Genomic DNA, 57,671 nt, shown 5'->3' with positions numbered 1-57,671 from the left:
CCGGATTGTGTTCCACAGGCAAAGAGCTTTTCTCCCATATCATCTGAAAAAGGAACACTAACTGTAAACTCCTGAGAAGCCTGTAAAAGCTGGGTGGTATGCCTACTTTTACGCACCATCACGGTCAGCGTGGGTTTTCCGAATAGAAAACCAATGCTGCCCCAAGCAATTGTCATCGTGTTGATCTCTTCTCCCGCCTTGGTTGTTAGAAAAGCCCCTCTTCGATGCAGCCAGTCTGTTGCAAGCTCCATTTGCTCTAAAAAAGCCACGGGCATTTGATTTTTCGGCTCATGATCTTCTCTATTCCTTAGCTGTTGCTCCATCAAAAACACCCTTTCGATGTTTATCCTCCCTTTCATTGTACTGAGGATTTCCCCCTTGTCCTTCTCTCTTTTTGACAAAAGCATGACGCACTTTTACAGCAAAAAATCCACCCCATGGATAAACACAGGATGGATTCTCCCTTACGCTTACTTATTATTTGTCAGTTTAGCAATCGACGGCAGGATCAGACCCAAACCTAACAACACGAACGGAGTCGCGATATTAAGTGTAATTTGGAAGTACCATTCTGATGTAAACGCAGGTACTTTCGGGAACATCCCCATCAAGCAGGCAAAGGCAGTGAAGACAAAACACCAACCACCAATCAGCAGGCCAAACTTATTATTTTTCACAAATTGATATTCAGACGTAAATTTATCCGCCATTTTCATAACAGCAATGTATGCGGCGAATACCCATAAGTAACGAAGCGGCATAACCACAGAGTTTAAGTCTAACAACCAGTTAAACAATGTATTAATATTACCGATACCGAGAGCTGGTACGATGATGAGAATACCTACTAGAATCGCAGTCAAGATATAACCATTAGTAGGGGTACCCTTGTCATTGCTTTTCAAAAGCTTTCTTGGAATGTATTTTTCATCAGCATCTAATAATAATACCTTCAATGGCGCATCAATCGAGAATGCCAATGCTGAAATTTGAGCCAAGGTATTAGAAATCGCATACAAAATTAAGAACGTGTTACCAATTCCATAGTAGTTGCCCAGCATTTGGAACGCGTAATATTGACCATTCATTTTTAAGTCAGCAGGAATGTTATTCGCATCAAACATAATCCCCATAGCATACGAGCCTAAGAGCGCACAGACAGCTACCATGATCGCTAGAATCAACATCCCTCTTGGGAACTCACGAGTCGGGTTATTCGTGAAGTTGACATACGGTGCGATCTTCTCTGCCCCGCCTACCGCAAAGACCAGCATGGATAAGGTAGTAAAATAAGCAAAATTAAATTCAGGAATGAATGTGCTGACCGTCATATTGGTTGTTGCAACACTTACACCTGTGAGTGCTGGTGCAGTAACAGCTAGCAAAATGTACAACAAGGACATCACAAATACAGAAATACCGGCAACTGTCCCAATTCGCTTTAAGGACGAAATACCTTTAGAAGCAATCCATACAAAGAGTAAAAAGATAACTAAACAAGCTAATTGAATGACCAATGTAGAATATTGGTCAAGTACCTTACCACTGCCTGTAAATGTCCAGCCTAGTGCAATCAAGATAGCCTGAGGTTTTTGTGCTAGATATGGAATGTGAACAGCCCAGTAGGTCCATGCTGCCAAATAGGCAATATTAGGCCCCATCGTTTCTTTAATCCAGGTACTGACACCACCCTTACCATCTTTAAAGGTAGAACCTAATTGACCCACCATTAAGGCATAAGGAATAAAATATAAGGCAATTATCAAAACCCAAGAGGTAATGACTTGTAATCCTTGGTTGGCATAGTTATTAACAACGTTGCCAAAGCCCCAAACTGCTACAAACGCCATTAACGCAATATTATACCATCGGAGTTTTTTCTCATCCGCTCCCATAATAAAGAATTTCTCCTTCCTAAAATGAAAAAATATACAGAGAATTAATATTTCCCCTTGTAAATTATATAGGAGGACTTGAGCTATTCCTATAACGAAATCAAAATATTTTTGTCTTTTTATTAATAGTTAAAAAATCTAAAATATAATCATGAAGCATAAAAATTACCATTACCAAATAAAGCGTTTTTATAAATATCTATCAAAAAAATAAAAAGAGCAGTTACATTGCTTACATGTAACTGCTCTTCTTGGTTAAACCTTCTATTTTTTTACCCCGACTCTTTTCGTTCAGCATGCCAAGAAAGCATTCGGTCAGGATGATTGGTGCAAATATACAGATTGGGATGCCATTCGCCTATTCGCTTCATCTCATGTTCATCATCAATCGTCCAAGCAAATATCTCGTAGTCTTGCTCCAGCATCATGTGAACAAAATCTTTTGTCAGATAAGGATAGGCCATGGACAGAATGGCTGCTCCTGTTTCCTCTAGCTGTTCGCGTAACAGAACTGGTTGGCCCGCTATAATTAATCCCGTTTTCATCGAGGGTTGTAGTCCTTTGACCTTTTTTATGATTTCGTGATCAAAAGAGGTGAGACAAACCTGTGAATGAAGCTCATATGCTTCTACCAGCTCCACGACCTTTTCCGCTAGACGCGGATATAGATTGCCTGCTGTCTTTAGCTCTACATTAAGGCGACAAGTATGCTGTGAAACAGCTTGAAACAATTCCTCTAAGGCAGGGATGGTTTCATCAGAAAATTCCTCTGCAAACCAGCTTCCTGCACTCCACTGACGCAATTGCTCAAATGTATGATCTTTGACTAGCCCTGATCCGTTTGTGGTGCGTTCTAGCGTAAAATCATGAATGAGCACAGGAATCTCATCCTTGGATAGCTGTACATCTACCTCAATTGCCTGAATACCCGGTTCTGCTAAGGCAAGCTTAATAGCTGCCATCGTATTTTCAGGTGCCCTCCCTGACCAGCCTCGGTGTGCCATGCAATAGCTCATATGAGATTCCCCCCTATTTCTTCAACAATTTTTGCCCCTTTTCCACAGCTTTTGATAGTGCCTCGTCAATACTAGCCTGACCTAAAATTACACGCTGAATTTCCGTCATAATGACTTCCTGCAGCTCTTTATAGCCCGGTACCATTGGGCGTGGCTTACCATACTCTAACTGCTTCACAGCTACTTGGAAGTTCGGATCCTGTTCATACACTTTTTTCATCTCATCTGATTGAATTGCCTCTGATGTGACTGGCATGTATCCTGTTTCCGCTGACCATACACTGGTTTGCGGCGTATCAGTAATCCACTTCACGAACTCCCACGCCGCCTTCTTTTCCTTTTCAGATGATTTTTGTAGAATTACTAGATTTGCTCCGCCTGCTGGTACTCCGAAATCCTTATTAGCAGGCAAGAAGGCCGTTCCTACATCAAACTTGGCTTTTTCCCGCATGCCCTTCAGCTCACCGGTGGTTGTAAAGATCATCCCTACTTGCTGATTTAAGAAATCCTGCGCGGCTACATCCCATGCATTGTACTTCTCACCTGGAGGAGCTTTCATGATTCCTTCTTGTAACATGCTCATCCAAAATTCCAACGGCGCTTTACCTGCCTCTGTATGAATCATTAAGCTCTTGCCGTCCTCACTTAATATTTGTCCGCCGCTCTCAAATACCAGTGCTTCATAGAACCAAATATCGATGGGCGTAGAAAATCCGTATCTTTTCGTTTTTCCGCCTTCCTTTTTTGTGAGCTTTTGAGAAAAATGGCGTAATTCCTCCCAGGTTTTTGGCCCATTTGGATCAAGTCCTTCTTTCTTCAATAAATCGCGATTGAGATATAGCAAAGGAGTGGAACGATTAAAGGGAACGGCATATAATTTCTCCTTCCAATAGGAGTTGCCCATAAGACCAGGATTGTATTTCTTCTCTTCTCCAGCGGCATGCGGACCTAGGTCCTCTAACACCCTCGCATCCGCAAAGGCTCCAATGGAAGCAATCTCAACCATCGTAACATCAGGCTGATTCCCGGCTGTGACCGCTGACAGCACCTTAGTATGATTCTCGTAGTAGCTTCCTTGATAAGAGGGCTTCACCACAATATCCTTATGCGTTTGATTAAATTCCTTTACAAGCTTTTGAACCATTTCCCCATTATGACCGCCTACTGCATACCAGAAATCAATCTCAACAGGCTGGGTAGATGCTGTTGCTTCCTGACTTGCTGCTGTCCCCTGTTCAGTAGTTCCTGCTGCCTGCTGCTGAGCACATCCCGCTAGCATTCCTGACAAGCCTACTGTACACATTAGAATAGATAAGCCCCACTTTTTCACGTTCTTGCCCTCCTTGACATTACGTTATTTGGATTGATACACAAACGCGCTAATAATATGGCGCTGAGCAAAAAAGAAAATCAGCAGTATCGGGAACACCAAAATCATATTCCCCGCCATAACCACATTCCACTGACTGCCTCCGTCAGCCGCTTTAAGCATGGAAATTCCTATCGGTAATGTGCGCACCTCGTTACTATTGGTCATGATGAGCGGCCAAAAGTAATCATTCCAGTGATAAATGAAGCTAAATAGTCCAAATGTGACCAACACATGCTTTGCCATAGGAGCCATAATGGTCCACATGATTTTCCACTCAGATGCATGATCCAACCGTGCCGCCTCAATTACCTCGTCTGGTACCTGCATAAAGGCCTGACGTAATAAAAAAATACCGAAGGCACTCGCTCCATAAGGTAATATCAATGACCATAAGGTGTTCACGAGCCCCCAATTGCTCATCTCCACGTAGATCGGCAGAAAGATGACCTGAGGCGGAATCATCAGAGCGATTAAGGTGACGCCAAACAAAAAATTTCTTCCCCGAAAGCGATACCTTGCAAATGCATAGGCAGCAGGTACAGTCGTTAAGATTTGAAGAAATAAAATACCAACCGCTACCAGCAGGCTGTTTAGTAAATAAGTAAAGAATGGCCCCGAGTTCCAAGCGATTACAAAGTTCTGAAACTGCAAAGACTCAGGCCACCAGGTAGGCGGAAATTGAAAGACCTCCGGCAATGTTTTAAAAGCAGTCAATGCCATCCATAGAAAAGGAAAGACAAAGATGAGCGATACGGCTAGTAATAGCATCCATTCAAGCGCTTGAAGCGAAAGGTATCCTACTTGCTTCACTTGTCATCTCTCCTTTAGCGATAGTGAACACGTTTTTCCATAAATAAAAAGTGTAGAAGAGTGACCACTCCAATGAGTCCCAATAGTAAAACAGACGCGGCCGAAGCAATCCCCCCATTGTAGAAATCCATTCCCTGTTCATAGATATAGAAAACAAGCATATTTGTGCTATCAACAGGACCTCCCTGCGTCATGATATAAATCGTGTCAAAAACTTGAAAGGAGGAGATGATGTTAATGACCGTTAGAAAAAATAAAGTGGGGGACAGCATCGGCAGCGTAATTTTGCGCAGCGTTTTCCATTTACTTGCCTGATCTAAACTGGCCGCCTCGTAGAGATCTTTCGGTATGCTTTGCAGTCCCGCAATAAAAACTAGCGTGTTATAGCCTACACCCTTCCAAACACTGACTAGAATGAGTGAAATCAGCGCACTTTTGGTATCACTAAGCCATGTATAAGCAGGTAATCCGATGAATTCCAAAAGAGCGTTCAATAAACCGTATTGCGGGTCCATAAGCCACATCCAAAGCATGGACACTGACACCAGAGAAATGATATGCGGGCTAAAAACCGCGGCTTGCATGATTCCATAAATTTTAGCTGTTCGATTTAGCCAAAGAGCCAGAAAAAAGGCTAGCAAAATACTGATAGACACCGTACCAATCGTGAACACAATCGTATTGAGAAACACGAGATGAAAATCTGGTTCTTGGAATAGATCTCGAAAGTTAGCAAAGCCTACCCATTCGATCTCACCCAAATTCAACAGCGACCAATCATGAAAGCTAAGATAAATCATGTAACCGATCGGAAATAAGAAAAACAGCGTAAAAAACAACAAAGCAGGAGTAATGTATGCATAAGGACGCACATGTTCCAAAAATTTCGTTTTCATCATCTGTTCCCGAGACCAGACCGATGGAGTAGGCAGCGATTTGGTTTCTGGTGTAGCCACCTTTTCCATTTAAACCAATCCTCCTGCGATCGCAGATTTTTGATAAGGAGGGTGAGGAGGATTCTTACGCATTCCTGTAGCTGGATCAAAGAAATACAGGTGTTCAGGAAGCACGGATACGATAACATCGGCCCCTGGGGAAAGAAGCTGGTCTGCCTCCTTTTTGACTACGATCTGATCTGAATCTGTCTGTACGTAATACAATACATCGGAGCCAAGAATTTCTCGGGAGATAATACGGCCTCTACTAGAAAAATCCGAACTAGATGATTGCGGCATATGTTCATGTTGTACCAGTCCTTGCTCTGTCCTTATCATCCCTTTTTCCGGGCGAAAACCTACTATGAATCCTGCGTGATCCCTCTGATGACAAATATTCATGGAAGGGGAACCGATAAACTGGGCAACAAATAGATTTTCCGGCTCATGGTAGAGCTTGATCGGAGAGGCCACCTGCTTAATTTCTCCTTCATTCATGACCACGATTTGATCGCCCATCGTCATTGCTTCTACCTGATCATGCGTCACATAGATGAATGTAGTTCCTAGCTGTTTATGCAAGCTGGTTAATTCTACACGCATCTGATTCCGCAATTTCGCATCAAGATTAGATAAGGGCTCATCCATGAGAAACACCTTTGGCTTTTTCACCATGGCTCTGGCTAAAGCCACACGCTGGCGCTGACCTCCTGATAATTGGGCCGGCTTACGATGCAAGTAATCCTGAAGCCCTACGATTTCCGCGATTTCCTCGACCAGTCTCTTGCATTCCTTTTTCGAAATGCCTCGGTTTCTTAATCCAAAGCCAATATTGTCAAAGACTGTCATCGTGGGGTACAGCGCGTAGTTTTGAAACACCATGGCTAAATCTCGTTTACCGGGTGGTACATCGTTCACCTTTTGCTTACCTATCCAAATTTCGCCTTTGGTCACGGTCTCAAGCCCAGCTATCATTCGTAACGTAGTTGATTTTCCACAGCCTGATGGACCAACAAGAACGGTAAAGGAGCCCTCCGGAATCACCAAATCCATACCCTTTACCACTTGTTGATGCTGATAGGACTTCACTACCTGCTTCAGCACAACTTCTGCCACTCTACTCACCCTTTCCTTGTACACTGGCTAACAGCAGTTCATCGACAAGCATATGGAATGTTTTAAATCGATAATGAGGTTCCTCTTTGATTCGTTGATCTGCTCCGTACCACTCCAACAACACGCTGCGCACACCTGCCGCACGAGCGGATAACAGATCATACCTGCTGTCACCAATCATGAGTGTCTCTTCAGGGACGGTCCCTAGGATTGCCATCGCCTTCTGTATCGGCTCAGGAGAAGGCTTGCCAAGCACCACATCATCTAGCGTGACCACTGTGTCCATTAGATGCAGAATCGCCGCCATTTCCAGGTCTTGCAAAGCAAGCTCACGTTGTTTATTGGTGACAACAGCAAGCTGAAATCCTCGTTTTTTGAGTGCCTCTATCCCTTCTCTCACAAATGGAAACAACTGCACCTGTCTGTTGTGACGTTCCATGTACGTAAAGTAATCCTTGCAATATGCTGTGCGATCCCAATGCCTTACTTTGAATTGGTCAGGCAGTTCAAGCCTTTGTACCTGCTGCTCGTTGATTCTTGCTTCAACGGCATGTAAAAATTCCTCCAAGGCTTCGCCAAACCGATCTGTTATTTCCCCTCTGGTAAACAAGCCGGGGCAATGCTCTTCTATCGTGCAGTAAACCGCATCTATCACACCCTCCCTGCTATCCAGCAAGGTACCATCTAAATCAAATAGAAGCGTGCTGCAAGTGTTCATTCCCCATATTCTCCTTCCACAACTGATGTTTTCCTACAGATACAGCAATAGCGCCGTGCGAAAGAGCAGTCACCATTTGCTCCCGCCTCTTGATCAGCCCGCCTGCAATAATTGGCTGTTGAAGCGAATTGCGGTACTCAATGATATACTCCGGCAGCAAGGCAGGCATGATCTCCACCGCATCCGGTTGAGTTTCCTGAATAGATTGAATTCCAGACTTGAGCGAATCGCTGTCAACTAAGAACAAACGTTGGATCGTAAGCATGCCATGCTTTTTTGCTAATTTAATCAACGTATTACGCGTTGCAACAATGCCTGTTGGCTTCACATTCTCGCCTACATAGGCCATGCCTTCCCGGTCGTAGCTAATGCCACCAATGCGCTCTAGGTGAAGAAAAACTGGAATCTGGTGCGATTTAAACAGATCAACGTATCGTTTCATTGTGTTTAGATTCCCGATTGACAGCACTACAGCACTGATGGGAGCCTCCAATGCACGTTCCAGCGATTTTGGCTGCTTAATGGATGCAATGATTTTGTGCCTTGCTAATCTGGCGTAAAACTCCGCTTGATTCATGTCTGCTATTCGCCTCCTGTTTAAAAAACAAAAAACCTCAAATAGAACCTGCCAATCCACTTTCTTTTAAAAAAGTTTTTGGTAATTTCTATTGAGGTTTCTCCCCAGCTCCAACCTTTTCACTATCTACTTGTTAGTTGTATCGTACCTTTTGTTTTTTAATATGCTGTGTAGGTCCTGTTAAGTTTAGAACAGCATTTTGTTAAGAAAAAGAATTTTATCACCATTGATTACCATATTTATCCTGAAAATATGTATTAAAATGATAATTTTTTTGTGAAAATAAAGTTTAAATTTCGCGTAAAAACGCTCGAAAAACCTCCTATTTTTACTCGAGTAAGCTCAATAGAATACCTTAAATATCATGTTTTTAAAATTTCACAGAAATATCATAAATTTTCAACGAATATTTAACATGATTATGTACCTTCGAAATAATCCTTCATTTTATTCCCGATTTATCCGATTAATTAATAGAACAGAAATAAAATTCCGCCTCTATTTCCTTTTATTTGGAAAAAGTTGATAGGGGTTACTTGCATGTGGGAGGGAACGCCTTTGTTTCATACAATAAAAGCCAAGTTAATCATTGCATTTGTCTTATGCATCACGATCCCGATTGCCCTTATTAGTAGCATTGTGTACTTGGATATGAAAAGACAGATTCATCAGGATTTCTTGGATGCTAATACCAAGGAAGTAGCCCAAGTGGATAATGGCGTATCTATTTATTTTAATTCCATTCGTGAAAACGTACTCATGCTTGCAAACTCTGCGCTGTTGAAGAGAACAGATGCATCGATCAAGTCATATAAGAACGAAACTGGGACAGTTAAAATAGATGCTATGGCAAATGGTGGTTTAGAAGCAGAACTGGCCCAAGAGTTTAAACGCTATATTCAAGCCCATCCCAACACTTCATCGTTATTTATAGGCACTGAGTCTAGCGGTTATACACAGTATCCTGCCAAAAATATGAGCTCACATTATGACCCGCGTGACCGTCCTTGGTATACAGATGCTATGAAAGAACCAGGCAAGGCCGTAATCACTGCTCCTTATATCTTGACAGGAACAGATACTATTGCAGTCAGTATCGTTACACAGCTTCGCGATATGACGGGAAAAGCAGTAGGGGTTTTTGGCATTGATACAAACCTACTGAATTTAACCGAAGTCTTGAAGGAAATGAAAATTGGAGAAACCGGTTATGTTATGATGATTTCCGCTGAGGGTACTGTACTTGCCAACCCTCAATATCCGGATATGATCTCCAAAAACGTAAAAGATTTGGATAATAAAACATTAGCCCAACTAAGTGAAATGTCGTCAGGTCAACTGGAAGTCGTTATGGAAAATCAAAATTATTTAACGAACGTCTATACCTCGCCAAAAACTGGTTGGAAATATATTTCATTTATTGAACAAAGCGAGCTTAATGGCAGCATTGATCATATCTTCTTCCTTATTTTGATCATGAGTGTAATTTTGGGCGTAATTGCTTTGGTTGCATCTATTATTCTAGCTGGTAAGTTCTCTAAGCCAATCATTACCTTAATTGGTCACATGCGAGAGATTGGAGAAGGTGATTTAACCAAGGAAGTACAGCCTCATTTACTTCAACGTAAGGATGAGTTAGGTACTCTGGCTAATTCTCTGCAATCCATGCAATTGTCTATCAAGTATCTGATTTCAGAGATTGTATCCGCATCCAAAAAACTGGTAGCGTCCTCAGAGCAGGTATCCGCTCATGTGGAGAGTAATATAATTGCTATCGATAAGATTGCTGAGAACGTAAAAGAAGTAGCAAGCGGAGCAGATAATCAGCTCATGCGTACAGAGGAAAGTGCTAAAGGCATGGAGGAAATGGCACTGGGTATTCAACGAATCGCGGAATCCACCTCCTCTATTGCAGAGTTTTCGCTTGATACAACACAAGAAGCTGAGAATGGTAACCAAACCGTACAGCACGCTGTTCAGCAAATGAGCAACATTGGTGTATCTGTTGAACATTCTCTCTCTGTTGTGAAGGTCCTACAGGATCGTTCTAACGAGATTGTAAAAATTGTAGATATGATTACCGACATCTCCTCCCAAACCAACCTTCTTGCTCTAAATGCAAGCATAGAGGCTGCTCGTGCGGGAGAACATGGTAGAGGTTTTGCTGTTGTTGCGGATGAAGTAAGAAAGCTTGCCGAACAATCTTCAGAATCTGCTGGTAAGATTGCTAGCTTAATCAATGAAGTACACGGAGAAACCAATCGTGCCATGGATTCTATGAATGATGTAAACCATAGCGTCTCGAACGGTGTTCAATTGGTACAGGATTCCGGTGAAGCATTCCAACGCATCCTTCAACAAATCAAAAATATAACTGAGCAAATCCATGATAACTCTGCCATTTCAGAGGAAATGTCTGCTGCCAGTGAAGAGATTGCATCTTCTGTAGATGAGACAGCACATATCGCTAAGCTTTCGGCTGACTACATGCAAAACGTGTCTGCATCCTCTGAGTCCCAGGTAACTGCAATGCTGGCTCTTCAAGGATCATCTGAGGAACTACGTCAAATATCTCAGGAATTAACGAGCTTAATTGACCGTTTCCGGGTATAACAGCATATTTATACTCTCTATTTAGCAAGACTTCCATCGCAAATAATCGGGAGTATCCATGATATTCCCGATTGTTTATAAGAAAACTCACATCATAAAGGAGAGAAAATCATGAAAAAAACAAACGTATTGCTAAGTGTTGGACTATCTCTATCACTTATGCTAGGTGCAGCACCAGCATTCGCAGCTCCACTATCAACAGCTTCTGCTACACAAATTGCTCAACAGCAATTACAACTGCTTGATAAAGGTAAATGGGCTGAAAAAACTCACGCTGCTGTTCAAAAAATGATCGACCAATATGGCGTGAAAAGTCCTAATTACAAAGCAGATAAAAAACCTTATGCTGTTTTTGACTGGGATAACACTAGCATCATGCACGATACGCAAGAAGCGCTTCTTATTTATCAAATCAATCACTTGATCTTCAAATTAACACCAGAAGAATTTGCAAAAGTATTGGTTATGAACGTTCCAAAAGGTCCTTTTGCTGACAAATACAAAACAGTAGATGGCAAAGCGATCACAATGGAAAATGTTTCCGCTGATATCATTTCTGACTACAAATTCTTGTATGAAAACTATAAAGGTTTCAAAGGTAAAAAATCCCTAGAGGAAGTTACTAAGTCTGACCAATTCATCGACTTCCGTACAAAAATGTACTTCTTGTACGAAGCGATCAACGGTTCTCATGGTAGCGATGTAGGTTATCCTTGGGTTCTTTACTTCTTAACTAACATGAGCGTTGATGAAGTTCATGAGTTGGCTGAACGTTCCAATGACTACGGTCTTGGTGACTCTATCCGCAAAATCAACTATACAAGCCCTAAAACACTGAGCGGTAAAGCTGGCGTAATCAGCGTTACATATACATCCGGTCTTCGTCTATCTCCAGAGGTTGCTACCATGATGAATACCTTCCGTTCCAATGGAATTGATGTTTATGTAGTATCTGCTTCTATGAAAGAAGTAGTAGAAGTATTTGCATCAAATCCTAAGTATGGCTATAACATTCCAAAAGAAAACGTAATCGGTATGGAATTGGAAAAAGACGCAAAAGGCGTTATGCAACCCGTATACAAAAAGAACTGGTACAAAACCGTTTATGGCGGAAAAACAGAAGTAATTAAAGCGGAAATTGCTAAAAAACACGGTGGAAACGGTCCTCTATTCATTGGCGGCGACAGCAACGGTGACTACGAAATGATGACTCAATTCCCTGATACAAAATTAGTTCTAATTCTTAATCTTCTAAAAGAAGGAAATATTGGTAAAGTTACCAAACAAGCTGTAGATGAAATGAACAGACCAAACCCTAAATACGTGCTACAAGGTCGCGATGAAAACACAGGTATGTGGATTCCTACTGAATCAACAATTCTAGTAGGTAAAACAAAAGCTGAGCTACTTCCAAACAAGTAAGCAAACATGATTACTGTGAGATATGATTCATTATACTCATAAATGATTTGTAAAAGACCGTTCCCGCAGGCTGGGGAACGGTCTTTCATTTGGTTGAGAAACATACTGAATCATCTTGGCTAGGTTGTACTAATGAATCAGTTGACTTTCCTTAGCTTTTTTCACTAATTTAGCTGATGATCGGTTTATGAATTTCTTTAAAGCCAATCCGATGATCAAAGCAATTCCAGCATAGACAGTCATCATTATGATATCTCTGTTGATAATATCCCAAAGAATGCCACCAACCGCTTCTCGCATCATGCTAATAGCATACGTAAAGGGTAAAAATGGATAGATCGCTTGAAAAAATGGAGGTGTAACCTGAATCGGGAATGTCCCTCCAGAGCCAGCAAGCTGGAGCACCAGAAGCACAATTGCCATCGCCTTCCCTACATTTCCAAAAACAGAGACAAGCGTATAAACAATCAGCATGAACACCGCGCTAATGATTAAACCAAATAAAACAAACCACATTTTATCTGCTACATAGGCTCCTAATATATAGATATCCCCCATCGTGACCATAACAGACTGGAGCATAGCTAATATGCCAAAGGTCAGATACCTGCCAAAATAGACCTCGTAGCTTTTAAAGACATGCTTCTCATCATGAACCTCTACGCTTAATAATGAAACAAGAAGCAAGGCACCCACCCACAGGGATAATGTGGTAAAAAACGGCGACATTGCTGAACCGTAATTCGGAATCGGGAACATCCGATTTTCTTTTAAAATAACGGGTTCTGCGAAAAACTGGCTTTCTTTCTCTGCATTTCTCTTCAACAGATCAATTACTTCTTCTAAGTTGCCCTCTTTTTCTAAGGCTCGTATCCGCTTGGCTACATCTTTAATTTTTGCTTCTATCTCAGGAAGATTTTTTTGAAGCAGCAATAAATCCTTACTTCCCAAAGAAAGTCCCTTCGCGGCATCCTGTAAAATCTGTTGCACATCCGGTATGCTGGTAATTGCATCCTTGATCACCGCTCTTGCTTGATTGGCATCCTGTTTCGCCTTTTCGATGCCTTCCATGATAAGCGGTTCAATCTGCGTATCAAATCGATTGAGAAGATCATCAATCGCCTGAGAGGTATTTCTTGAGAGCTGTATAAACTGATCCACTAGCTGTTGAGCCGGCCTTTCACCACGATCAAGCGCATCTGCTATGGAGGTGACAATCATCTGCTGCTTTTCAAAAGTCGATTTTATACCTTTAAGCTTATCCGTAACAAAATGCAGTCGTTTCCCAGTCAGATTGGATAGCGGCTCAAACACTCCTATCAAACGATTGGTAACGCTAATTGCTCTGTCCAAGCGTTCAGCAGTACGATCAAGCTCTACTTTAGCCAAGCTTGGCACAAAGCTTACGTCTTGCAGTATGCCTAGCAGCTTTTCGCTTAGCACAGCGGTTTGTTGAATCAAAAGTAAGTTCTCTTTGATGGTAGGTGTCAGCGTTCCGATAGCATCTGCACTGTGATCCAAGAACTCGCCTACGTGAACAGAAAGCTTTTCGGCATCTTGCGCAAGCTGCGTCACTACCGGCAGATTATTTTGCGCCTTCTTTAAGATATCATCCGCTTTTTTCAAATCGACACTTGCTGTAGAAATCACTTTATGCACTTCCGGGAAGGAGGCTTCTACTTTATACACAAGTTCAATTAATCGTCTAATCGTTGGTAGCTCGCTCTCTAACTGAATGCCAATCTCGTTAAAGATCCGGAAAATGGTGCCGTTGGCTGTCTTGATAAAATTGCGATTGACCTCCTCCGTTACACCACTTGCGCCTTTAGCCGTAATTTTGGGTGAGATAGCGTTGATTTTTTCATTTACGTTATAGATAATTTCCGCCTTTTGCGGATTTTTGGATAGCACTGTTGCGATTCGTTCTGAAAAATTAGCAGGTATGGTGATACTCGCGTAATAATCACCATGCTCTACTCCTCTTAGGGCATTATCCGCATCGGTGAATACCCAGCCTATCTTTTTATTCTCTTGTAACGAGGTAATGATCTCTTCTCCAATATTAAGCTTGTTCCCGCGCAGTTCTGCTCCCTTATCCAGATTAGACACAGCAATCTTAATACCGCTCGTTTGTCCATACGGGTCCCAAGAAGCCTTAATGTTAAACCACGCATAAAGAGACGGTAAGAAAACAAGTCCACAAATAATAATGGCAGCAGCCCAATTCGTTGCAATTTTTTTCACGTCTCTTTTGAATATCTTAAAAATATTATTCATCGCGTATCCCCTATAATCTCTAGTCTTTTGGTTAGCTCTTATTGTACCTCTATCTACCAACATATCCAAACAAGAAACCATTTCATTCAATCAGTAATGATTTTATCCTTGTCCACATAGGAATGGATAACAAGGCTATACAGCAAAAGGAGGTCTTCTATGCCGGAGGTTTTATTTCAAGTAGATCTGAACAAGCCTATGGAGGATCAGGTCACTCCTGGTCATAATCGTTGGCATCCAGACATTCCCGCCACTGTTTCTGTAAATCCTGGAGCAGTCTTTCGAATGGAGTGCAAAGACTGGACTGATGGGCAAATCTTAAATAATGACGACCCCAGTGATATTCGAGATGTAAATCTCAACCGTATTCATGTGTTGAGTGGTCCAGTTTGGGTTAATGGGGCAAAGCCCGGTGATTTATTAGTCGTCGATATTTTAGATATTGGAGCCATTCAAGGATCAGAGTGGGGCTTCAACGGTATATTTGCCCAAGAGAATGGCGGTGGATTTCTAACTGAGCATTACCCAAAAGCAGCTAAATCCATCTGGGATTTTCATGGGATCTATGCAAGCTCTCGTCATATTCCCGGCGTCAAATTCGCTGGCATCCTTCATCCTGGCCTAATTGGTACAGCCCCTTCTCCTCAGCTTTTAGACAAATGGAACAAGCGTGAATCAGTGGTCATAGCAAATGCCCCCGTAAAGAACGCTGCCTACGCTAATCTTCCCAACCCGGATAGTGCCATCCTGGGTCGTCTAAAAGGAGCTGAATTTGACCGAATTGCCAAAGAAGCCGCTCGTACAGTACCTCCGCGTGAAAATGGGGGCAACTGCGATATTAAAAACCTTTCGAAAGGAACGCGAATCTATTTCCCCGTCTTTACGGATGGAGCTAAGCTTTCAGTTGGTGACCTGCATTTCTCACAAGGCGATGGAGAAATATCGTTCTGCGGCGGAATCGAAATGGCAGGCTGGATTGATCTGCACGTTGATTTGATTAAAGGAGGAATGGCCAAGTATAAAATCACGGAAAACCCAGTGTTTAAGCCAGGTCCCGTTGATCCCCATTATTCTGAGTTTTTGGTTTTTGAAGGGATTTCCGTGCATGAATCGACTGGTGAGCAATATTATTTGGATGCACATCTTGCTTATCGCCGTGCCTGCCTCAATGCAATTGAATATCTAAAAACAACGATGGGCTATACCGGGGAACAAGCTTACATGTTATTAAGCACAGCGCCCGTTGAAGGCAGAATTAGCGGTATAGTCGATGTACCCAATGCTTGTTGCACACTGTGGCTTCCCACCTCCATTTTTGATCGAGATATTTTACCAAAATAATCGTGTTGATCGCTCATGCGTGATTCAAAAGAAAGGAGCTATTAATGCCAACCTACGTCTTTCACTGTCAGGATTGCGGCCCATTTGAAGAGACAATGAGCATGAAGCATGCTACCGAAATCATTGATTGTCCGTTTTGCACAAAGGACGCCGTTAGATTGTACACTCCACCCGGGTTAATCACTTCCTCCGGCGCATTACGCCAGCGTATTGAACAAAGTGCCACCCCCAAGGTCGTACGCCGTGAACATTCGGCCACACACTCATGCAGACACTCCTACCCTTCTCACTTTCCGACAGGTGTACCTGCTCCAGCTCCTGCCAAACGGCCTTGGCAAATCAGCCATTAATAGATGTTTCAGCTCCCCCTTTACACATTAGTGAAGGGGGCTTTCGTTGTTTGAGCAGCAGGACTTGCTACATCTTAAGACTTTTGTAAGATTTCCATTTCATTATTTGTAACAAGTTGTTTGTAAGATAAGCCTATGACACAATGAAAGGAACGTGAAGAAAAGGTGGATAACAGATGCCAAAATATCAAGTACTAGTCGTAGATGACGAAGCAGAAATCAGAGAAGCTATCAAAATTTATTTGCGCAATGAGGATATCGCCGTCTTTCAAGCGAGGAACGGTGCGGAAGCATTAGAGATTCTGGAAAAAGAAGAGATTCATCTTATCCTACTAGATATTATGATGCCGATTATGGATGGGATTAAAGCTACCTTTACCATCAGAGAAACAAAGAATATTCCTATCATTATGCTCTCAGCCAAATCTGAGGATACCGATATCGTGCTAGGTCTTAATGTAGGCGCAGATGATTACATCACGAAGCCGTTCAATCCTATTGAATTGCCCGTGTGAAATCCCAATTGCGCAGATATACCAATCTAGGCAATTACAAGGTACGCGAGGGCGAAACGACAGTCGGCGGTTTGACCCTCAATACGAATGCGAAAACCGTAACGGTAGATGGTGAAGAAGTTCGTTTGACCGCAACGGAGTATAAAATTCTTGAGCTACTAATGGTCAATAAAGGCCACGTATTTTCTATTGAGGAAATTTATGAAAAAGTGTGGAAGGAGCCTTATTACAATGCGGAAAATACAGTGGCTGTTCATGTCCGAAGAATTCGCGAAAAAATTGAAATCAACCCAAAAGAGCCCAAATATTTAAAGGTGGTGTGGGGCATTGGATACAAAATCGAAGGGTAAATTTATCCCCTTAGTTGCTCTTGTTGTAAGCTTTTATCTGCTGGCTTTACTATTCCTAGCTACGATAGATGTTCTGAATAACATACCGCAATTAAGCAAGGACTATTACTTTACTACCAATGACTTTGGAAGAGATGTGGATCGATTTTCAAATTTATTGGAACGAAGATTTGTAGTTTTTAAAGATTACAAAAAAAAACCGTTTGATGAACAAGGTAAAGCATTTAAAAGGATCGAGTTTAGACTTTCTATACTAGATAATACCTTTCACTACTATATTCAAAATCAACAAACGAAAGATGTTTATAAAAACATAGATAATTTTCCAACTGAAGAAGAATTAAAAACAAGAACACTATTCTATGCAAGATTCCCAATGTTAAATCCACCTGATAATCTTGAAGACATTAATGATCTTTTCAAACGTTTGGACTGGTGGGGGTATGTCATAGTTCCTCTTACCCTAAATGAAGAAAATCTGGAACTTAAATGCTATACGCACTTTTTAGCAATTAGAGATCGATTGATTAACGAGTGCCTAGTAGGTTTGGTTAGTCTGATAGGAATCATTTCGATTGGCATCTATTTATTCAAACAAAAGAGTATAGCTGTCTTACTCTTAGGAAAAATGGCACGAGTACTCCGCGTTATACCGATTGATATTCGGATTTTCTTATTGGCCATTATTTGCATAACTACAATCATTTCCTTGAATCAAACATCCTTTTTCTATTTACAGCTTGGCATCGTACATGTTCTTGTATTAACCGGCTTTGCACTACTGTTTGCCTATATCACCTTGCATATATACGAAGCTTGGTACCTTTTGAATAATCGGGAACAGCTTCAGCTTCAATGGCAAAAAAGTTTTTTGCATCAGCTAAAAATCCTCTTTCAAGAAAGCACGTTATACAAAAGCTTATTGTTTAAAGTCGTCCTATTAGCTATTTTGTCCGCCGGGTTTGGTTTTAGCTGTCTGTTAATTTTCTGGGGAATCTGGGGGATGGTTGATATCCGTAGTATTCCTGTTATCTGGGGCTTCTTTTACAGCATGTTTTACCTTCTCTTTGTAGTGCCCCTTACCCTACGTAGAATAGGTACCCTAAACAAAATTATGAAAGCTACAAAATATATAGCAGCAGGACAGCTTAGCCTGCATATCGAGGAGCCAAAGGCTGGAAACTTTAAAGAACTGGTCCAGAATCTCAATAATATGCGGGAGGGCTTAAAAAAATCGCTGGATAGTCAGATGAAAAGCGAAAAGTTAAAGACGGAGCTGATCACCAATGTCTCGCATGATCTGCGTACACCGCTTACCTCGATTATGAATTATGTCGGACTTTTGAAACAAGACACACTGACTCCTGAGGAATCAAAAGAATACCTTAACATATTGGACAAAAAAACCCATCGTTTAAAGGTGCTGATTGATGATTTGATTGAGGCATCCAAAGTCGCGAGTGGTGCTGTCGAGATGCGTGTAGAGCAGGTAGATATTGTCGCTCTCCTAAACCAAGCACTGGCTGAGTTTACTGATAAGATACCTGCTTCAGGACTAACCTTCCGCCTCCATGTTGATCAGCCTAAAATACTTATGCATGTGGATGGGAAAAAGACCTGGCGTGTATTCGAAAACCTCATTAGCAACGCGATTAAGTATTCCTTGCCCAATACTCGTGTTTACCTCTCCCTGCACGAGGAAGCAGATCGCGTGCTGTTTACGATCAAGAATGTCTCTGCCTACGAAATTAACTTTGAAGTAAACGAGTTATTTGAGCGTTTCAAGCGCGGAGATCAATCCCGCCATACAGAAGGCTCCGGACTGGGGCTTGCCATAGCCAAGAGTATTATGGATCTGCAGGGTGGGGAATTGCACATCGATATTGATGGTGACTACTTTAAAGTAACGGCGATTTTTCCAAAGTAAATTAGGCATGAGGTCAAGTCACAATCATAGCAATGGCACGTCACGGACAGCAAAGGGATTTCTGAGAAAAAAAGCGTTTTACTAACAGAAGAAGCACCCTAAACCAGCAAAAGCTAGGTTTAGAGTGCTTCTCTTTTATGGAACCATTATTATGATAGTTTGATCTCGCGCAAGCTTAGAATACTTTAGTCGTCCAGGATTCACAATTCCATACATCAGTCACAACATCCTGATAGAACTCTGGTTCGTGACATATGATGAGGATACTGCCCTTGTACGCTTTCAAGGCGCGTTTTAATTCATCCTTGGCCTCAACATCCAAGTGATTCGTAGGCTCGTCTAGTACAAGTAAATTGGTTTCGCGGTTAATTAGCTTACATAGGCGTACCTTCGCCTTTTCTCCCCCGCTCAACACATCAATCTTACTTTCGATATGCTTGGTTGTCAGTCCACATTTTGCTAACGCTGCACGCACTTCAAACTGAGTGAATGACGGGAATTCCTGCCACGTTTCTTCAATACACGTATTAGGATTGCTTCCTTTCATCTCCTGTTCAAAATAACCGATATTCAGGTAATCACCCATGCGTACATCACCGGAGATTGGCTTAATTTGCCCTAAAATACTGCGCATTAAGGTTGTTTTACCAATGCCGTTTGCACCTACTAAGGCAATTTTTTGTCCGCGCTCCATATACAAATCAAGCGGGCGGGACAATGGCTCGTCATACCCGATAACCAAATTCTTTGCTTCCAAAATCACTTTGCCGGAAGCACGAGATTCCTTGAAGTTAAACTCTGGCTTTGGTTTTTCCTTAGCAAGCTCAATCACTTCCATCTTATCCAGCTTCTTCTGACGAGACATCGCCATATTTCGCGTGGATACACGTGCCTTGTTACGTGCTACGAAATCCTTAAGCTCAGAAATTTCCTGTTGCTGGCGTTTATAAGCAGATTCAAGCTGTGCCTTTTTCGCCTCATAGATTTGCATGAAGTTATCATAATCCCCAACATACCTGCCCAGCTCTTGATTGGACATATGATAAATCAGGTTAATAACGCTATTTAAGAATGGAATGTCATGCGAAATCAAAATAAAGGCATTCTCATACTCGTTTAAGTAGCGTTTTAACCATTCAATATGCTGCTCATCCAAATAGTTGGTAGGCTCGTCCAATAGAAGGATGTCTGGTTTCTCTAAAAGCAGTTTGGCAAGCAGAACCTTGGTACGTTGTCCGCCGCTTAAATCTTGTACATCTCGTTCCAAACCAATGTCTTCCAGACCTAGCCCGCGGGCAATCTCATCTATTTTAGCGTCAATCACATAAAAATCATTGTTAGTTAACGTATCCTGAATGGTTCCCATATCTTCAAGCAGTTGCTCTAGCTCTTCTGGAGTCGCATCGGCCATTTTGTCACAGATAGCATTCATCTCAGCTTCCATGTCAAAAAGATATTGAAACGCTCCACGCAGCACATCGCGAATCGTCATGCCGCGTTGCAGTACGGCATGCTGATCCAAATAGCCCACGCGCACATTCTTCGCCCATTCGATTTTCCCCTCATCCGGCTCTAGCTTTCCCGTGATAATGTTCATGAAGGTAGATTTTCCTTCGCCATTAGCACCGATTAAACCGATATGTTCCCCTTTTAATAAACGGAAGGAAACGTCATTAAAAATAGCACGGTCGCCAAAACCATGGCTTAGACCTTGTACGGTTAAAATACTCATGATTAACTCCTTTAGTTTTATGGTTAATTGTTTGCTTGCTGTATTAAAAAAAGAATGATTTCTTGCGTAATGGTCTTTCACCGATGATTTACTCAAATCTACATCTCTATGATTATATCGAAAATCGTGACAGAATGTAGGAAAAGTTTCAAGGTAAATTGATCTTTTTCTCGGAAACTACTGGAATGCAAAAACCCGGAGTACAAATCTCCGGGAAAGCGTAGCTTCCTTGCTTTATTTCACTTTTTTCTCGTAGCCCTTTACACAGGGATACTCTGAGCGAAGCAAAATACATTGTGAGGATCGTACTTCTTCTTTACCTTCTTTAAGCGGGCAAAATTGGTTCCGTAGTAGGCCTGTGGCCAATTTTTGATATGAAGATCGGGGAAATTCACGTAATCCCCAATGACATAGGGAGTAAGTGCTTCTCTGAAGCGATTGACCCATCGTATACTCGCTGTCTGGAATGAATTGTCTCTCCATCTAGCCGAAAGCTCAAATATATATCTGGCCCCTCGATGGAAATAGGCGGTCTCCGAGGGCATGACACGGCCAACAGCTCCCCCTAAGCTTTGACACCACACTGTAGAATGGCGATTTGGGGTGTTTGCCAAAAACTCCTGTAAAACCTTTATCCCTTTAATAGGCAGATTTTTATATGCGTAGGCTCCTGTTATTTTAAATTTTGGCAATAAATTCTCGTCTGATTCGGCAAAGAACTTAACTGCCTCGATATAAGGAACCTGTCGAACTTTAACTTTTGTCGGTGAACCCGTTTTTAGGAGGGGCTTTATTAATCTTCTAAGCTCCTCTGCTGTTCCTAACAGTTGCCCTGTTGAAACAATTGTGCCTACCTGCTTAGAAGACATTTCAATGGTAGATGTTAAGCGATTGGTTACACTTGGTGCCCAGTGTTGCCATTTATCAAATACCTTTATAAAGTCCTTCCACTTCCACTTGATACTGTAGATCGATACGGATTGAATTGGGCGAACTCGGAATATAAAGGAACTAGCAATACCAAAATTGCCTCCTCCCCCACCTTTGGAAGCCCACAGTAGATCAGCATGCTGGCGTGGAGTAGCTTTTAGCAGCTTTGCCCCTTTTTTCCCGGAAGCTACCACCATGTTGACTGCTTGCAAATGATCCAGTGTAAGTCCATATTTACGTGACAGCAGTCCAATTCCCCCACCTAATGTGAGTCCGGCCACGCCCACATCAGCCGCCGTGCCGGCAGGAATGGTTACCCCTTTTTCCCATAATTTTTGATAGACCTCTGCTAACGGTGCACCAGTCTGCACGTAAGCAAGATTACGCTTACGATCTACATGTACCTTGTTCATCTCACTCACGTCGATAATAATTCCGCCGGTAACTGCGGAAAACCCCTCATAGCTATGTCGGCCACTGCGGATACGAATGGGTACCTTCCTTTCACGGGCCCACTTAACTGCATTAATGATATCCTTTGTACACTGACAAAACACAATTACTCTAGGAAACTTATTGAATCGACGATTATACTCTGCACGTGCCCGATTATAATCAGCATCCCCCGGAAAAACAATTCGTCCTGTCAGTTTGGTTTTTGTTGTGATCTTTGTTTTTGTTCTCGATTTTGTTTTTATTCTCGATTTTGTTTTCGGTGTTTCTTTTGTAACAGCTATGTTCTTTGCTTTTATTATGAACCGTTCTTTAGCCGTTCTTATTTGTTTTGGTTCTAACATGTCATCCTCCTTCCTAGCCTCTGGCTGTCAGGTAGTTCTGACTTACCTCCTTATTTCTATGTGTTCATTCCCTAGTTGGATACGGCATCTATCATAGCTGGAAAGGCCCTCTCTATAAAAAAACAGCCCGATTTATAATCGGACTGCTTTCCTAGCACATCATATTTTACGGCATTGATTTCATTTAGCTGGTTACGGTAGTACCTTTACAAAGGCACTATCAACATACGCGGTCTTACCCTGATAAGAGACTTGCAACCAGCCTTTTTGCGAACCTACAATCTCTAAAACGGTATTTTTCGGTACAGCTCCCATGATCTTAGAACCCGCTAATGGCTTGGTGCGCAGGTTCAAAAAGTATGCTGTAACTCTAGCCTGCTTCTTGTCAGATGCAATCACTTGTGCCGGCTCCAGCTTTTTGACAGGAGCCTCTACTGTTGGTTGTTTTGCTGGCTGAACAGGAGTAACCACTGTTTTTTCCGCTGGCGTTGTTACTGCTGGTTCTTCCGCTTTAGCCGCAGGAGCTGGTTTTTCAGCTTCTTTTGCGGACTGATCCGTTGCAGATTCAGACGCCTTGCGAGCTTGGTTTAGCTTTTGATAGAACTCACCTTTGGTTTTTACACCAGTAAATTGATCTGCTTTTACATTCGCTTTTTTCGCAAGCTCTGCGATTTCGGCTGGTGTAACAGCATCGTTTACATTAATAGAAGCTATGTTTGTGTACTTACCATCTTTTGCGACTTCCATAATGCCGTCATTTAGAAGCTCTACCACATCTGCACGCGCTGGAGCTTTCGCATCGAAGCCGGTAACCTTCCAGTATTGCTCGTTGTTTGGCGTGTAAACACCTTTTTTCACTTCTTGCAGATATTTCATAGACAGGTTGCGGATCGTCCCGCCTGTCTCTCCATACGCATCATTTTGTTTAGAAGACCAAAGAACGTCGAATTTGCGTCCTTCTAATGCCCCACCTTTTGCTTGCAGAGCTTCCATACGGTAGGAGTTCATACCGATTTTAACTGTATCCTCTGGTTTGATTGCGGTTTCATCCATTCGGCGTAAATCAGTAATGCGTTCACCGGCTGGTTTTGATAAATCAATTTCATACTTCACGTTACCAAAAAAATCATTCGTGCTATATTTCGAAGCACGGCGTTTTTTATCAAAACTTGGAGTTACATCACCTGGGCGAGCTGTGTTAAAGTAGCCTGCTGCCCATTCCATATAATCCTTCAAATCTTTACCTGTAATTTTATAAACGGTAACCTCTCCGCCCGCATAGCGATAGCTATAGGCAATATCTTTTTTCTTGATCGGGCCTGCATCTAGCTTCACATCGTCATTATCGATCTGGTGAGCAACCACATCCGCTTTGCTATAATACAGCATTACTTCATTAAAGAAGTTAGCCATTGGTGTCGCTTGTACTTGCACCTGTGGAATACCTTTGATTTCATCGCGCGGTACTAGATTGCCATCCTTTAATTCTGCAACGACGATGTTAGCATCAGCACGAGCGAATTCATGGAACGGCTGCAAGGTTTTTTCCAACCCAGCGTCAGATTTTACAAAAGTACCATCCGCCGCCTTCACCGGAATGGCAGTTGCTTCTTTCTCTTTTAAAACCACTTTATCTCCCTGTTTGGTAAAGGAAAGATCAATGCGGGAGATGTGTGTTCCATATTTATCAGGTTCTGTGATTAAAACGCCATTAATGACTTCTTTTTTCACCAATTTGTGCATATGACCAGCAAAGATTGCGGTTAATTCCGGGTTAGCGTTCGCAATGTCCTCTACACCTGTACCTGGGATGCCATTCTCATTCTCAATCCCCATGTGCATAAGACCAATCATGACATCTACTTTCCCTTTTAACTCGCTAACTGCTTTCTTTGTTTCTTCAACAGGGTTCTTAACGATCAACCCGTTTAGATGGTCAGTGCCCTTTTCAAATTCTGTAATCATTGGCGTATTCATTCCGATAATTCCTATTTTAACGCCGTCTTTTTCGATGATTTTATAAGCAGGCATAAAGCGCTCGCCATTCTCTTTGTAAATGTTACCTGCGAGCATCGTGCCTGTGAATTGGCTTCCGATTTTATCTAATACGTCTAAACCAAAATTGAATTCATGATTTCCGTATGCCCAAGCATCATAGCCCATTTCGTTTAAGGCTACCATCATTGGAGATTGCGGCTGATCATTAAATAGCTCCGCGGAGTTATCCTGAATAAGATCACCTGCATCCAATAAGATGGTATTTGGGTTTTCTTTTCTTACTTGTTTAATAATTGTAAATAATTGTGTCATGCTTCCAGTTAGATTAGGACCATCTAAGCCATAATCCCACGGCATGAAGCGTCCGTGAATATCAGATGTGCCCAGTAACGTGACGTTCACATCATTACTCTTGCTCTCTGCAGCTTCTACAGAAGCAGGAGTTGCTACTCCGGTTGCAAGAAAGGAAAAACCAAGCATAGCTGTTAGGAAACCTTTGCAGGCTTTTTGAAGTAAGTGCATGTAGTATCTCCCTTTTATCAAATTGTGAAAAAATGTCCTAGTAGTAGACTACCGAAATATTAATAATGTTACAACTAAAAATGAGCAGGAAAAATTGAAGGTTTTTATTTCCAACAAATAAAACAATCCTTGCACTTCCAAAAAACGTAGGGAGAGCCAAATTCAGGCTTTCCCCACTCTTTCCTGCTACATCATTCACTCTATTTGCCAGCTATGCCTTCTGACTATACTCGGTTACACATGCGATAAATTCTTCGCCATATTTTTCCCACTTGGCTTCCCCCACACCCTTGATCGTGAGCATGGTAGCTTTATCAGTGGGAACAATTTCACTCATTTCCCGCAAGGTACTATCATGAAAAATAACATAAGGCGGCAATCCCTCTCGCTCGGCAATCGTTTTGCGCAACTGACGTAAGATATCAAACAATTGACTATCCTCCTGCCGCTTGATCGGCTTCGCGCGTTGCTTATGCCAGACCTGCTCTTCTCCTTTTAACACTCGCACCGCTCTTTCCCCAAGCATAACCACCGGATATTGGCTTTCTGTTAAGCTCATATACCCTTCCGCAATCAGCCACTGAATCATCTCTACAATCTCTTTTTCTGTGTAGTCTTTCATAATGCCGTATGTAGGCAGTGCCGAAAAACCGAATTGAAGCACCTTTTTATTGGTTGAGCCTCTAAGAACCTGTGCGACCATAACCGCTCCAAAACGTTCCTTCATTCGTTTCACACATGAAAATATCTTCTGAGCCTCCACCGTAATATCTATTAACTCTGCGTCATCAGTACAATTTCCGCAGGTACCGCACTCTTTGGCATGGGGATCACCAAAATACTCCAAGATGTATTGCTGCAAGCAACGTGAGGTTCGGCAATAGTCACTCATTGCATATAATTTTTTGTAATCCTGCTCTTTTCTTTCATCCGTTTGTTCATTTTGTTCAATAAAATATTTCTGCGTTTGGATATCCTGTGCCTGAAACAGCAGGATGCATTCACTACGTTCTCCATCACGTCCTGCACGCCCAGCCTCCTGATAATAGGCCTCCAGATTTTTCGGCATATTGTAATGAATGACGTATCTGACATTGGACTTATCAATCCCCATTCCAAATGCATTCGTTGCAATCATGACATTTACGTCATCAAATAGAAAAGCATCCTGATTGCTGATACGCTCATCCTCGGATAGGCCTGCGTGATACTTGCCTACACGATGCCCCTTTTGGCGTAAAAATTCATAGAGATTTTCTACTTCTTTGCGAGTAGAAGCATATATGATACCAGCCTGTCCATGATTTGCTGTCACGTAGTCAAAAACAAATGAACGCCTATCTTCACCTCTTCGTACAGCCAGTATTAAATTGTCCCGGCCAAACCCGGTAACGAATACTTGACCTTCTTGCAGTGCAAGGAGCCGGCAAATGTCCTCTTTTACCTCAGGGGTAGCCGTTGCGGTCAAAGCCACCACGATAGGCCGTGAACGTAATGACTGTACAAGGCTGGCAACCGCTAGATAGCTGGGTCGAAAATCATGCCCCCACTGCGAGACACAATGCGCTTCATCCACGGCTAATAACGAAATAGGCATCTCCTGAATCATTTCCCGAAACTGTTCGGATTCAAGTCGCTCTGGAGCAATATAAACCAATTTGTACCTGCCCCCTCTAGCATCACTCATTCTTTCCTGCACCTCATGATAGGAAAGAGAGCTATTAATCTGAGTAGCAGGTACACCCATACTAACTAAGGCATCTACCTGATCCTTCATTAAAGAGATTAAGGGAGAGATTACGAGTGTAATTCCATCGAACAGTAAGGCGGGAATTTGATAACAGATGGATTTCCCTCCGCCTGTAGGCATGATTCCTAGCGTGTCGTGCCCGGTCAAAATACTTTCAATAATCTGCTGCTGTCCTTTTCGAAAGGCCGGATAACCGTAATATTTTTGCAGAAGCTCTTCTGCCTGATGTAGATGTAGCATTATCATCACCACTTTTTTTGGTAGCTCCCGTTTATTTGCCACCATGTTTTTTTCTATTGTATCAAAACAAGATAGACAAAATTTTATCATGGGTCTGTTTCAAAAATATAGTTTACGGGTAAAGAGGTAAGTGACGTGTAGCCGCTCACTCACTATCTAGCTATGATACGATTAACCGAGTACATATCCTGTCTTTACAAAAAGGAGAATTAGGTAATGAGCATTCTCGTCGTGGATGACAATCCGATTAATCTCACCATAATTGAAAAGATATTAAACAGTGAAGGATATACAGATATTAAGCTCCTGCATTCAGCCTATGAGCTTTTTGACTATCTGCAAATAGATGCGCCACATAAAATCCATCGCAGTGTGGATCTCATATTGCTCGATCTCATGATGCCAGAAATAGACGGCATTGAAGCCTGTCGCCGCATTCAGCAAGATGATGAATTAAAGCATATCCCGATTATTTTTGTTACAGCTATGGGTGACTCGTTTAAAATGGCAGAGGCTCTTAACGTAGGTGCAAATGATTATGTAATGAAGCCGATTAATAAAATTGAATTAATGGCGCGTATTCGTGTTGCTTTGCGTTTAAAGCACGAAAGCGACTGGCATCGAGAACGCGATAAGGTCATCCAAAGTGAGCTTCAGCTTGCTAAACAAGTACAACGAAGCGTGTTAAGCCATCCAATCCATAATGAACGGATTCAGATTAGCGCTGCATATCTGCCTACCTTTGAACTAGCTGGAGATATGTATTCCTGGATACCTATTGATGAAAAGCGCTATGGCGTGATCCTATTAGATATGATGGGACATGGAATTGCGGCTTCCCTGGTTTGTATGTATATTTCATCCGTTCTGCGTGATACCATTACAAAAATTACTGACCCAGAACAAGTCATTCAGGAGTTAAACAGATACATGTATCAGTTAAACAGCACAGAGCGCTTTCTTCAATACTATTTCACCGCCATTTACCTAGTCATTGATACCGAAAAAAGGACTGTAGAATACGTCAATGCTGGACATCCAAAGGGGATCATGATCGTAGACGATATATCGGTTCATTATTTGGATAAAGGAAGTTGTGCCGTCGGTTTCTTTTCAGAAATTGAGGTACAAAAAACGGTTATTGCGTACGAGAAGAGTATGCAAATGGTATTATACACGGATGGTCTATTAGAAATGCTGGAAAATACCGTAGATGATGGGACAGAAATCATGAAGACAGCGCTTTTCAACCATCCCCTAACTCCTGAACAACTGGTAGAAAATATTTTACCTCCTGAAGCTAGGGAGCATCAGCATGATGATATGTGCCTGCTAATGATTCGTGCTAACGAATGAACCTCCTTGCAAGCATTTTTAAAAATATTTTTCTGATAAGCGTGACTTTTCTTGTTTATTCTCGTCAATATATATTGGAAACATTTTACTGATATTCACTATGAGGAGGTCATTATGAGAAAAGCAAAGAAGCTTCATACAGCGCTAGCTACTTTTATTGCCGTTAGCATGCTATCCGTTACACCCGTATGGGCAGCGGACACATCGGCAAGCACGACACCAGCCACTGCCAAACAGGAACAGGCTAACTTGCCTACAGCTATCAAGCAATCGCTTGACAAGGTACTTACAGCAATCCCCGAGCTAAAAACATTTACGGTGGCATCTCATAGACCTGATAGTGATAATAAGACACAGACTGGAAAGTATCAGGTCTATCTCCTTAAGCGTTCCGATAAAGGCTCTGATAAAGCCTCTAAAGATAAAATAGAACCAGAAGCCTTCCTTTCCTTTGATCAAAAATCTGGTCGATTGCTAGAGCTTGATATTAATCATTCTGAATGGGTATCAGATACTCCGCCATCTGAAAAGCTAGCTAAGGAAAAAGCCACTGAATTTCTCAAAACCGTTTTAGGTAATGAGCTGGATAAATTACAGGTAAGTGAGCACATCGGCGTCTCACAAAGTGGGATGACAACGGAAGACGGAAAAAGAATGGATTGGAAGCATAGAAATGTAGCATTTGAACGCTTGTACAACGGAATTCCTTTGCTTTCAAGCGGCGTCCATGTATCTGTGGATAAATCGGGTAACATTACCGCTTATTACTTAAGGGATTCAGATATTGTCTATGACGATAAAAAATTTCCCGATCCAAAAGAAGCCTTGAGTAAAGAAAAGGCAGAAGAAGCACTTCAAAAGCTGACAGAAATGAATGTATTCTATATCAGCAACTATTCTAATGACCAAGCCAAAACCAACTCAAAACCTGTGATTGCATACGCTCCCCCACAAGTCAACATAATCGATGCCAAGACAGGTAAGCCTGTGGAAACATGGGATTCAACTAAACCCTTTACTCCTAAAAAAGTATCCATCTCCGCTAAAGGGGAAACCTTGAAGGTAACATCTAAGGCTGAGGCAGAAAAGCTTTTGTCATCGCCTGCATTTGCTCTTGATCTGAGCAAGCTGAAATACGACGAGCGTGAGGAAAAAGACTCTTATACAGGTAAAACCTACGTAGAATATTCCTGGAGTTCTGGTACCGATGATAATAAGAATATCTATATATACCTGAACGCAAATAAGGCAACAGGAGAAGTTATCAGAATGAACATGCATGACAGCTCCAATGTAGGGAAAAAAGGAATCTTATCACCTGCGGATGCCGAGAAAGCAGCCCTGCAATTTATAGAGAAGCATGCAGATTCGAAAGTAAAAGAGCTTTCTCTTGATTCTCTTTTCTCAAACGATCAGGATACAAAGCAAATTCCTGATTGGGTGGACAAGAGTAAGCTGAAAAAAAATGAGAAACATCCCCAATATTATCTTACCTTCAGCCAGCTACACCAAAACATCCCTGTAGCTGACAAAGCATACTCCGTTCAGGTAGATGCTCTTACAGGAAAAATAATTGGTTTCCATTTTGATCTCCAAACAGAAGCAACCCTGCCTGACAGCAAAAAAATCATTACTGCTGACCAAGCGAAAAAAGCCTTTGTCGCATCCCATCCAGTGAAGCTTAGCTATCTATGGCCACAATACGAGGATCAAATGGCACCTGCTCCTTGGTTAGTTTATATCCTAAGTCAGCCGTCAGATACCTACTTCATTGATGCGCTGACAGGTGAGCCTCTAAAATAATTACATCGGATAATACCTCCTGATTCCTTTCAATAAAAAGCGAACCTTCCCGTAATCCAGAAGGTTCGCTTTCCTTTATGTTTCTACTTGCATTTTTGATATATCCGCACTCCTTCAATCTCCTGATAATGGCTCATATCCTTTACAAAAGAAAGCGATTCCTTACTCCCTAAGCCAAAGAAGCCATTGGTAGATAAGCTCTCATCAAACAATTGGAAGACACGACTCTGTAGGTCTGTATTAAAGTAAATCAGGACATTCCGACAAATCACCACATGGAACTCGTTAAAAGAACAATCAGTTACTAAATTGTGTTGGGCAAAGGTTACGTTTTTTAAGATGGATTGGTTTAAGATCGCAAATTCAGAGTCAGTCGAATAATATTCACTGAAGGCTTTTTTGCCACCCGCCTGTATATAATTCCTTGTATAATTCTGCATCTTCTTTAAGGAAAAGGTCCCCTTTTCGGCCCGTTTCAACACTTCCTCATTCATATCTGTCGCATAGATTTTAGTCTTATGGCTCAGATTCTCTTCTTCAATTAGAATAGCCATAGAATATGCTTCTTCTCCCGTTGAACAGCCAGCGTGCCAAATTCTAATTTCAGGAAGCTGGTGAAGAAAAGGTATTATCTTCTTACGAAAAACGTAGAAAAAGCTAGGATCACGAAACATTTCCGTTACATTAATCGAGAAATCATTTAGCAATTTATCCACAAATTTAGCATCGTGAAGTACCTTCTCTAAAAGAGCGGTAACTGTAGGAATCCTGTCTTGTAGCATACGATTCCATATGCGCCTTCTTATTGAAGATCTGACATAATCACGATAATCAAAGCCATACATCCGATAAATTCCTTCTAAAAGAAGATCGATTTCAATGCTTTCTCGTTCATCAATCTGGTATTCATTTGCCTCAGTCAAAGAAGTCATCGATCTGTCCTCCATCTATTTAATACACCTACTTCACCAACCAGACACGCATAACTGAAAGCAGTTGACTCGTCTTTAATGGCTTACAGATGTAATCGGATGCTCCAGCCTTCAAACATTTTTCTCGATCATATTTCATAGCCTTTGCGGTCAAGGCAATGATTGGTACATTTTTCATATCAGCTTTTTGGCGAATAGCCTGCATTGCTTCATATCCATCCATCTCTGGCATCATAATATCCATGAGTATGATATCCATGTACTGATCCTTTTCTAGTATTTCAAGACACTCTCTCCCGTTACTGGCGGCGATCACCTTAAACCCTTCTCGTTCAAGAGTGGTTGTGAGCGCAAAAACATTTCGATTGTCATCGTCCACAACCAAGACACGCTTACCCTTAAACAAGCTTGGTGCCTGCTGATTATCCTTTTGTGCTTGTGGAGAAAGTACTTGATCTTGCTCTACCATTACTTGACCCTGCTTCAAGGATGTCTGTAAGTCCTCCGTTTCAAAAACGGGAGGCTGTGAGTTCTCTGCGTGAACCCCTTCCATATGAGCTACTGCCGTTTCTGTGTGAACCGAAAACAGTTCCTGTGTCATCCCTTCCTGCATATTTGGAATATATAGCGTAAAGGTACTACCGCAACCCTCTTCACTGTCTAAGGTAATGCAGCCACCTAATAGACGTGCAAATTCTCGGCAGATGGATAACCCTAGACCTGTTCCCCCATACTTTCTGCTGGTTGCACCATCTGCTTGATGGAAGGCTTCAAAGATGTGTTCTCTCTTGTCCTCGGCTATGCCAATACCAGTATCCGTGACGGAAATCTCCAAATAGTAATCCGTATACTTCTCCTTTGGCATTATCTTATTGACCTGCAAAGGGTCTGCCCTTCTAATTTGCAGAGTCACGGAGCCTTTTGACGTAAATTTGAAGGCATTGGAAAGTAAATTCCGTAAGATTTGATGCAGTCGTTGTTCATCGGTGTACATAATATCGGGTACGTCAGGATGTACTTCAATATGGAAATGAAGATTCTTCTGAGCCGCAACGTGTGAAAAGTGGCTTTCCATAAATATCGGCAATTCACTGATATTTACCTCTTCAAAGACAACCTCCAGCTTGCCTGCCTCCACTTTGGAAAGATCTAAAATATCATTAATCAGGTTAAGTAAATCTGAACCAGAGGAATTGATAACACGTGCATATTCTTGCTCTTCCGCGGTAAGCGTCTCATTAAGATTCTCCGAGAGCATTTCTGAGAGGATTAAAATGCTATTTAATGGAGTACGTAGTTCATGTGACATATTAGCTAGAAATTCAGATTTGTATTGAGAGCTTTTCAATAGTGCTGCTGTCTGTTCCTCTAGCTCTATCTTTGTTTGCTCCAGCTCTCGGGCCTTCTCTTCAGCATATTGCTTCTGCTCCTCTAGCCTTTCATTGATGCTAGTAAGCTCCTCTGTCTGCATCTGCAATTCTTCGGATTGTGTCTGTAGCTCCTCCGATTGAGCCTGCAACTCCTCTGTCATTGCTTGCGATTCTCGTAGAAGGCGCTCCACCTCTAAGCGATCGAAAATTCGATTAACAGTAGTCCCCAAGTGACTTGTGACATTTTCCATTAGCTGCATATGCAATTCGGAAAACGAACGTAGGGTAGCCATCTCGATCACAGCAACCGTTTCGTTCTCAAAGGTGACCGGAACAATCAAAATTTGTTTCGGATAAGCCTCCCCTAAAGCAGACTTAATTGTAATGTACTGCTCAGGCATTTCTTTTAAGGCGAGCATTCTCTTTTCTTGCGCGCATTGCCCTACTACACCTTCACCGAAACGAAAGCTGGCAGCTCCCACATCTTCCCCATTTGATGCAAATGAAGCAATCTTTTTAAATTCCTTGGCGCCCCCTTTTCCAAATGCTAGATAAAAAGCACCGTAAGAAGCTTCTATTATCCAAGCGATTTTTGAAATAAATTCTTGCCCTAGAGATTCAAAATCCTGAATCCCCTGCGTTAGATTAGCCATATAAGCTTGTTGGGTCTTTACCCAGCTTTGCTCTGTTATCTTTTTATTAAATTCCTTTACCTTAGTCGTATGTTCCTCTAGGGAGGCCGCCATCTCGTTGAATGATTCACAAATATTCCCTATTTCATCTTTTGTTAAAACAGATAATCGCGGTACATTTTCAGCTTGTTTAAAATCAATTCCTGAGATTGTACTGGAGATATGACTAAGACTACGCGAGGTACTGCGTATGGCCCAACTTGCAATTCCGATTCCTAATGCTAAACAAAGTACGACACTCAAAATGATGATGAGCAACATGCTATGGTACGTTCTCACAGATTCGTCAGCAGCTTGATCCATTAGTTCCTGCTGGCGATTTTTAAATTCTTCCGTTAACTCCATAACATTTTTGCGAGTCTCTTCTTTTCCACCCACATACATGCCTCTAGCCATTTCCTTATTTCCTGCCTTAACATACGCTACAATCTGCTTTTGATAGGTGAGATAATCTGTATAGTGAACTTTAATTTGGGCTAACAATTGCTGTCCAGACTCCGAATTAATTTTAATGCCGATCACTGTCATTAAGGAGTTAGTATCTAGTATTTTCTGATTCATTTGTTCGATTTTTTGATTGATGAGCTGAATAGTATTCTCTGTGATGATATAGCTAAGCTCTTGGTCTATATGAAAAAATTTGCTTTGCAAATCACTCACTAGCTTGATTTTCACAGAACGGTCATTCGCAATTTCTTCAACGTTATTATTAATACTATTCATCGCAAAGATAACCAGGGAAGCTAAAATCAGTAATAAGAATAAAATCAAGCCGTAGCCAAGCAATTGTTTTCGGCGAAAAGTCATGTCTCTCCCATCCTTAGACAAAATATAAAACAGAAAATACAGAGTTCTTTTCTATTTACCCTAATAAAACAATCTTGAATCAGAATTTTTCCTCCTTGTTTTACTTTCAAAAAAAGGTCTCAATCCCTGCTTACTCCCATACACTTCAGTAGGTAGGTCAGGCTTAGCTTTTGCAGAAGACGTCACACTCGAACAGCCCATAGATGCTGTCAAAACACAAATGTACGGTAACGTATTAACCTGCTTTCTTGCTGTTCTTACGAAAAAATAGATAAAAACTGCAAGCTGTTGACCTGATCAGGTAAAATATCAGCTCTCCATCTCTTAGCTAGCCCGGCTTGCGCATATAATAGGCCCAACTGGGCTATTATTTGTTCCTTCTCGATTGAGCTGTGGCTCAGCCTTTCGAATAAAGTCGTAGCTTCGCGGTATTTCCTGCATCGAATAGCAAGAACTCCAGCAATCTGAAGAAGTCGCGAAGATAAATGAGTTTCCATTAGAAACATTTGGAGGAATTGAAGCTGGATAGAATGGGGGGCTCGAAGCAACGCGATTGCAAATGAATCATTCACTTCCTCTGTCCATCCTAAGAGGGAACAAGAACGATGCAGGTCTAACCATTTTTCCCAAGCTCCTATCGCTAGCAATGCTCGACTACAGGATTGGTATACAGGTCGCGACAGAGCAATGATTTGGCCTGGCTTCCATCCAAATAAAGCTTGATATTCTTTTTGCCGTTGAGCTAACCGTAAGACGATTTCATAAGCCTGCCCGTATTCATTCATTTGCAGGAAAATCGCCCATAGTAAAAGATCAGCCTCAAGCTGTTTGTCCGCCTGCATATGGGAATGAAAGCGTTGCTGTGCTTCCCTGACGCTTAGTAAAGCAAGCTCCTCCTTTCCAAGCTGTGCGAGGAAAATTGCTTTCCAAAGCGGATTATGGGTATAAGCATCCGGCAGTAGCAACTGATATTGTGTAAACCACTGCGGCTGATTTAATTCCATCAAATATTGCACGATACTGCTTTGGACCTGGGGAGACAATTTCCCCTTATATAACTGGAATTGCTCCACTAATTCTTGAATTTGATTAAAAGCTCCCCGTATACGGATTAATCTCTGCCAAGCTGCGTGGAATTGTGGCTGGAAGGTCAAGGCTTCCTCATAGCAACGACATGATTTTTCATAAGAGAGCAGTCTTTCGTAAAGCAATCCTCTTATATAAAGGCTCCGGTAGGTTCCCGCCCCTGAACACGATGTATATTTATGAGATACATCTCCCAGAAGGGTGGCTTTCTTCAATAGCGCAAGAGCTGAATCTAACTCATTTTCTTCAATATGAAGAATGGCCCGCAGCTCGATCAGATCAACAAAATCTGGATAATGGCGCAAAGCTTCCTCTATAGTGTTTTGCGCCTCTTTCGTATTGCCCATCTCTTTATAGGAAAACGCTAGCTTAAGCAATACATCCGACATATAACCAACCCGAAGAGGAACAGAAGAAAGCAGTGCTTCAAATAATATCCGCGCTTTCTGGTATTCTTCCTGCTGAAAATATTCTGTGCCTAGAGCGTACATCAACACAGGGTCATCCGGCTTTTCTAGCAGTGCCTTTTGGATAAAAGAAACGTTCCGGGCAGCTTTATTTTTTTGAGCGATAACATGGTCTAAATAGCCATAGTGCTTAACAACCATAGGCGAAAATCTCACACCTTCTGGTTCCGCTTCCAGAATACACGTGGCAATCTCTTCATGAATCATTCCTCGAAAGCGCAGGCGTTCATCGTTTCGAAAAAAGCGACAAACTGAATCAGTGATAAAATCTTCTCCTGTAGCGCCCACATAGCTTTGCAATTGGACATAATAGCCAAACGCTTCTGCTTCGTCCATCATCTCTATCAACTGCTCGGCTGGCGGCACGACCCATTCCTCATCCGCATCTAGTACCATAATCCACGGATTGGTCGCATATTCCAACGATAAATTTCTAGCCCCAGAGAAATCTCCCCTCCAAGGTATCGAGATAACCCGCGCTCCATAGCTCCTGGCAATTTCTACGCTTCGATCCTGTGAGCCTGTATCAACGATGATCATTTCTGAGACAGTATCGACTGCTGAAGATAAACAGCGTTCAAGGTGCTCCTCCTCATCACAAACAATCATGCACAGGGATATTTGTAATCGTTTCATCTATACGCCCCTCCTTTTTAACCATAAGCGACATCATGATTTTTCTTAGGTTAGACCATCTGCTTGGGGTAATTTGAGGCGCTTTTTGAATACAAGGTCTTGCCTGAATAGGACTTGTTAGCATCAAATCTCCCAATTTCTGATTTGCTATCGTAGATAAGCTTCTGATAAGGACTGTAGCGCCTGTGGCATACCCTGAAGTCTTGTTATCGAATGGTTGCCTTTTTTCTAAAGTCCTGCCCTTCTTGACTTCGTAAATGCTCCATCCACTGGTGAAGCAGTCCTTCAAAAATTTGCGTCTCTTTTGCAGCGTAGATTACCTCCAAAATCACCTGTAGTCCTTTCCAATCGGTGTTCCCCTTTGTTGGATCATAATGAGATAGCGTCCAAATCTGTTCAGGAGACTTTCTTTGAAGAAATCGATCAAGGACACACTGAAAGATTTTCATTTACTGACAAATCACTCTTTTTTTCATAAAGGTACCTCCAGCGGTCAAAAAATGAAAAAGGCATATGCCCCCCAAAAATAAGGGCTCCATGTACCTATATGTTGAAATCTTTTGCTACGTTCCTTGCCCATTAAAAAAGACATCAATCGCTGTGGAATTATCTGGTGCGCTACTGCTGCTGCGGTTGCCGGAGGAACAACCTTCCAGTCCCTTCCGCTTAGCCTAGGCCCTTTTTTGTTGGAAGAGACAGGGCGTTACGTAGTTCCACCCAACCAATCTATTGTCTTTACGGTAAGCGGATCACTATCTGCCGCGGGTCTACTCGCCTGCACAGCAAATATTACCGGTGGGAAGCATAGAAAAAGAAAAGAGCATACAAAAAAGGGCACTTTATTGCCTCTGCTTTATATATAAGCAGTAGACAATAAAGCGCCTTCTTTTTTCCTACTTTCGTCGGTTCATTACGTTAGGTTTTGTAGTAATTGATTCAATTCCTTTGTAGTTACATCACGCCATTCGCCTTTTTGGATGCCATCCAAATGAATATTCATAATGCGTATCCGTTGCAAACGCTGAACTTTATAGCCAAATACCTGACACATTCGACGGATTTGCCTATTTAATCCTTGGGTCAGAATGATTCGAAACGATCGTTCATTAATGCGATATACCTGACAAGGCTTGGTTGTAGTCCCAAGAATACGTACCCCGCTAGCCATTCCTTTTAGAAAAGAATCTGTAATCGGTTTATCCACCGTCACGATATATTCTTTATCATGGTTGTTTTCCGCCCGCAGAATTTTGTTCACGATATCCCCATCATTCGTTAACAGGATTAGTCCCTCTGAGTCTTTATCTAGTCTCCCAATCGGAAAAATCCGTTCTGGATGATTGACGAAATCAATGATATTTCCCTTTATGTGCCTCTCTGTTGTACAAGTAATCCCAACAGGCTTATTTAGAGCAATATAGATAGCTGCTTTCTTAATCCCCAGCGCTTTTCCGTCAATTTTCACATCGTCTTCACTAGTAGCTTGACTCCCTAGCTCTGCTATCACTCCATTAATCGTGACTCGCCCAGCCTCGATGAGCTTGTCTGCTTCTCGGCGGGAACAATAGCCTGTTTCACTAATAAATTTATTAATCCTCATGTCATGTATCCTTCTTCCATAGCAGATATTTCAGCCTAGGAATCTCTAGCTCAAAGTGATCTCAGGCATCATTTATTATACATGATTTATGATCTGCCTGACTCTGTCGTTTTTTCTTTCGATAAAAACCATCCACCTAGTGCGATTCCTACTAGAACTACATAGAAGATAATTTTCCAAGCTGTCATTGTTTCGAAGCTCTCTGGCAAAAAAGCCACATTGGGATGAGAGAAGGTGTATACCAGCAATTTGATCCCAACCCAGCCCACAATCAAAAAAGCCGCGGTTTCTAATCCAGGCCGTCGTTTTAACAACGCCACAAAATAATTGGCTGCAAACCTCATTATAATTAACCCGATTAATCCCCCTAGAAAAATCACTAGGAATTGCCCCCCGTCCAGTCCTCCAATCTTAGGAAGATTAGTGGAAGGAAGTGAAACAGCAAGTGCCACAGCAGCTAGGATTGAGTCTACTGCAAAAGCAAGATCAGCCAGCTCTACCTTTGCTACAGTCCCCCAGAAACTGCCGGTTCCTTTTTTCTTAGTGTGTTCTTTTTCTTGGGGATTCCTACCTTTTTTGCGAAAAATGTGGTTGATGGAGATGAATAGTAAATAAATAGCACCAAGTGCCTGAACCTGCCACACATCAACTAAGTAGGAAATGATAAACAATGATGCAAAGCGAAAGATAAAAGCCCCAGCTAGGCCATAAAACAAGGCCTTTTTACGCTGTTTCTCTGGTAAATCCTTGACCATAATGGCTAATACCAACGCATTGTCAGCCGCTAGAATTCCTTCCAAAGCCACTAATATGAGTAGCACCCATCCATATTCCATCAGCAATGACCCATTCATCAAAGCTAGCCTCCTCCTGATCGACAAAGATACATCTAAAATAATAGCTCGGCTTATTATGCTCTTAGTTGCCTAGATCAAACCAGCAGGATAAAGAGGCATACCTTATACAGAAAAAAGGAACCAGCCCGGCACGCAAAAAATGTACCTGAATTAGTTCCTTTTCCTTTTAGATCATTTAGATGGATTAGCTGGTTGGTTTGCCCTTATGAACCATGAAATAATAGCACACAAGTGCACCCACATCTGCTGCTGCTATTACAATGCCCATTGGAACCGCCGTTCCGCTTCCACCAATACCTACTAGGGGAGCAAGGAGCGCACCAAAGATTAATGACAAGACACCTAGCAAAGCAGAGGCACTGCCTGCCGCTTTTCCCTGACTTTGCATTGCGAGAGAAAACCCTGCCGTACTAACAATCCCCACACACGATACGATTATAAATAAAGGTGGCAAAATAGCATATAATCCTGCACCTAGCAAAATCACAATCAGTAGACTAACGCCACCAATTGCCGCTAAAATCAACCCGCTGATCATCAGCTTACTCTCGCTAATTTTACCAGCCAGCTTCCCGGTAATTTGGCTAGCAAGAATAATTCCCAACCCATTGACAGCGAAAAACACACTAAACATTTGCGCTGACACACCAAACATATTTTGCAGTACGAACGGTGATCCAGATATATAAGCAAACATGGCAGCGATCACCAAGCCTTGTGACAAAGCAAAGCCCATGAACATTTTGTCTACGAATAGATTTTTAAATGTAACCAAGGTGTTCTTGAATCCACCCGTGGAACGACGCTCGACAGGCAATGACTCAGGTAAACCAAACAGAACAACCAATAGCATAATAATACCAATTGCACCTAATACTACAAAAACACCTTCCCACGGTGTTAAGAGTAAGAGCTGACTTCCAAAGATGGGAGCTGCAATAGGGGCAACCCCATTAACCAGCATTAAAAGGGCAAAAAATTTAGTTAATTCTGGGCCTGCATAAATATCCCTTACCATCGCGCGTGAAATAACAATCCCGGCTGAACCGGCGGCCCCTTGAATAAATCGGAGAGCCACTAATGCCCATATAGAAGTTGAAAATACGCACAAAATAGAAGCGACTGCATAAATAGCCAACCCAACCAGCAGCGGTTTGCGTCGACCTTGAATATCGCTTAACGGTCCAGCAAACAACTGCCCTAATGACAAACCTAATAAACAAGCTGTCAAACTAAGCTGTACAGCCGAAGTAGTTGTTTGAAAATCGGTAGCCATTGCCGGCAAGGCAGGCAGATACATATCCAGCGAAAGCGGTCCAAACGCGGATAATGCGCCTAACACAATCGCCAGCCATAAGCGTTTTGATTTGGAAGCAGCTTCCGTAGCCGCTGACTGTGAAGAAGAATTCATACGATGTTACTTTCCTTTCTTAAAACCGAATAGGTAAGATTACAATTGTAACGATTATAGTTACATCAATAAACATCTGTCAAGCTTTTCAATGGAAAGTCCCTGATTAAATCTAACCTCTCTCTACAAAACCTGCTCGCCTGACTCCTGTAATAAGATCGTAGAAAACACTTATCAAAGCATACGTAACAGCAACAAGCCTATAAGGATAATATGTCCCAATATGACTTCTGTTGTATCGGTAATAACAGTAAATATCCGGTCAAACTCAAGCGCAGCGGATCTACATAAACCAAGCAATTTCAATCATGTCATCCCTTGCCCACATCTAAAAAAGTTCCTCCAGAATAGCTCCAGAAATTCCTATCCGCCAACATTTCACCCATCACAACCATCATCCATACCTTGTTTACCACAATCCTACCCCATGTAATATACTTTGTAAATTTTTATGTTTACTATATGCCCACTTTGGCTTTTGGCTTCTTGCTTTATCCATATAAAAAGCTGTTCAGCAATATGACTGAACAGCTTTTTTACGCTCTGTCTTATTTTGTTCTCGTTCTTTTTTTAGAGAAAGCTGAGCGTCCTTGACCGGCTGAGCGGCTCGGCTTGGCTTTTGATTTGGTTGGAGCTGTCACTTTATTAGATCGTTTTGCTCCTGACTTTGTCTCCTGACGTGTACCTGATCTTGAGCTTGGCTTGTTTTGTGTCCTTGTCCCTTGCTTTACTCCCGTCTTTTGTCCCGGTCTCGTCTGGTTATTATGCTTTGCCTGACCTGATCTTGCTGACGACTTAGACCCCGCTTTCGATCCTGTAGCTTTCGCTCGATTACCGTCTCTTGCTTTTGACTGACGTCTATTTTCTGATTGTCCTGCCTTTTTGTCCGCCGTATGTCTTGCCGTTTCTTCATTAGACCTCGTTTGAGAAAAAGAATTGCCATAGGCTTCTTTTTTTAGGGACTGCCCAATTCCCTTTTCAATCATATCTAAATACATCCGGTCTTTAGGAGCAACAAACGTGATCGCTACCCCTGTACCGCCAGCCCGCCCGGTTCTGCCAATCCGATGTATATAGCTCTCTACATCATGAGGGATGTCATAGTTAAACACATGCGTGACCCCTTCAACATCCAAACCACGTGCGGCGACATCGGTGGCCACCAAAAATTGCAGGCTAGCTTCCCGGAAGCGTTTCATGACTTGTTCGCGTTTGGCTTGTGATAAATCACCATGAAGCTCGTCAGTAGCATAACCAAGTCCTTGCAAGGCTTCATTTAAAGTAGAAGCTCTCCGTTTGGTTCGACAGAAGATCACCGCTAAAAAAGGACGGCACTCATCAATGGCCTGACGCAAGGCCGCTTGTTTGGCCCGGTCGGTCGTCTCGATTACCCGTTGCTCTATGTTAGCTACCGTAATCCCTTCACTCTTCGCCTGAATCGTGACAGGCTGGCGCATAAAGCCTTTTGCCAGACTTTGGATTTGCTTTGGCATCGTCGCTGAGAATAATAGCGTCTGTCTGGTTGGCGATGTGGCTTGAATAATCTCTTCTACCTCAGGTAAAAAGCCTAGATGCAACATCTGATCAGCTTCATCAAGAACTAGCTGAGACACCTGAGCAAGCTGTATCGTGCCTCGGCGCATATGATCAAGCAATCGACCAGGAGTAGCGATCACGATCTGCCGGCTGCCTCTTAATTTCTTCATCTGCCGCTCTACATCCTGTCCGCCATAGATGGCTAGCACCTGCACCCCAGACCTCGTAAAAACAAGCTTGTTTACCTCAGCGGTAATTTGTAGGGCTAATTCACGAGTCGGTGTCACAATTAGAGCTTGTACATCCGGATTTTCAGGATTTATCATCTGTAAAATAGGCAAAACAAAAGCTAATGTCTTGCCTGTCCCCGTCTGTGCCTGAGCAATTACATCCACCCCGGTTAATACTGCAGGAATTCCTTTCTCCTGAATCGCTGTAGGTGAGTGTAATCCATTCTGTTGAAGTGCTTTTTCTATTGAAGCCTGTATTCCTAATGACTGAAATTTTGGCAAAACCGCCACCTCTTCCCGTAACCAATAACAATTCCTGTAGCTATCACTTTTTGCAGACAGCCATTCCAATAAAATAACGAACCTGATCACGCGGCTTCTCAAACGTTAATCCACGCTGATAATAAATTTCTACCTCAGAAAAGCGAACAAATAGTTGCTCAAATTCCTCAGGAGTTAGCTGATGAACATGAAACGGTTCACTAGTGGGCATCCCTCTTCCTCTGCCAAATGGACTAGAAAGTACTAATGTACCCCCAGGCTTTAGCATATGATATATATTTTCCATAAATAGCTGATCATCTACCACATGCTCAATTGTTTCAAAGCTAAGAATCGTATCAAACATGCCTAATTTTTCGGGAAGCTTAGGATCGAGTGCATCATGCTGTAAGTATGTAACCTTTTGATGATTGTACTCACGATTTGCATAACATATCGTCTCTTGATCTACATCTACACCAATCAGCTCTGTCACCTCCCGCTTGCGTTCCTTCACAACCATGTGACACCCATAGCCAGTGCCACAGGCAATATCTAGAACTCTCCCCCGACAGTACGGAGTTGAGAAATAATACCTCGCTAGATGCTCCAACAGCATTCCATTCATCGGCTTGAGCAATTTAGGAATAATGCGTTCCCCTGTCCACTCTAACAAAATCCAATCACCTTCTATATCCGCTTCTTTTTCCTTCTTCATTATACAGATGCCTTACCAATAAAAAAAACTGCCGCTTGGATTATTATCATCACAAACGACAGATCTAATCGGTAAGTCATCTATCTCAACCTGTATTGCTTTATCTAGAAATGCTTATTATGTTCATTGATAAACCATGCAATACTGTTCTACCTGACTTTTTGGCAAAGGAATTACTTCAATTGTGGTAAATTGATATCGCTCATATAAAGCAATGTTATGAGGGTTTTGAGTTTCTAACGTACATACGATGTTTCGCTGCTTACATTCCTCTAAAAGAGGCTTCATAATTTTACTCACATACCCTTGACCCCGAAACTCTGGCTGCACCACAAGCATATCCAAATGCATATATACTCGTCCCTCAAAGACAGACAACCAAGCAGAGCTCATACAGCGCAGAATAGCCAATCCTCGGCAAAATCCCCTAAACCCAATATACTTACTAGCTTTCAGCGACTTTACGATTGTACGACAGATATCCCACATGTATCTGTATGCAGGCAATGCTTCTGCCTTTTCCGATCTGTATACTAATGCAACAGCTTCCAATCTATCGGAGGTCGCATATAAATCGGAGTAATCATACAGCATGGTAACATAGTTTGTAAAAAAGATCTGTAAAACCTTCAGTCTGGTAGAACGGTCAGGCAGGATATGCTGATACAGTGGGTCTTCCATAAATCCTTCTGCCAATACATTCGCTGCTCGGCCAATCTCGTTACGGTTTAACTTAACTATGTACGCGCTACAAATAATTCCACCCCATTGAATAGTTTGTAAGCTAAGCTATCCATTTGCTGCTAGCTTATCCCTTCCATGGTACAGCTTGGGCTGGAACGCCGTCAAATCGAGCAGGTAGAGTGACGCCGGAACATTGTATGATCATTGTGTTCCTGCATGAATGCTGGTAGACGCATTCTTTTCAAAGGTATACGCAAGTACAGGTTCTCTGATGAATCGACCATTTATCATTGGGAAGGCATACTCTAATTTTACTGGGTTTTGTTCTATATATTTACGTGCTGCCTCCTCGGAAGAAAGGGCTTTCCTGATATCTGCAAAGGTTTCTGTCCCATCCGCTAATGATAAAAACATACCCAATACCGCTTTCGTCTCTACATCAATCGTGATTTTGTATGTCTGATCAAATATAGGCACTCCCTGATACGAACGATAAAAAACGATGGATTCTTCACCAAATGGGTTCCCTTTTTGGTGTTGACGGAGCATACGCAACTCCGTGACACTCTCGTCCAAATATGGTTGTAAAAACTCCAGCGCTGTCTCCTCCAGCTCTTTATCAGAGAATTTCTTTTCCTTTATCTTTTGCGTACGATCCATCTTTTTAATGCTAAATTGTTTCACACGATCTCCTAGTGTAATTACTTTATAGAAGATATCATCCCGGCTGCCATCGTATTCTGTCTCCCCCTCGCCCATCATATATTTTGGCACATTGCTTACCCTTAAAGCTAATCCCTTGGTATCTACCCCAAACGAAGCTAATACATCGGTGGCTTCCTGTGGATTTGTTACGATGACTTGTTTTTTTCCCGGCGTAACAGTAATAACGGGGGAGAATTGTACTTCGTAGCCATGCGAAACTTGAATCTGTTCACCAGTCTGAGCATTCAGGTACGTAGCCATTCCATCTCTATATTTCAGCTCATAGGTTTTCGCATCCGGTCCCTTTCTGCCCTTAGGCATATAGACCAATTGTAAATTCTCAGCAAATTTCTTTTCTAAAATAGGCATTTCCAATAGCTCAACAGGTTTTTTAAATTTGGAAATATCCATGGTAAGTCCAGCAGATTCCCCTGCATTCGCATATCGAATCGTTCCCTTTTCTCCAACCCCTATTGCATAATAATCTTCAGCCACTGGAATATCATTTACATAGCGCTGATAAAAAACGGTAGCAACCTTTTCCTCCTTATTAATTTCTATCTTCCCTAAACGATACTGTTGCTTCTGAGTTCCTAGCATGGTAGTGAGAAATTTCTCTGCCACTTTTTTGGCAACCGCCTCTGAAGGAGCTTCGGTATCAGGAGCAGAGGGATTTTCTTGAAAAAGAGACAGGAGCGTACCGTCACTAGCATCAATCTGAGCATCCGCATACAGTATCGCCTTGTTATTTTCCTTTTTACGGAATATGATCCTATACTGATCTCGATGTGCTTGGCTTATACTGAAAGTTTTATCTGCTGATTGAAGCGCGGGAACAATGCCGTACAGCTTTTCTATTGTTTTTTTAGCAGCATGGCTCATCTCATTTTCTGAGCTAATCGGTTTATGTTGAAAAGAAAGGTTACTATTATTAGATAAAGGATGAGCAAATGTAACAAGCAGGAGAATAACGGCTGCAGATAAACCCCACTGCGAAACTAAACGAGTCCATCTACGCTGTTTTTGTCTTCTTTTCACCTTGTTCATCAATGCTCTATCCAGTGTTTGGGGAAATTCTCTTCTGGGCAGTGAATCATAGCTTTCTCTAATTTTTCGAAATAGTGCCTTATCATCGGGAAAGTTCATGCTCCCATCCCCCTTCCCAGTAGCCTTTCAAATAGGTTCGTAATTGTTTCACAGCACGATGGAAATCTACTCGCACCTTAGCCTCGCTGCATTCTAAGATTTCCGCTGTTTCCTTTATACTGAATTCCTTTAACCCTCGCAGAATAACAACACTGCGATATTTAGGCTTAAGTCGGAGCATAGCCGATATCATGAGTTCCTTTTCTTCTTTTGCCTCAAGTTCTGATTCAGGGCGTCCAAGCTTAGACGGAAGGCCCATTATTGGTTCCATGCTCAGCCAGGCACGAATTCTTCTTTTGCGTCCATAGTCGATGGCGACATGCTTAGCAATGCTAAGAATCCATGTTTTCATACTGGAGCGTTCCTCATAACGCGGCAATGCATCCAGAACTCTGATAAAAACCTCCTGTGTTAAATCCTCTGCATTGTTTCGATTACCCGTAAAATATATCATAAATTGATAGACTTCCAGATAATGCTGTTCATACACTAGCCTGCTTCTTCCTTCAATATCATTTGTATGGTACAAGAGAGTCTCCACCTACTCTACAGCAAATTAATCAAAAGCTATGTAAATTGATACCGATCCATCTCGTTAGAATCAGATGGATCGGCAGGAAAGGCTATTTATTTACTACTTCCCCAGTTATAGCATCGATAGTTCCCGTATTCTTGTTGCTTTGTGTATAAACCAATGATGGCTCCTTCACAACTTGATTATTGATTATCGGGAAGCCGTATTCTAGTTTTACTGGTTGTTTCTCTAGATACTTACGAGCAGCCTCTTCTACAGAGATGACTTGGCTGGCATCTGCGAGGGTTTCAGTCCCGTCCGTTACGCTTAAAAACATGCCCTGAATTGCTCCCGTCTCTGCGTTAACAGTGACGCTATAGGCTTGAGTGATACCAGGAATTCCTTGATACGAGCGATAAAAAACAACTGTTTCATTCGCATCAGTAAGATTAATGGTTTTATGCTTCTTATTCATGCGCAGTTCTGTCACGTCCTTATCTAAATACGGCTGTAAAAATTCTAATGCCTTCGCCTCAATCTCTTTATCCGAGAGCTTCTTCTCTTTCACCTTTTGTGTTCGATCCACCTTTTGAACGCTAAATTTAATTACTCGTCCTCCGTGTGTTTTTACTCCATAAAAGGTGCCATTTTGATTAGCAACATACTCTGCTTCACCTTGACCCTTCATAAAATCTGGAACCTTGCTTGATGTAAGTACCAGTCCCTTTGTATCTACTCCGAATGAAGCTAATGCCTCCGTCGCTTCTTGCGGAGTTTTGGCCATGATCTGTTTATTTCCCGGAGTAACAGTAATGGTCGGCGAAAGCTCTCCTTGATAGCTTGCAGCAAGCTGAACCTTTTCACCTGTCTGTGCATCTAAAACAGGGAACCAATCTTTATACTTTAACTCAAAGATTTTAGCATCGGCTCCCTCTCTACCCTTCGGCATATAGACTAATTCCAAATGCTTAGCAAATGCTTTTTCAATGTCCTGTCCCGTAAGCAGCGTGGTTGGCTTCTTAAATTTGGAAACATCCATGGAAAGTCCGGTAGATGCCTTTGCATTCGCATATCGAATCTCTCCTTTTTCTCCAACCCCTATTACATAACCATCTTCAGCCACTGGGATATCATTTACATAGCGCTGATAAAAAACGGTAGTAATCTTTTGCTCTTGATTAATTTCTACTTTCTCTAGACGATACTGTTGCTTCTGACTTCCTATCATGGCGGTTAGGAACTCTTCTGCCGCTTTCTTTGCTATTGCTTCTGCAGGGGCTTTGGTATCAGGTGCGGACGGATTTTCTTGGGAAAAGGACAGAAGTGTACCGTCTTTAGCATCAATCTGAGCATCGGCATACAACGTTGCCTTGTTATTGTCCTTTTTACGGAAAATAAGCTGGTACTGTTCACGGTATTGTCCATTGCTCACATTAATATGTTTCTGTGCTTCTTTAAAAACTGGAAATGTTTTATATAGCTTAGCCAGTGTCTGTTTAGCAGCATCGCTTACTTGTGTTTCAGAGATAGACTGATTAGCGGCTGCTGAAACACTCTTGGCTGATACCTGATCTTGCAACCAATATGGCGTTGTGGAAAGCATGCTCACAAGGCATAGCGTAGTAATCATTTTCTTCGACAGCTTTTTATGCTGGTTCATTATATTTTCCTCCCGTGATCATGTAATTTTGTTCATCATAGGGTTTAGTCGAAACCTATTAGCAAATGTTACAAAAATTTTTTCTATTTCATTTTTGACCGATTAATCACCAAAATTATTTCTTCCCTAAAAAAATCCAAAAACTTATTTGTACTTTTTTTCACTTATCAAAAATGCCAAAAATGACATCAAATTGATACAATTCGTGGCGAATTTGTGATTTTTTTAACATCCAATGTGTAATAGCCCCATCTCTACCACAATCAGGTGCTTGCCATTTAGGCAAGAAAGCATAAAATGAAGGTTGGGCAGTAAGCGCTTTTACTTTTTCGAGGTAGATGGGAACATATTAAAATTATTTTTTATATGCTCATAAGCAGATTGTCTAACATCTTGCCAAAATTGTTAGAGCTTCAAATGAGGTATTTTGCACAAAACCGTTTCCATAAAAAAACCGTATTGAATTAACTTAAAAATGATTCTATACTGTTATTTTTAACATTTGTGCATTATCCCAATATAGTTATTGCATGAGGCTTCTTGTTTTCAATCATCACCGATTTCACACCCTAGGAGGTCAACCATGATTCATTGCATACTGAACAACAAACCACAACCAATTCTACATGGCGTATGCCTCACCTGTAGTAATCCTTCCTTACGTTTAAGGCGTTCCATTTAACATTCCGTATAAATGAAGTCTATTCATATCGCTAGGAACCCTATTTTTTTATGTGGTTTCGTATTGAAAGTAATCTCATAGAACACTGGTAAACGACTTTCACCTAGGGCAGAAATCTCCCGTCTTCCTTCGACTAATACACATCTCAGAGAAAGGGGTCACTTATGAGACACAAAGGGTCGTTTCTTTTCATGTTTTTTTGTCTTGCTCTTTTATTATCCGGTTGTGAGCCATTAATGGTACTTGATCCAAAAGGACCTGTTGCCAAAATACAATCGGACACCATTATTTTTTCTATGTGGGTTATGGCTGGTGTATTATTTGTAGTTTATGTTTTGTTTGTTTACATGCTAGTGAAATATCGCGCTACCAAAGCGAACGAGGGCTATGTACCTCCTCACGAGGAAGGTAGTAAGCTATTAGAAATTACATGGACAGCCATTCCAATTGTCATTGTAGTAATTTTATCAGTTATTACTGTCAAAACACTGGATCAAGTTGAAAACAAGCCAGCCGGCTACGACGATCAGAAGCCAATGATCATTTATGCTTCGTCTTCTAACTGGAAATGGCATTTTAGTTATCCTGAGGAAAACATTGAGACGGTTAACTACCTGAATATCCCGACAAACCGTCCGATCGAATTCCGTCTGTATTCGTATGGACCAATTACGAGCTTCTGGATTCCACAGCTTGGTGGTCAAAAATATGCGATGTCCGACATGGTTACCAAATTGCATTTTGCCGCTGATCATCCGGGTTCGTTCATGGGTAAAAACTCTAACTTCTCCGGCAGAGGCTTTGCACAAATGGAATTTGAAGTTCTAGCAATGTCACCTGCTGATTATTCAAAATGGGTGGATGAAGTAAAGAAAACGGCTCCTAAATTGACAGAGCCTGAATTTGATAGCGTGCTTGACATGGAGCATGTAGGAAGAAAAACGTATTCTTCCACACACTTATCATTTAGACCAGCGCCTGAGGGTGCCCATGGTGGTCATAATCATGGAGGCGGAACAACAACTGAATCGGAGCCACACTCTTCTTCTGAGCACTCTGGGCATTCTGATTCTTCTTCCGAACACTCCGAGCATTCCGAAATGAATCACGACCAGCATAAGAAATAACTAGCTCAGAAAGGAGTCAAATCGGTTATGAAATGGGACGAATTTTTCGTTACAGGTGAACCGATGATCTATGGCGCTATGGCAAGTATTGTGCTTGCCACGATCGCTATCATTGGCGGTTTAACCTACTTTAAAAAATGGGGCTACTTGTGGAGAGAATGGCTCACTACAGTTGACCATAAAAAAATCGGTGTTATGTACATCATTGCCGCTCTGCTCATGCTATTCCGCGGTGGCGTAGATGCTGTAATGATGCGTATTCAGCTAGCTGTACCTGATAATACCTTCTTAAATTCGCAGCATTACAATGAGGTCTTTACAACACACGGTATTATCATGATCCTCTTTATGGCGATGCCGTTTATCATTGGACTCATGAACGTGGTTATTCCTCTTCAAATCGGTGCGAGAGACGTAGCATTCCCGCGTCTTAATGCCGTTAGCTTCTGGCTGTTTTTCGCAGGTGCGATGCTATTTAACATCTCCTTTGTTATTGGTGGATCGCCTGACGCAGGATGGACTGCTTACTTCCCGTTGGCAAGTAAAGAATTCAGTCCTACAGTAGGTAACAACTACTATTCCATTGCTTTACAAATTGCGGGTATTGGTACGCTGATGACCGGTGTCAACTTTACTGCAACCATTTTAAAAATGCGTGCTCCTGGTATGAAAATGATGGACATACCAATGTTTACATGGTCTGTTCTTATTACTTGCGTTATCATCATGTTTGCCTTCCCTGTATTAACAGTAGCGTTGGCACTAATGATGTTTGATCGTCTATTTGATAGTCAGTTCTTTACAATGGCTAACGGCGGTATGGATATGCTATGGGCCAACCTGTTCTGGATTTGGGGTCACCCTGAGGTATATATCGTTGTTCTGCCTGCGTTCGGTATCTATAGCGAAATCATCGCTACTTTCTCGAAAAAGAACCTCTATGGATATACTTCCATGGTTGTCAGTATGGTAGCTATTTCCTTGCTTTCTTTCGTAGTTTGGGCTCACCATTTCTATACAATGGGTCACGGCAGTGCGGTGAATGGATTCTTCTCAATCACCACAATGGCCATAGCAGTCCCGACAGGGGTAAAAATATTCAACTGGCTCTTCACACTGCGTAAGGGTCGGATTCAATTTACGACACCAATGCTTTATTCACTAGCCTTTATCCCGATCTTTACAATTGGTGGGGTAACAGGTGTTATGCTTGCGATGGCTAGTGCTGACTACCAATACCACAACACCATGTTCCTAGTAGCTCACTTCCACTATGTGTTGATTCCTGGTACGGTGTTTGCGGTTATTGCCGGTATGTACTACTGGTTCCCGAAAGTCTTTGGCTTTAAATTGAATGAACGTCTAGGTAAGATCAGCTTCTGGGTTATTGCTGTTTCCTTTAATGTGACATTCCTGCCTCTATTCTTCCTAGGATTGAATGGTATGACACGTCGTATGTACACATACTCTGCTGGAACCGGCTTTGGTCCGCTCAATCTGATTGCTACCATCGGGTCTATTGGTTTAACGCTTGGCTTTATCTTATTGGTTTACAACATCTATTGGAGCTGCCGTTACAGTCCGCGCGATGTAAACGGAGATCCATGGGGTGGACGTACGCTGGAATGGAGCACACACAGTCCTGTACCTGAGTACAACTTTGCAGTGATGCCTAATCACACTGGTCGTGACGCCTTCTGGTTTGCAAAACAAAAAAATCTACCGATGTTTACGGATAAAATCGAACCGATTCACATGCCAAATAACAGCGGCCAGCCGTTCATTCTTGGTATAATCTTCTTCTTCTTAGGATTCTTCCTAGTATTTAGCTGGTGGACTCCTGCGATTATCTCAGGAATTCTTGTAATCGTCATGCTAGCTGTTCGCTCGTTTGAACGAGATCATGGCAGACACATTCCCGTTAAGGAAATCATCGAGACTGAGGAAAGATTGCGGGGTGATCGTGTATGAAAATAGATAAATCCCTTCCGCTTGAATATCGTACGGAAGAGAATCAATTAAAGATTTTGGGATTCTGGTTATTCTTAGGTGCCGAGATCGTACTGTTCTCTACCCTATTTGCTGTATATTTTACTTTGTGGCAACGTACAGGTCACGGCCCTACAGCATCGCATCTTTTTGAGCTAAAAGGCGTTATGATTGAAACGATTCTCCTGTTAACCAGTAGTTTCGTTTGTGGACTAGCTATTCACAGCATGCGTCTTGGTTTTAAAAAGCCTACGTTAGTCTTTTTGATCATTACTCTTTTACTAGGATTAGGCTTCCTAGGTGTTGAGATTTTTGAGTTTATCACTTACGTTAATGAAGGTGCTACTCTGCAAACCAGTGCCTTTCTATCCAGCTTGTTTGTTCTTTTAGGCACACACGGAGCGCACGTTACCTTTGGTCTATTATGGGGAATTGGAATCATTATGCAGATGAAGCGTGAAGGCATTAATGAGATTACCGCAAACAAGACTTTCATCTTCTCCCTATACTGGCACTTCCTTGACGTTGTCTGGATCTTTATCTTCAGCTTTGTCTACTTGAAAGGATTGATGTAATATGAAACAGCTATTCCCGATTCGTCACGTCATGGGATATATCTTTTCCCTCATCCTTTCTCTGGTTGCCTTAGCCGTCGTCTTTTGGGACATGTCACCAGTAGTAGGAATGACCATCCTGTCGGTATGTGCTATTATTCAAGCGTCCTTGCAGTTGTTTGTCTTCATGCATATCAATGAAGAAAATTCAACAGCAAACTCGCTGTATATGAATGTTGGTTACGCCCTATTTGTAGGCTTAGTCACCATTTTCGGTACTTTATTCACAATGATTTGGGGATACTAATTTTTCCCTACGTAGTATAAATAGGTGCTAGCTTACCGGGTCAGCGTACAGAAATAACCAAATTCTGTACGCTGGCCTTTTTTGCGTAAAGAAACGCTAGAGGAACAGGCTGCTCCCATGAAAAGGGCTGTTGTTTCAATGGTTTTCCCTCAGTCTCTTTGTAACCTTTTTGAAACCTATTCATCTCACCCTCCCCCTATACTTATGGGTAGAGATACAAGAGATAATCAGGGGGACACAGCAATCATGAGAAAGCTTTTACTGGGTGCCATGGCACTTCTACTTGTCATACTAGCCTTGGGTTGCTCTCATCATGCATCTACTCCAGCCGGACACACTGCAAGAAAAGAAGAGCAAACAGCAAGTGCCACCCTATCAAAGGATGGCATTCATAAAAGTAAGGAAGGTACATTTTCCTTTTGAATTACCGCTAACTGGAGAGGAAACGATAAAGCTATCAAACTATCTGGTGAAAAAGCTCAGGAAATGGCACCAATGGCAAAACGCACTTCTTCATTCCTACTTTCTATAAACGAACCAGAAGCCTTACAATCAATCGCAGCATATCGCGATTTTTGAGCATGTACGTAGCTGTAGAATTTAGATATGGCTAAAGCAGCGTTACCTATTCCTACATAATCAAATATGGTTGAACATTTTTGACTTGTTTATCTATCAAAACAGCACCTAGCAGACGCTAAAGTCTACAGGGTGTTGTTTTTTCTTTTATTGATTTCCCCTACAGGATAGGATTACCTATGATAACTTACCTACATTTCCTTAAAATAAGGTTGTTCCTTTATATTTTTTTTGTATAATGAAGACTGTTATTTAGCTCAAGAAATACGATATGTTAGCGAAAAGGATGAACATAATGAATATACAGCCGCTATTTTTACAACCTGTTTTTCAAGAACGCATTTGGGGCGGAACCGCCTTACGTGATCGTTTTCCATACGATATTCCTTCTGATAAAACCGGTGAATGCTGGGCCATTTCTGCCCATCCAAACGGTATGTGTGTCGTGCTAAACGGTCCTCATCAGGGAAAAACGTTAGCAGACCTCTGGGAAAACAATAAAGAATTGTTTGGCCATCATCAAAGCGAAAAATTCCCACTGTTGACCAAAATTCTTGATGCCAATGATGATTTATCGGTCCAAGTACACCCTAATGATGAATACGCTCATGAGCACGAGAATGGGGAATACGGGAAGACAGAATGCTGGTACATCATTGATTGTGACGAGGATGCTGAGCTAGTATTTGGCCATAACGCAAAATCAAAGGCAGAAGTAGAAGAGATGATCATGGGCGGACAATGGTCTGATTTCTTGCGTAAAGTAAAAATCAAGCCGGGTGATTTCTTCTATGTCCCTAGTGGAACAATTCATGCCCTGTGCCAAGGAACACTGGTGCTAGAAACACAGCAAAGCTCTGACACTACTTATCGTGTATATGACTATGATCGTGTGGATGATCACGGAAAAAAACGCGATCTGCACCTAAAGAAAGCAATTGACGTAACAACTGCTCCACATGTCGATACAAACCCAACCATTACGGTTCAAAAAAACGGCGATGCTACCATCACGACATACGTAACGAATGAATTCTTCTCTGTATACAAATGGGAAATCAACGGCACGGCTACGTTTGAACAGGATCAGGCTTTCTTATTAGTAAGCGTGCTAGCGGGTACAGGAACCCTTGAAAAGGTTGGGCAATCCTTTGCATTAAAGAAAGGCGACCACTTCATCCTTCCAGCTAAATTTGGGACATATAAGCTGACTGGCTCCTTAGAAGTAATGGTTTCTCATCCATAAATAAAGAAATGCATGAAGCAAAAAGTAGCCTGTAGAATAACTAGGCTACTTTTTGGCTCTTATTGACACAATACTACTAGTGAATTCTTGCCTACCTTTCACTGGAGAGGAGATTGCTATGAAGGTATTAGTTGTTGACGATGAAAATAGTTTACAAAATCTAATACGCCTGACATTAGAAATAGAGGGCCATCAGGTGCTAGTGGCAGCTAATGGAGAAGAAGCTTTAGCTCAATGGGAGCAACGACCAGACATGATTATCTTAGATGTCATGCTCCCTGACATAGATGGCTATCAACTATTGCGGGAATTCCGTGAGAAGGATAGCGATATTCCCATCATTATGCTAACGGCTAAAGGGCAAATTAATGATAAATTATTAGGCTTGCAGCTTGGGGCTGATGATTATATCACCAAGCCCTTTCATAGTACGGAGCTTCTACTTCGGATTAAAATCATTGAACGACGTATGGAAAAAATGAAAGAGAAGCCGGACCCGGATAATCTGAAAATTGATCGCTTTCTCATCCATCCGAACGAGCGAAAAGTATTTCTTGACGGAAAAGAAATAACCCTAACGTACAGAGAATATGATTTGTTGTTTTTATTACTAAAAAATAGACAACGTGTATTTACCCGAGATGACCTTCTCATGAAGGTTTGGAAGTTCGAATATCCAGACAATACACGTGCCGTCGATATCATGATCCAACGCCTGCGCAAAAAACTAGGTTCATACGGAGATAAAATTAAAACCGTATATGGTGTAGGCTATAAAATTGATTGTTAGGTGAGGGTATGACACTTAAAAAAAACTTAAATGTAACGATCTTGGCTATTTTAATTCCTGTCATGCTCCTCTTGTACGTTGTCTTGATTGTTACGTTACAGAAAAATGTTTTTACAAATGCGGTAACCTCTTTTCAAAAGTTAAGCGTTGAGGCTCAAATCTATAGCATTAATTATGTTGAGCGGGAAAAATCGGAGGCCACTGTGACTTTGCAAAATGGTGCCCCTCTAATCGCTTCTTATTTGTCTAAACGCTTAGGTACTCGCACACAAATCATCGGTATTAATAGTGAGGTACTAGCTGATACAAAACGAACGGCTTTTCCCAATTTAAACCTCGATATCGTTCAAGCTTTAGATGGGAAAAAAGCATACATGATAGAAAAATCCACATCAGCACCCCTGTTGCTATTCTCTAGTCCGATTTACGTACACGGAAAAGTGATTGGTGTTGTTCGCTTTATTCATAAGCTTGAGCAAGAAGACTTATTAATTAGCAACTTCAATAAAACATTTATGATTTCTTGTATTCTCATGTTTGTTGCTGTAGCACTCTTTGCTCATAGATTTGCCATTTCTTTGAGCAGACCGATTGAGAAATTACGCGACATGGCCCAGCAATTAGCCAATGGAAAGTACCAATGCAAAATCGAGCTACAGGATTATGAAGAGATTAAGCAGCTTTCCCAATCGTTTAATGTGATGGCCCATGCCATTGAACTGCACATAACTCAGCTTCAAGAGGAAAAGGTAAAACAAAAGGATTTTTTAGATCGGGTCACCCATGAATTAAAAACGCCGCTGACTGCCATTATGGGGTACGCCAATTTAATTCCCCGATTAGAAAATAAACAAGACGTAAAGGATTGTCTAAGGCACATTTCTATCGAAAGCGAACGCCTGCTTGCATTGGTAGAAGAATTGCTGAAAACCTCTAAATATGGAAACAGTCAATTTAACGTCTCGCCTACGATATGTGATATTCAACCGATTTTAAAAGAAGCTGTTTTTAGTGTCCAACCAAGATTGAATAAATACAAGATCACGATTTACAATCATGTCGAATCTGCAAAAATAGTAGCTGATCAGGATAAAACGAAGCAGATTTTTTTAAACCTATTAGACAATGCGATTAAATATAGTGAGGCATCCTTCCTTGAGTTTCATGTGGAAATCGCTGAACATAGCTTAACCCTTGTTATACACGATGATGGCATTGGAATCAGTGAGGAAATGCTTGACCAATTTAAACACGCACCACCGAATGAAGCGCTTCAGTCTAGTTTCGGCAATGGCTTCGGGTTGTTATTATGCCGGGAGCTTATGAAAAAACAGGGTGGCAGCATGGATATTGCTTCTGACGAAATAACCGGTACAACCGTACGTTTACTTTTCCCTACCCCCGCCGGATTGGAACATATTGCTAAGTGAAACCGCTTAAATAATACATTTATGAAACAATTGAGATGTAATTCCGAAATAATCGTTGGTTATCTTATGAGGAGAGCAAGAAACATGAAAAAAATATTAGGACCAGCTTTGCTTTTCATCATCATGCTTATACTCTTATCTTCCCTTGGCTACTCCCTGCAAGAAAATCTCTATCGGAAAGTAGTCGTGATAGAAGATCAGAATGAAGTGTTGAAAAAAGTAAGCGATTCCTTGCCCGTGGAAGCGATTATACACCACGAAAAATGGGGAGTCGTAAACATTACTGATGAGGTTTTGCTATACTCAATCATTTCTTACATTGATCTTATTAAAAAAGAAAATGATCCGCTCGTTGTTTCAGGAGATAAGAGAGTGACCATGTTTTCCGGCAAGATCCGTTATCTTAATGGAGTTGAGCATAGATTTCAGTTAGAAAATGCTTTTACCTTCGATGAGCTAACGTATGGCCAGAAGTATGATACTCCCATTTTATCTGCTTTTCGGACACACCTGCTTCGCTTGTTTTATTCATCGAACCAGTTTGCTGAGTTTACCCAAAAGGCTAAGGACGTTTTTATCAAAAAAACGGTGGCCGATCCCGGCAAACGCATTCATGAAAAGGTTTTCTTGATTGAAAAACTAAAGCAATCGTACGAAATTAAGGATACATCCGAAATTCAGCAGCTCACCTTCCAGAAACAGCAGCCGCTCGGTATCATCACCGTCTATAAGAATGGCAAGCAGAAAAGTAATGACCGTAACGATATTCTTACTTTTATCGTTTATGAGAAATACTTTATTGTTCAGTATTTAGGCGATGATAATGGGAATTCCATCTATATGACTGGGCGTTTAGCAGAACTCTTATAAAGAAAGTAAAGGCTGATCTATGATGACGAAACGTTTATTCTTTTTCTTGCTGTTAAGTATTTGTTCCTTATTACTTGTTAGTTGTTCCAAAGAAGTGAATCCTATTACCTATGATAAACATGGGATTCCTCGTTTAAAAGGTCATCACCTTGTTGCCTATGTTGCTTCTCGTGAAGAAGTAGGAAATGCTTTGCTATCATCCTTTTGCCAAGAAACCGGCTGTACGTATGAATTCATGCGTTTATCCACAGAAGACATTCTGCGCCGGGTTGCACAGGAGAAAAATAACCCTCAAGCTGATTTAGTTATCGGCGGCACGGTCGACGCTCATATCACAATGAAAAATGAGAAGCTGTCAGAGCCCGTTATCAGCAAGAACGGCGCCCACATTCCCGTAGAAACAAAGGATGAGGATGGTTACTG

General features: G+C 41.8%; 46 protein-coding genes and 1 pseudogene (2 of these 47 cut by a window edge). 19 read left to right on the top strand and 28 right to left on the bottom strand.

The genetic code is table 11. From position 1 onward, the window contains the following. From AYJ08_RS14640 to AYJ08_RS14600, 9 genes are all read right to left on the bottom strand, one after another. Positions 1–323: the 5' portion of a flavin reductase family protein gene (locus AYJ08_RS14640; protein ID WP_082890970.1), read on the bottom strand. Its footprint begins 217 nt before the window's first position; only the first 323 of its 540 coding nucleotides appear in the window; the start codon lies at positions 321–323; its stop codon lies off the left edge, out of view. 147 nt (positions 324–470) lie between these two features. Beyond that, on the bottom strand, positions 471–1,895 hold the full coding sequence (locus AYJ08_RS14635) for an amino acid permease (protein ID WP_064018344.1): 1,425 nt from the start codon (positions 1,893–1,895) through the stop codon (positions 471–473). Between the two features lie 272 nt (positions 1,896–2,167). Then, positions 2,168–2,911, bottom strand: coding sequence for a glycerophosphodiester phosphodiesterase (locus tag AYJ08_RS14630; protein WP_064018343.1), 744 nt, complete (start codon positions 2,909–2,911; stop codon positions 2,168–2,170). A gap of 13 nt (positions 2,912–2,924) precedes the next feature. Then, positions 2,925–4,241 carry an ABC transporter substrate-binding protein gene (locus AYJ08_RS14625; RefSeq protein WP_082890969.1) on the bottom strand — a complete coding sequence of 439 codons (1,317 nt, stop codon included), beginning with the start codon at positions 4,239–4,241 and terminating at the stop codon, positions 2,925–2,927. A gap of 24 nt (positions 4,242–4,265) precedes the next feature. After that, complete coding sequence (locus AYJ08_RS14620; protein WP_483295079.1) at positions 4,266–5,051, bottom strand: carbohydrate ABC transporter permease; 786 nt, start codon at positions 5,049–5,051, stop codon at positions 4,266–4,268. Between the two features lie 56 nt (positions 5,052–5,107). After that, on the bottom strand, positions 5,108–6,058 hold the full coding sequence (locus AYJ08_RS14615) for a carbohydrate ABC transporter permease (RefSeq protein ID WP_064018341.1): 951 nt from the start codon (positions 6,056–6,058) through the stop codon (positions 5,108–5,110). After that, on the bottom strand, positions 6,059–7,144 hold the full coding sequence (locus AYJ08_RS14610) for an ABC transporter ATP-binding protein (RefSeq protein ID WP_064018340.1): 1,086 nt from the start codon (positions 7,142–7,144) through the stop codon (positions 6,059–6,061). 1 nt (position 7,145) lies between these two features. Then, the gene (locus AYJ08_RS14605; protein WP_064018339.1) at positions 7,146–7,862 is read right to left on the bottom strand and encodes an HAD family hydrolase; all 717 of its coding nucleotides are present in this window, start codon (positions 7,860–7,862) and stop codon (positions 7,146–7,148) included. Beyond that, positions 7,834–8,439: a glycerol-3-phosphate responsive antiterminator gene (locus AYJ08_RS14600; RefSeq protein ID WP_064018338.1), complete on the bottom strand. Its 606-nt coding sequence runs from the start codon at positions 8,437–8,439 to the stop codon at positions 7,834–7,836. Before AYJ08_RS14600 ends, AYJ08_RS14605 begins: the two co-directional genes overlap by 29 nt. 558 nt (positions 8,440–8,997) lie before the next feature. Here AYJ08_RS14600 and AYJ08_RS14595 point away from each other — a divergent pair. Beyond that, complete coding sequence (locus AYJ08_RS14595; RefSeq protein WP_231929114.1) at positions 8,998–11,052, top strand: methyl-accepting chemotaxis protein; 2,055 nt, start codon at positions 8,998–9,000, stop codon at positions 11,050–11,052. 111 nt (positions 11,053–11,163) lie between these two features. Next, entirely contained in the window at positions 11,164–12,474 is a 1,311-nt protein-coding gene (locus tag AYJ08_RS14590; protein ID WP_031412759.1) for an HAD family hydrolase, read from the top strand. 129 nt (positions 12,475–12,603) lie between these two features. Here the strand turns inward: AYJ08_RS14590 and AYJ08_RS14585 are convergent, their stop codons facing one another. After that, complete coding sequence (locus AYJ08_RS14585; RefSeq protein WP_064018336.1) at positions 12,604–14,751, bottom strand: YhgE/Pip domain-containing protein; 2,148 nt, start codon at positions 14,749–14,751, stop codon at positions 12,604–12,606. A gap of 159 nt (positions 14,752–14,910) precedes the next feature. On the opposite strand from AYJ08_RS14585, the gene fmdA reads away from it, so the two are divergent. The 4 genes and pseudogenes from fmdA (at position 14,911) to AYJ08_RS14570 (ending at position 19,234) form a co-directional block, all read left to right on the top strand. Next, positions 14,911–16,092, top strand: a complete 1,182-nt coding sequence (gene fmdA / locus AYJ08_RS14580; protein WP_064018335.1) for a formamidase — start codon at positions 14,911–14,913, stop codon at positions 16,090–16,092. 44 nt (positions 16,093–16,136) lie between these two features. Next, positions 16,137–16,442 carry an FmdB family zinc ribbon protein gene (locus AYJ08_RS23065; RefSeq protein ID WP_082890968.1) on the top strand — a complete coding sequence of 102 codons (306 nt, stop codon included), beginning with the start codon at positions 16,137–16,139 and terminating at the stop codon, positions 16,440–16,442. A 176-nt stretch (positions 16,443–16,618) separates the two neighbouring features. Beyond that, positions 16,619–17,307: pseudogene (locus AYJ08_RS14575) on the top strand (response regulator transcription factor). Beyond that, positions 17,285–19,234 (top strand): sensor histidine kinase, encoded by a 1,950-nt coding sequence (locus AYJ08_RS14570; protein ID WP_064018334.1) that lies wholly within the window; start codon positions 17,285–17,287, stop codon positions 19,232–19,234. The pseudogene AYJ08_RS14575 and the gene AYJ08_RS14570 overlap by 23 nt, the downstream one beginning before the upstream one ends. A gap of 175 nt (positions 19,235–19,409) precedes the next feature. Here AYJ08_RS14570 and AYJ08_RS14565 read toward each other — a convergent pair whose 3' ends face one another. The 4 genes from AYJ08_RS14565 to recQ all read right to left on the bottom strand — a co-directional run bounded on the left by AYJ08_RS14565 (position 19,410) and on the right by recQ (position 27,203). After that, positions 19,410–20,966: an ABC-F family ATP-binding cassette domain-containing protein gene (locus tag AYJ08_RS14565; protein ID WP_064018333.1), complete on the bottom strand. Its 1,557-nt coding sequence runs from the start codon at positions 20,964–20,966 to the stop codon at positions 19,410–19,412. Between the two features lie 260 nt (positions 20,967–21,226). Continuing rightward, positions 21,227–22,693, bottom strand: a complete 1,467-nt coding sequence (locus AYJ08_RS14560; protein ID WP_064018332.1) for an FAD-binding oxidoreductase — start codon at positions 22,691–22,693, stop codon at positions 21,227–21,229. A gap of 192 nt (positions 22,694–22,885) precedes the next feature. Continuing rightward, positions 22,886–25,213 (bottom strand): 5'-nucleotidase C-terminal domain-containing protein, encoded by a 2,328-nt coding sequence (locus AYJ08_RS14555; RefSeq protein WP_064018331.1) that lies wholly within the window; start codon positions 25,211–25,213, stop codon positions 22,886–22,888. Between the two features lie 211 nt (positions 25,214–25,424). Beyond that, positions 25,425–27,203 carry a DNA helicase RecQ gene (gene recQ, locus AYJ08_RS14550; RefSeq protein WP_064018330.1) on the bottom strand — a complete coding sequence of 593 codons (1,779 nt, stop codon included), beginning with the start codon at positions 27,201–27,203 and terminating at the stop codon, positions 25,425–25,427. A 216-nt stretch (positions 27,204–27,419) separates the two neighbouring features. On the opposite strand from recQ, the gene AYJ08_RS14545 reads away from it, so the two are divergent. Both AYJ08_RS14545 and AYJ08_RS14540 read left to right on the top strand, forming a co-directional pair. Further along, positions 27,420–28,559 (top strand): PP2C family protein-serine/threonine phosphatase, encoded by a 1,140-nt coding sequence (locus tag AYJ08_RS14545; RefSeq protein ID WP_064018329.1) that lies wholly within the window; start codon positions 27,420–27,422, stop codon positions 28,557–28,559. 114 nt (positions 28,560–28,673) lie between these two features. Further along, a complete protein-coding gene (locus AYJ08_RS14540; RefSeq protein ID WP_064018328.1) occupies positions 28,674–30,362 on the top strand; it encodes a YcdB/YcdC domain-containing protein in 1,689 nt (562 codons plus the stop codon). Between the two features lie 83 nt (positions 30,363–30,445). On the opposite strand, the gene AYJ08_RS14535 is transcribed toward AYJ08_RS14540, so the two are convergent. The 4 genes from AYJ08_RS14535 to AYJ08_RS14520 all read right to left on the bottom strand — a co-directional run bounded on the left by AYJ08_RS14535 (position 30,446) and on the right by AYJ08_RS14520 (position 36,801). Beyond that, on the bottom strand, positions 30,446–31,294 hold the full coding sequence (locus AYJ08_RS14535) for a CheR family methyltransferase (protein WP_064018327.1): 849 nt from the start codon (positions 31,292–31,294) through the stop codon (positions 30,446–30,448). A 28-nt stretch (positions 31,295–31,322) separates the two neighbouring features. Further along, positions 31,323–34,163 (bottom strand): sensor histidine kinase, encoded by a 2,841-nt coding sequence (locus AYJ08_RS14530; protein WP_064018326.1) that lies wholly within the window; start codon positions 34,161–34,163, stop codon positions 31,323–31,325. A 257-nt stretch (positions 34,164–34,420) separates the two neighbouring features. Next, positions 34,421–36,352 carry a tetratricopeptide repeat-containing glycosyltransferase family 2 protein gene (locus AYJ08_RS14525; protein ID WP_064018325.1) on the bottom strand — a complete coding sequence of 644 codons (1,932 nt, stop codon included), beginning with the start codon at positions 36,350–36,352 and terminating at the stop codon, positions 34,421–34,423. A 206-nt stretch (positions 36,353–36,558) separates the two neighbouring features. After that, the gene (locus AYJ08_RS14520) at positions 36,559–36,801 is read right to left on the bottom strand and encodes a hypothetical protein (RefSeq protein WP_064018324.1); all 243 of its coding nucleotides are present in this window, start codon (positions 36,799–36,801) and stop codon (positions 36,559–36,561) included. Positions 36,802–36,912: 111 nt separating this feature from the next. Between AYJ08_RS14520 and AYJ08_RS23580 the strand changes: the two genes are divergently transcribed. Next, entirely contained in the window at positions 36,913–37,215 is a 303-nt protein-coding gene (locus AYJ08_RS23580; RefSeq protein ID WP_157452871.1) for a hypothetical protein, read from the top strand. 47 nt (positions 37,216–37,262) lie between these two features. On the opposite strand, the gene rluF is transcribed toward AYJ08_RS23580, so the two are convergent. From rluF to AYJ08_RS14475, 9 genes are all read right to left on the bottom strand, one after another. Beyond that, positions 37,263–37,952 (bottom strand): 23S rRNA pseudouridine(2604) synthase RluF, encoded by a 690-nt coding sequence (gene rluF, locus AYJ08_RS14515; RefSeq protein ID WP_064018323.1) that lies wholly within the window; start codon positions 37,950–37,952, stop codon positions 37,263–37,265. A gap of 86 nt (positions 37,953–38,038) precedes the next feature. Next, positions 38,039–38,806, bottom strand: a complete 768-nt coding sequence (locus tag AYJ08_RS14510; protein ID WP_064018322.1) for a TerC family protein — start codon at positions 38,804–38,806, stop codon at positions 38,039–38,041. 187 nt (positions 38,807–38,993) lie between these two features. Beyond that, complete coding sequence (locus AYJ08_RS14505) at positions 38,994–40,220, bottom strand: multidrug effflux MFS transporter (RefSeq protein WP_064018321.1); 1,227 nt, start codon at positions 40,218–40,220, stop codon at positions 38,994–38,996. A 548-nt stretch (positions 40,221–40,768) separates the two neighbouring features. Beyond that, on the bottom strand, positions 40,769–42,277 hold the full coding sequence (locus AYJ08_RS14500; RefSeq protein WP_369799687.1) for a DEAD/DEAH box helicase: 1,509 nt from the start codon (positions 42,275–42,277) through the stop codon (positions 40,769–40,771). 34 nt (positions 42,278–42,311) lie between these two features. Beyond that, positions 42,312–42,965 (bottom strand): class I SAM-dependent methyltransferase, encoded by a 654-nt coding sequence (locus AYJ08_RS14495; RefSeq protein WP_197490683.1) that lies wholly within the window; start codon positions 42,963–42,965, stop codon positions 42,312–42,314. 123 nt (positions 42,966–43,088) lie between these two features. After that, complete coding sequence (locus AYJ08_RS14490) at positions 43,089–43,661, bottom strand: GNAT family N-acetyltransferase (RefSeq protein WP_231929113.1); 573 nt, start codon at positions 43,659–43,661, stop codon at positions 43,089–43,091. Between the two features lie 189 nt (positions 43,662–43,850). Then, positions 43,851–45,500: a YcdB/YcdC domain-containing protein gene (locus tag AYJ08_RS14485; RefSeq protein WP_064018318.1), complete on the bottom strand. Its 1,650-nt coding sequence runs from the start codon at positions 45,498–45,500 to the stop codon at positions 43,851–43,853. Next, positions 45,484–46,029, bottom strand: coding sequence for an RNA polymerase sigma factor (locus AYJ08_RS14480; RefSeq protein ID WP_064018317.1), 546 nt, complete (start codon positions 46,027–46,029; stop codon positions 45,484–45,486). The genes AYJ08_RS14485 and AYJ08_RS14480 overlap by 17 nt, the downstream gene beginning before the upstream one ends. Before the next feature lie 94 nt (positions 46,030–46,123). After that, on the bottom strand, positions 46,124–47,674 hold the full coding sequence (locus tag AYJ08_RS14475) for a YcdB/YcdC domain-containing protein (protein WP_064018316.1): 1,551 nt from the start codon (positions 47,672–47,674) through the stop codon (positions 46,124–46,126). Positions 47,675–48,520: 846 nt separating this feature from the next. On the opposite strand from AYJ08_RS14475, the gene qoxA reads away from it, so the two are divergent. Genes qoxA through qoxD form a run of 4 tightly spaced genes read left to right on the top strand, consistent with a single transcriptional unit; the run spans position 48,521 to position 52,333 of the window. Further along, entirely contained in the window at positions 48,521–49,483 is a 963-nt protein-coding gene (gene qoxA, locus AYJ08_RS14470; protein ID WP_031412733.1) for a cytochrome aa3 quinol oxidase subunit II, read from the top strand. A 27-nt stretch (positions 49,484–49,510) separates the two neighbouring features. Continuing rightward, positions 49,511–51,454, top strand: coding sequence for a cytochrome aa3 quinol oxidase subunit I (qoxB, locus tag AYJ08_RS14465; protein WP_064018315.1), 1,944 nt, complete (start codon positions 49,511–49,513; stop codon positions 51,452–51,454). Beyond that, a complete protein-coding gene (qoxC, locus tag AYJ08_RS14460; protein ID WP_031412730.1) occupies positions 51,451–52,047 on the top strand; it encodes a cytochrome aa3 quinol oxidase subunit III in 597 nt (198 codons plus the stop codon). The genes qoxB and qoxC overlap by 4 nt, the downstream gene beginning before the upstream one ends. A gap of 1 nt (position 52,048) precedes the next feature. After that, on the top strand, positions 52,049–52,333 hold the full coding sequence (gene qoxD, locus AYJ08_RS14455; RefSeq protein ID WP_031412729.1) for a cytochrome aa3 quinol oxidase subunit IV: 285 nt from the start codon (positions 52,049–52,051) through the stop codon (positions 52,331–52,333). A gap of 40 nt (positions 52,334–52,373) precedes the next feature. Here the strand turns inward: qoxD and AYJ08_RS23575 are convergent, their stop codons facing one another. Further along, the gene (locus tag AYJ08_RS23575; protein WP_157452870.1) at positions 52,374–52,517 is read right to left on the bottom strand and encodes a hypothetical protein; all 144 of its coding nucleotides are present in this window, start codon (positions 52,515–52,517) and stop codon (positions 52,374–52,376) included. A 62-nt stretch (positions 52,518–52,579) separates the two neighbouring features. On the opposite strand from AYJ08_RS23575, the gene AYJ08_RS24020 reads away from it, so the two are divergent. The 6 genes from AYJ08_RS24020 to AYJ08_RS14430 all read left to right on the top strand — a co-directional run. Further along, positions 52,580–52,756 carry a hypothetical protein gene (locus tag AYJ08_RS24020; RefSeq protein WP_197490681.1) on the top strand — a complete coding sequence of 59 codons (177 nt, stop codon included), beginning with the start codon at positions 52,580–52,582 and terminating at the stop codon, positions 52,754–52,756. Positions 52,757–53,207: 451 nt separating this feature from the next. Then, positions 53,208–54,158 carry a mannose-6-phosphate isomerase, class I gene (manA, locus tag AYJ08_RS14450; protein ID WP_064018314.1) on the top strand — a complete coding sequence of 317 codons (951 nt, stop codon included), beginning with the start codon at positions 53,208–53,210 and terminating at the stop codon, positions 54,156–54,158. Between the two features lie 118 nt (positions 54,159–54,276). Then, on the top strand, positions 54,277–54,948 hold the full coding sequence (locus tag AYJ08_RS14445; protein ID WP_064018313.1) for a response regulator transcription factor: 672 nt from the start codon (positions 54,277–54,279) through the stop codon (positions 54,946–54,948). Between the two features lie 8 nt (positions 54,949–54,956). Beyond that, positions 54,957–56,378: a sensor histidine kinase gene (locus AYJ08_RS14440; RefSeq protein WP_064018312.1), complete on the top strand. Its 1,422-nt coding sequence runs from the start codon at positions 54,957–54,959 to the stop codon at positions 56,376–56,378. An 84-nt stretch (positions 56,379–56,462) separates the two neighbouring features. Then, positions 56,463–57,248 carry a DUF3919 family protein gene (locus AYJ08_RS14435; protein ID WP_064018311.1) on the top strand — a complete coding sequence of 262 codons (786 nt, stop codon included), beginning with the start codon at positions 56,463–56,465 and terminating at the stop codon, positions 57,246–57,248. Between the two features lie 22 nt (positions 57,249–57,270). Further along, a protein-coding gene (locus AYJ08_RS14430; RefSeq protein WP_064018357.1) for an ABC transporter substrate-binding protein crosses the window boundary here: on the top strand, positions 57,271–57,671 show its beginning. It continues 649 nt past the right edge of the window; 401 of the gene's 1,050 nt are visible here — the first part of the coding sequence; it begins with the start codon at positions 57,271–57,273; its stop codon lies beyond the right edge, outside the window.

The sequence above is a fragment of the Brevibacillus sp. SKDU10 genome (assembly GCF_001645205.1).
Taxonomy (GTDB): Bacteria; Bacillota; Bacilli; order Brevibacillales; family Brevibacillaceae; genus Brevibacillus_B; species Brevibacillus_B halotolerans.
This window is presented reverse-complemented; position numbering and strand designations above follow the sequence as displayed.

Bases quoted from the DNA above. Each gene is read 5' to 3' on its own strand.
- AYJ08_RS14445 (WP_064018313.1), top strand. From the start codon at position 54,277: ATGAAGGTATTAGTTGTTGACGATGAAAATAGTTTACAAAATCTAATA.
- AYJ08_RS14520 (WP_064018324.1), bottom strand. From the start codon at position 36,801: ATGAAAATCTTTCAGTGTGTCCTTGATCGATTTCTTCAAAGAAAGTCT.
- rluF (WP_064018323.1), bottom strand. From the start codon at position 37,952: ATGAGGATTAATAAATTTATTAGTGAAACAGGCTATTGTTCCCGCCGA.
- qoxD (WP_031412729.1), top strand. From the start codon at position 52,049: ATGAAACAGCTATTCCCGATTCGTCACGTCATGGGATATATCTTTTCC.
- fmdA (WP_064018335.1), top strand. From the start codon at position 14,911: ATGCCGGAGGTTTTATTTCAAGTAGATCTGAACAAGCCTATGGAGGAT.
- AYJ08_RS14605 (WP_064018339.1), bottom strand. From the start codon at position 7,862: ATGAACACTTGCAGCACGCTTCTATTTGATTTAGATGGTACCTTGCTG.
- AYJ08_RS14530 (WP_064018326.1), bottom strand. From the start codon at position 34,163: ATGACTTTTCGCCGAAAACAATTGCTTGGCTACGGCTTGATTTTATTC.
- AYJ08_RS14475 (WP_064018316.1), bottom strand. From the start codon at position 47,674: ATGAACCAGCATAAAAAGCTGTCGAAGAAAATGATTACTACGCTATGC.
- AYJ08_RS14440 (WP_064018312.1), top strand. From the start codon at position 54,957: ATGACACTTAAAAAAAACTTAAATGTAACGATCTTGGCTATTTTAATT.
- qoxC (WP_031412730.1), top strand. From the start codon at position 51,451: ATGAAAATAGATAAATCCCTTCCGCTTGAATATCGTACGGAAGAGAAT.
- AYJ08_RS14560 (WP_064018332.1), bottom strand. From the start codon at position 22,693: ATGTTAGAACCAAAACAAATAAGAACGGCTAAAGAACGGTTCATAATA.
- AYJ08_RS14495 (WP_197490683.1), bottom strand. From the start codon at position 42,965: ATGAAGAAGGAAAAAGAAGCGGATATAGAAGGTGATTGGATTTTGTTA.
- AYJ08_RS14540 (WP_064018328.1), top strand. From the start codon at position 28,674: ATGAGAAAAGCAAAGAAGCTTCATACAGCGCTAGCTACTTTTATTGCC.
- qoxB (WP_064018315.1), top strand. From the start codon at position 49,511: ATGAAATGGGACGAATTTTTCGTTACAGGTGAACCGATGATCTATGGC.
- AYJ08_RS23065 (WP_082890968.1), top strand. From the start codon at position 16,137: ATGCCAACCTACGTCTTTCACTGTCAGGATTGCGGCCCATTTGAAGAG.
- AYJ08_RS14635 (WP_064018344.1), bottom strand. From the start codon at position 1,895: ATGGGAGCGGATGAGAAAAAACTCCGATGGTATAATATTGCGTTAATG.
- AYJ08_RS14615 (WP_064018341.1), bottom strand. From the start codon at position 6,058: ATGGAAAAGGTGGCTACACCAGAAACCAAATCGCTGCCTACTCCATCG.
- AYJ08_RS14565 (WP_064018333.1), bottom strand. From the start codon at position 20,966: ATGAGTATTTTAACCGTACAAGGTCTAAGCCATGGTTTTGGCGACCGT.
- manA (WP_064018314.1), top strand. From the start codon at position 53,208: ATGAATATACAGCCGCTATTTTTACAACCTGTTTTTCAAGAACGCATT.
- qoxA (WP_031412733.1), top strand. From the start codon at position 48,521: ATGAGACACAAAGGGTCGTTTCTTTTCATGTTTTTTTGTCTTGCTCTT.
- AYJ08_RS14600 (WP_064018338.1), bottom strand. From the start codon at position 8,439: ATGAATCAAGCGGAGTTTTACGCCAGATTAGCAAGGCACAAAATCATT.
- AYJ08_RS14505 (WP_064018321.1), bottom strand. From the start codon at position 40,220: ATGAATTCTTCTTCACAGTCAGCGGCTACGGAAGCTGCTTCCAAATCA.
- AYJ08_RS14510 (WP_064018322.1), bottom strand. From the start codon at position 38,806: ATGAATGGGTCATTGCTGATGGAATATGGATGGGTGCTACTCATATTA.
- AYJ08_RS14435 (WP_064018311.1), top strand. From the start codon at position 56,463: ATGAAAAAAATATTAGGACCAGCTTTGCTTTTCATCATCATGCTTATA.
- AYJ08_RS14485 (WP_064018318.1), bottom strand. From the start codon at position 45,500: ATGAACTTTCCCGATGATAAGGCACTATTTCGAAAAATTAGAGAAAGC.
- AYJ08_RS14555 (WP_064018331.1), bottom strand. From the start codon at position 25,213: ATGCACTTACTTCAAAAAGCCTGCAAAGGTTTCCTAACAGCTATGCTT.
- AYJ08_RS14545 (WP_064018329.1), top strand. From the start codon at position 27,420: ATGAGCATTCTCGTCGTGGATGACAATCCGATTAATCTCACCATAATT.
- AYJ08_RS14535 (WP_064018327.1), bottom strand. From the start codon at position 31,294: ATGACTTCTTTGACTGAGGCAAATGAATACCAGATTGATGAACGAGAA.
- AYJ08_RS24020 (WP_197490681.1), top strand. From the start codon at position 52,580: ATGAGAAAGCTTTTACTGGGTGCCATGGCACTTCTACTTGTCATACTA.
- AYJ08_RS14620 (WP_483295079.1), bottom strand. From the start codon at position 5,051: ATGCTATTACTAGCCGTATCGCTCATCTTTGTCTTTCCTTTTCTATGG.
- AYJ08_RS14590 (WP_031412759.1), top strand. From the start codon at position 11,164: ATGAAAAAAACAAACGTATTGCTAAGTGTTGGACTATCTCTATCACTT.
- AYJ08_RS14525 (WP_064018325.1), bottom strand. From the start codon at position 36,352: ATGAAACGATTACAAATATCCCTGTGCATGATTGTTTGTGATGAGGAG.
- AYJ08_RS14585 (WP_064018336.1), bottom strand. From the start codon at position 14,751: ATGAATAATATTTTTAAGATATTCAAAAGAGACGTGAAAAAAATTGCA.
- AYJ08_RS23575 (WP_157452870.1), bottom strand. From the start codon at position 52,517: ATGAATAGGTTTCAAAAAGGTTACAAAGAGACTGAGGGAAAACCATTG.
- recQ (WP_064018330.1), bottom strand. From the start codon at position 27,203: ATGCTACATCTACATCAGGCAGAAGAGCTTCTGCAAAAATATTACGGT.
- AYJ08_RS14630 (WP_064018343.1), bottom strand. From the start codon at position 2,911: ATGAGCTATTGCATGGCACACCGAGGCTGGTCAGGGAGGGCACCTGAA.